This window comes from Mesorhizobium sp. M0904, from assembly GCF_040319475.1.
In the GTDB taxonomy this organism is placed as follows: Bacteria; Pseudomonadota; Alphaproteobacteria; order Rhizobiales; family Rhizobiaceae; genus Mesorhizobium.
The window spans coordinates 1-42,090 of the sequence record NZ_JAMYOC010000036.1 but is presented as its reverse complement, the minus strand read 5'-3'; the positions used below and the strand labels follow the sequence as shown (position 1 = coordinate 42,090).

Annotated in this window: 44 protein-coding genes, 1 tRNA gene and 3 pseudogenes; 26 read left to right on the top strand and 22 right to left on the bottom strand. The window is 62.5% G+C overall.

The annotated features are described in order from the left end of the window. Window positions 1–120: 120 nt before the first annotated feature. Together NKH80_RS28410 and NKH80_RS28405 are read right to left on the bottom strand one after the other, a co-directional pair. Window positions 121–870 (bottom strand): annotated as a pseudogene (locus tag NKH80_RS28410) (tripartite tricarboxylate transporter permease); the annotation flags it as partial. Window positions 871–1,090: 220 nt separating this feature from the next. Next, window positions 1,091–1,546: a DUF2214 family protein gene (locus NKH80_RS28405; protein WP_352687967.1), complete on the bottom strand. Its 456-nt coding sequence runs from the start codon at window positions 1,544–1,546 to the stop codon at window positions 1,091–1,093. 226 nt (window positions 1,547–1,772) lie between these two features. Here NKH80_RS28405 and NKH80_RS28400 point away from each other — a divergent pair, with 226 nt between their 5' ends. The 6 genes from NKH80_RS28400 (at window position 1,773) to NKH80_RS28375 (ending at window position 7,760) form a co-directional block, all read left to right on the top strand. Further along, complete coding sequence (locus NKH80_RS28400; protein ID WP_352506590.1) at window positions 1,773–2,312, top strand: GNAT family N-acetyltransferase; 540 nt, start codon at window positions 1,773–1,775, stop codon at window positions 2,310–2,312. 205 nt (window positions 2,313–2,517) lie between these two features. Beyond that, on the top strand, window positions 2,518–3,495 hold the full coding sequence (locus tag NKH80_RS28395; protein ID WP_352476418.1) for a Bug family tripartite tricarboxylate transporter substrate binding protein: 978 nt from the start codon (window positions 2,518–2,520) through the stop codon (window positions 3,493–3,495). Between the two features lie 158 nt (window positions 3,496–3,653). Beyond that, window positions 3,654–4,187: a tripartite tricarboxylate transporter TctB family protein gene (locus tag NKH80_RS28390; protein WP_352506588.1), complete on the top strand. Its 534-nt coding sequence runs from the start codon at window positions 3,654–3,656 to the stop codon at window positions 4,185–4,187. A gap of 4 nt (window positions 4,188–4,191) precedes the next feature. Further along, entirely contained in the window at window positions 4,192–5,715 is a 1,524-nt protein-coding gene (locus tag NKH80_RS28385; RefSeq protein ID WP_352995042.1) for a tripartite tricarboxylate transporter permease, read from the top strand. Between the two features lie 15 nt (window positions 5,716–5,730). Continuing rightward, window positions 5,731–6,915, top strand: a complete 1,185-nt coding sequence (locus NKH80_RS28380) for a CaiB/BaiF CoA transferase family protein (RefSeq protein WP_352995039.1) — start codon at window positions 5,731–5,733, stop codon at window positions 6,913–6,915. Further along, the gene (locus tag NKH80_RS28375; RefSeq protein ID WP_352995036.1) at window positions 6,912–7,760 is read left to right on the top strand and encodes a citryl-CoA lyase; all 849 of its coding nucleotides are present in this window, start codon (window positions 6,912–6,914) and stop codon (window positions 7,758–7,760) included. Before NKH80_RS28380 ends, NKH80_RS28375 begins: the two co-directional genes overlap by 4 nt. A 74-nt stretch (window positions 7,761–7,834) precedes the next feature. Here NKH80_RS28375 and NKH80_RS28370 read toward each other — a convergent pair whose 3' ends face one another. The 12 genes from NKH80_RS28370 to NKH80_RS28315 form a co-directional block, all read right to left on the bottom strand. Next, window positions 7,835–8,344, bottom strand: coding sequence for an NUDIX hydrolase (locus NKH80_RS28370; protein ID WP_352995033.1), 510 nt, complete (start codon window positions 8,342–8,344; stop codon window positions 7,835–7,837). Window positions 8,345–8,473: 129 nt separating this feature from the next. After that, window positions 8,474–8,740, bottom strand: a complete 267-nt coding sequence (locus NKH80_RS28365) for a hypothetical protein (protein WP_352687974.1) — start codon at window positions 8,738–8,740, stop codon at window positions 8,474–8,476. Window positions 8,741–8,900: 160 nt separating this feature from the next. After that, window positions 8,901–9,593 (bottom strand): response regulator transcription factor, encoded by a 693-nt coding sequence (locus tag NKH80_RS28360; RefSeq protein WP_352820607.1) that lies wholly within the window; start codon window positions 9,591–9,593, stop codon window positions 8,901–8,903. After that, window positions 9,590–12,331 carry a DUF4118 domain-containing protein gene (locus NKH80_RS28355; RefSeq protein ID WP_352995027.1) on the bottom strand — a complete coding sequence of 914 codons (2,742 nt, stop codon included), beginning with the start codon at window positions 12,329–12,331 and terminating at the stop codon, window positions 9,590–9,592. Before NKH80_RS28355 ends, NKH80_RS28360 begins: the two co-directional genes overlap by 4 nt. 53 nt (window positions 12,332–12,384) lie before the next feature. Then, the gene (kdpC, locus tag NKH80_RS28350) at window positions 12,385–12,954 is read right to left on the bottom strand and encodes a potassium-transporting ATPase subunit KdpC (protein ID WP_352820610.1); all 570 of its coding nucleotides are present in this window, start codon (window positions 12,952–12,954) and stop codon (window positions 12,385–12,387) included. A gap of 12 nt (window positions 12,955–12,966) precedes the next feature. After that, on the bottom strand, window positions 12,967–15,054 hold the full coding sequence (gene kdpB / locus NKH80_RS28345) for a potassium-transporting ATPase subunit KdpB (protein WP_352820612.1): 2,088 nt from the start codon (window positions 15,052–15,054) through the stop codon (window positions 12,967–12,969). Next, on the bottom strand, window positions 15,051–15,260 hold the full coding sequence (locus NKH80_RS28340) for a hypothetical protein (RefSeq protein WP_352649577.1): 210 nt from the start codon (window positions 15,258–15,260) through the stop codon (window positions 15,051–15,053). The genes kdpB and NKH80_RS28340 overlap by 4 nt, the downstream gene beginning before the upstream one ends. A gap of 7 nt (window positions 15,261–15,267) precedes the next feature. Continuing rightward, on the bottom strand, window positions 15,268–16,971 hold the full coding sequence (gene kdpA / locus NKH80_RS28335; protein WP_352820614.1) for a potassium-transporting ATPase subunit KdpA: 1,704 nt from the start codon (window positions 16,969–16,971) through the stop codon (window positions 15,268–15,270). Between the two features lie 25 nt (window positions 16,972–16,996). Then, window positions 16,997–17,086 (bottom strand): K(+)-transporting ATPase subunit F, encoded by a 90-nt coding sequence (locus NKH80_RS28330; protein ID WP_023675300.1) that lies wholly within the window; start codon window positions 17,084–17,086, stop codon window positions 16,997–16,999. Window positions 17,087–17,417: 331 nt separating this feature from the next. Then, entirely contained in the window at window positions 17,418–18,899 is a 1,482-nt protein-coding gene (locus tag NKH80_RS28325) for a hypothetical protein (protein ID WP_352820616.1), read from the bottom strand. Window positions 18,900–19,012: 113 nt separating this feature from the next. After that, window positions 19,013–19,195 (bottom strand): hypothetical protein, encoded by a 183-nt coding sequence (locus NKH80_RS28320; RefSeq protein WP_352649580.1) that lies wholly within the window; start codon window positions 19,193–19,195, stop codon window positions 19,013–19,015. Then, entirely contained in the window at window positions 19,195–19,383 is a 189-nt protein-coding gene (locus NKH80_RS28315) for a DUF3606 domain-containing protein (RefSeq protein WP_292657372.1), read from the bottom strand. The genes NKH80_RS28320 and NKH80_RS28315 overlap by 1 nt, the downstream gene beginning before the upstream one ends. Before the next feature lie 146 nt (window positions 19,384–19,529). Between NKH80_RS28315 and NKH80_RS28310 the strand changes: the two genes are divergently transcribed. After that, window positions 19,530–19,778, top strand: coding sequence for a hypothetical protein (locus tag NKH80_RS28310; protein ID WP_352820618.1), 249 nt, complete (start codon window positions 19,530–19,532; stop codon window positions 19,776–19,778). A gap of 476 nt (window positions 19,779–20,254) precedes the next feature. Here the strand turns inward: NKH80_RS28310 and NKH80_RS28305 are convergent. Beyond that, window positions 20,255–20,401 (bottom strand): annotated as a pseudogene (locus tag NKH80_RS28305) (DUF3597 family protein); the annotation flags it as partial. 209 nt (window positions 20,402–20,610) lie between these two features. On the opposite strand from NKH80_RS28305, the gene NKH80_RS28300 reads away from it, so the two are divergent. From NKH80_RS28300 to NKH80_RS28285, 4 genes are all read left to right on the top strand, one after another. Further along, window positions 20,611–20,832 carry a cupin domain-containing protein gene (locus tag NKH80_RS28300; protein WP_352737497.1) on the top strand — a complete coding sequence of 74 codons (222 nt, stop codon included), beginning with the start codon at window positions 20,611–20,613 and terminating at the stop codon, window positions 20,830–20,832. Window positions 20,833–20,896: 64 nt separating this feature from the next. Beyond that, complete coding sequence (locus tag NKH80_RS28295) at window positions 20,897–21,505, top strand: YdeI/OmpD-associated family protein (protein WP_352506575.1); 609 nt, start codon at window positions 20,897–20,899, stop codon at window positions 21,503–21,505. A 453-nt stretch (window positions 21,506–21,958) separates the two neighbouring features. Beyond that, window positions 21,959–22,231, top strand: a complete 273-nt coding sequence (locus NKH80_RS28290) for a hypothetical protein (protein WP_352687981.1) — start codon at window positions 21,959–21,961, stop codon at window positions 22,229–22,231. Between the two features lie 268 nt (window positions 22,232–22,499). Further along, window positions 22,500–22,907, top strand: a complete 408-nt coding sequence (locus NKH80_RS28285; protein ID WP_352506573.1) for a hypothetical protein — start codon at window positions 22,500–22,502, stop codon at window positions 22,905–22,907. A 348-nt stretch (window positions 22,908–23,255) separates the two neighbouring features. On the opposite strand, the gene NKH80_RS28280 is transcribed toward NKH80_RS28285, so the two are convergent. Beyond that, window positions 23,256–23,447 carry a hypothetical protein gene (locus tag NKH80_RS28280; RefSeq protein ID WP_254816854.1) on the bottom strand — a complete coding sequence of 64 codons (192 nt, stop codon included), beginning with the start codon at window positions 23,445–23,447 and terminating at the stop codon, window positions 23,256–23,258. Window positions 23,448–23,450: 3 nt separating this feature from the next. Then, the gene (locus NKH80_RS28275; protein ID WP_254816855.1) at window positions 23,451–23,660 is read right to left on the bottom strand and encodes a hypothetical protein; all 210 of its coding nucleotides are present in this window, start codon (window positions 23,658–23,660) and stop codon (window positions 23,451–23,453) included. A gap of 365 nt (window positions 23,661–24,025) precedes the next feature. Here NKH80_RS28275 and NKH80_RS28270 point away from each other — a divergent pair, with 365 nt between their 5' ends. Then, window positions 24,026–24,742, top strand: coding sequence for a pentapeptide repeat-containing protein (locus NKH80_RS28270; RefSeq protein WP_352820620.1), 717 nt, complete (start codon window positions 24,026–24,028; stop codon window positions 24,740–24,742). A 755-nt stretch (window positions 24,743–25,497) separates the two neighbouring features. Here the strand turns inward: NKH80_RS28270 and NKH80_RS28265 are convergent. After that, a tRNA-Ser gene (locus NKH80_RS28265) sits at window positions 25,498–25,587 on the bottom strand. Between the two features lie 426 nt (window positions 25,588–26,013). Between NKH80_RS28265 and NKH80_RS28260 the strand changes: the two genes are divergently transcribed. From NKH80_RS28260 to NKH80_RS28250, 3 genes are all read left to right on the top strand, one after another. Then, window positions 26,014–26,337 carry a hypothetical protein gene (locus NKH80_RS28260; protein WP_352509895.1) on the top strand — a complete coding sequence of 108 codons (324 nt, stop codon included), beginning with the start codon at window positions 26,014–26,016 and terminating at the stop codon, window positions 26,335–26,337. Between the two features lie 68 nt (window positions 26,338–26,405). Further along, window positions 26,406–27,068, top strand: a complete 663-nt coding sequence (msrA, locus tag NKH80_RS28255; protein WP_352509893.1) for a peptide-methionine (S)-S-oxide reductase MsrA — start codon at window positions 26,406–26,408, stop codon at window positions 27,066–27,068. 213 nt (window positions 27,069–27,281) lie between these two features. After that, window positions 27,282–28,271: a BMP family lipoprotein gene (locus tag NKH80_RS28250; protein ID WP_254816859.1), complete on the top strand. Its 990-nt coding sequence runs from the start codon at window positions 27,282–27,284 to the stop codon at window positions 28,269–28,271. A 65-nt stretch (window positions 28,272–28,336) separates the two neighbouring features. Here NKH80_RS28250 and NKH80_RS28245 read toward each other — a convergent pair whose 3' ends face one another. Then, window positions 28,337–28,558 (bottom strand): SlyX family protein, encoded by a 222-nt coding sequence (locus NKH80_RS28245; protein WP_352509891.1) that lies wholly within the window; start codon window positions 28,556–28,558, stop codon window positions 28,337–28,339. Window positions 28,559–28,739: 181 nt separating this feature from the next. Here NKH80_RS28245 and NKH80_RS28240 point away from each other — a divergent pair, with 181 nt between their 5' ends. The 6 genes and pseudogenes from NKH80_RS28240 to deoA all read left to right on the top strand — a co-directional run bounded on the left by NKH80_RS28240 (window position 28,740) and on the right by deoA (window position 34,913). Then, window positions 28,740–30,272: an ABC transporter ATP-binding protein gene (locus NKH80_RS28240; protein WP_352478115.1), complete on the top strand. Its 1,533-nt coding sequence runs from the start codon at window positions 28,740–28,742 to the stop codon at window positions 30,270–30,272. Next, window positions 30,269–31,408 carry an ABC transporter permease gene (locus NKH80_RS28235; protein ID WP_352509890.1) on the top strand — a complete coding sequence of 380 codons (1,140 nt, stop codon included), beginning with the start codon at window positions 30,269–30,271 and terminating at the stop codon, window positions 31,406–31,408. The genes NKH80_RS28240 and NKH80_RS28235 overlap by 4 nt, the downstream gene beginning before the upstream one ends. Window position 31,409: 1 nt before the next feature. After that, on the top strand, window positions 31,410–32,381 hold the full coding sequence (locus tag NKH80_RS28230) for an ABC transporter permease (protein WP_352509889.1): 972 nt from the start codon (window positions 31,410–31,412) through the stop codon (window positions 32,379–32,381). A 6-nt stretch (window positions 32,382–32,387) separates the two neighbouring features. Then, complete coding sequence (gene cdd / locus NKH80_RS28225) at window positions 32,388–32,780, top strand: cytidine deaminase (RefSeq protein WP_352509888.1); 393 nt, start codon at window positions 32,388–32,390, stop codon at window positions 32,778–32,780. Continuing rightward, window positions 32,777–33,594, top strand: a pseudogene (locus tag NKH80_RS28220) (purine-nucleoside phosphorylase). Before cdd ends, NKH80_RS28220 begins: the two are co-directional and overlap by 4 nt. Beyond that, window positions 33,594–34,913, top strand: coding sequence for a thymidine phosphorylase (deoA, locus tag NKH80_RS28215; protein WP_352687985.1), 1,320 nt, complete (start codon window positions 33,594–33,596; stop codon window positions 34,911–34,913). The pseudogene NKH80_RS28220 and the gene deoA overlap by 1 nt, the downstream one beginning before the upstream one ends. Before the next feature lie 107 nt (window positions 34,914–35,020). Here deoA and NKH80_RS28210 read toward each other — a convergent pair whose 3' ends face one another. The 3 genes from NKH80_RS28210 to NKH80_RS28200 all read right to left on the bottom strand — a co-directional run bounded on the left by NKH80_RS28210 (window position 35,021) and on the right by NKH80_RS28200 (window position 37,413). After that, window positions 35,021–35,581 carry a TIGR02281 family clan AA aspartic protease gene (locus tag NKH80_RS28210; protein WP_352506393.1) on the bottom strand — a complete coding sequence of 187 codons (561 nt, stop codon included), beginning with the start codon at window positions 35,579–35,581 and terminating at the stop codon, window positions 35,021–35,023. 100 nt (window positions 35,582–35,681) lie between these two features. Next, window positions 35,682–36,311, bottom strand: coding sequence for a uracil phosphoribosyltransferase (upp, locus tag NKH80_RS28205; RefSeq protein ID WP_254816867.1), 630 nt, complete (start codon window positions 36,309–36,311; stop codon window positions 35,682–35,684). Between the two features lie 127 nt (window positions 36,312–36,438). Then, the gene (locus NKH80_RS28200) at window positions 36,439–37,413 is read right to left on the bottom strand and encodes an adenosine deaminase (protein WP_254816868.1); all 975 of its coding nucleotides are present in this window, start codon (window positions 37,411–37,413) and stop codon (window positions 36,439–36,441) included. Between the two features lie 167 nt (window positions 37,414–37,580). Here NKH80_RS28200 and ubiE point away from each other — a divergent pair, with 167 nt between their 5' ends. The 5 genes from ubiE (at window position 37,581) to coaBC (ending at window position 41,989) form a co-directional block, all read left to right on the top strand. After that, window positions 37,581–38,357: a bifunctional demethylmenaquinone methyltransferase/2-methoxy-6-polyprenyl-1,4-benzoquinol methylase UbiE gene (gene ubiE, locus NKH80_RS28195; protein ID WP_352506392.1), complete on the top strand. Its 777-nt coding sequence runs from the start codon at window positions 37,581–37,583 to the stop codon at window positions 38,355–38,357. A gap of 70 nt (window positions 38,358–38,427) precedes the next feature. Continuing rightward, on the top strand, window positions 38,428–40,002 hold the full coding sequence (gene ubiB, locus NKH80_RS28190) for a 2-polyprenylphenol 6-hydroxylase (RefSeq protein ID WP_352506391.1): 1,575 nt from the start codon (window positions 38,428–38,430) through the stop codon (window positions 40,000–40,002). 70 nt (window positions 40,003–40,072) lie between these two features. Then, on the top strand, window positions 40,073–40,333 hold the full coding sequence (locus NKH80_RS28185; protein ID WP_254816871.1) for a FitA-like ribbon-helix-helix domain-containing protein: 261 nt from the start codon (window positions 40,073–40,075) through the stop codon (window positions 40,331–40,333). Next, window positions 40,330–40,737 carry a type II toxin-antitoxin system VapC family toxin gene (locus NKH80_RS28180; RefSeq protein ID WP_352506389.1) on the top strand — a complete coding sequence of 136 codons (408 nt, stop codon included), beginning with the start codon at window positions 40,330–40,332 and terminating at the stop codon, window positions 40,735–40,737. The genes NKH80_RS28185 and NKH80_RS28180 overlap by 4 nt, the downstream gene beginning before the upstream one ends. A 25-nt stretch (window positions 40,738–40,762) precedes the next feature. After that, a complete protein-coding gene (gene coaBC / locus NKH80_RS28175) occupies window positions 40,763–41,989 on the top strand; it encodes a bifunctional phosphopantothenoylcysteine decarboxylase/phosphopantothenate--cysteine ligase CoaBC (protein WP_254816873.1) in 1,227 nt (408 codons plus the stop codon). Window positions 41,990–42,090 lie beyond the last annotated feature (101 nt).

Genomic DNA, 42,090 nt, shown 5'->3' with positions numbered 1-42,090 from the left:
CGACCGATGTGCTCACACCTTCCTGTCGGCGATCGCCTTCGCTGCAGCCTTCATCTTCTGGATCAATGAGTCCTGACCCTAGCTGAATCTAAAGTTCCTTTTATGCGGCGACATCCATGTTCAGGAACTCTCCTCGACGAACACCTCTTCGCGCTTCTTCTTGACCGCGGGGAGAAAGACGATGACGAGCACGGCGAGCGCGATGAGGAGCAGGCTGGCGCTGATCGGCCGCATCACGAAGGTGCTTGGGTCGCCGCGCGAGAGGATCATGGCGCGGCGCAGGTTTTCCTCAAGCAGCGGGCCGAGCATGAAGCCGAGCAGCAGCGGCGCAGGTTCGCAGCGCAGCTTGGTCAGGAGGTAGCCAAGCAAGCCGAAGAAGGCGACGGCATAGAGGTCGTAGACATTGGTGTTGACGCTGTAAACGCCGATCGAGCAGAACGCCATGATGATCGGGAAGAGCACGTAGTAGGGGATGGTAAGGAGTTTCACCCAGAGCCCGATCAGCGGCAGGTTCAAGACAATCAACATCAGATTGCCGATCCACATCGAGGTGATGATCCCCCAAAACAGCGCGGGCTGTTCGATGGCGACATTGGGGCCGGGCACGATGCCCTGGATGATCATCGCGCCGATCATCAGCGCCATTACCGGGTTGGCCGGAATACCGAGCGTCAGCATTGGGATGAAGGAGGTTTGGGCGCCGGCATTGTTGGCCGATTCCGGTCCGGCGACGCCTTCGATGGCGCCCTTGCCGAATTCCCCCGGGTTTTTCGAGACGCGCTTTTCGACGGTGTAGGACGCAAAGGCGGCAAGGATCGCGCCGCCTCCGGGCAGGATACCGAGCGCCGAACCGATGATCGTTCCGCGCACGCCGCAGCGGCAGCCAACGCGGCGATGAGTTTTCGCATCGTGTTTCCTCCCAGGATATGATTGCCAACCGCTGCGCGGGTTCCTCTAAAACCGACTGTAGATAGAGCAATAACTAGCGCAACCCGACAAATGACAATCGCGCTCAAACGGCAAACCGCACGTTTCTCTGCGCAAATGAGTGGCAACGTTGGGCCGTGCGATGCCCTTCCTCCAACCTATTCTAGTAGCCGTAGCCGCGCGCCATCGCCGCCGCGAACACCGGGATCAATAGGAAGATCGATGCCTCGGTGCGGACATAGGTGCGAACGGACGCCAGCTCCGCCGCAGGAACCTGGTAGCCGGGACTGATGCTCGCCTGCGTGTTCCAGGATAGGAAACGGATGGTCGGGATAATCGACAACAGGCCGACAATGGCGAAAGCGGCCATCTTTGCCCAGAACATCCAATTGTAGACGTAGAATTCCCAGCCTTTCAGACCATAGACGACGCGGCCGATGCCAACGACGATGATCAGCATGGCAATGATGCCGTAGTGGCGGTCGATGCCGACGAGCCGCTTCAGCGTCGCGGCGGACAAGTCGCTGCGGATCAGGACGAATTCGGCGCCGATGATGCCTGCCAACGAAAACACCAGCAAATGATGGCAGATGGCAAGCACAAGGTCGGTGGTGTCCATGCTGGATTCCCTCTGTCGGACGGCAGCGCCGAAACCCAACGCGCCTGAACCAATACCGGAGAAAAACTAACACCGCCTGGCAGGATTCACATCAGCCTGGAAGATGATCTACACAGCCTTGGCTCTTGTTTTTCACAACGGATTTGGATTTCCCGTCTCGTGCGTGTCGCTGTCCCCCTTTTGGAAGACCTGCGTTAGGCACCGGCAACACAAACGAGACATGACCATGGCCAGTCCGCATACAATTGTCGCCCCAGTGCTTGAGACCTCGCGCACGGTCCTGCGGCCGCACCGGCTTGACGATTTCGACGCCTATGTCGCTATGTGGGCCGATCCCGTCGTCACCCGCTTTATCGGCGGGAAGCCGCGCACGCGGGAGGAAAGCTGGATGCGCTTCCTACGCCACGCCGGCCTGTGGTCGCTTCTGGGCTACGGCTTCTGGGCGATCGAGGATAAGGCGACCGGCTGCTTCATCGGCGAGGCCGGCTTTCACGATCTGAAACGCGACATGACGCCGTCGATCGAGGGCATTCCGGAGACCGGCTGGGCTCTGGTTTCGGGCGCGCATGGCCACGGGTTGGCCAGCGAAGTCGTCGCACGGGTGCTTGCCTGGGGCGACGAAACGTTCGGCGCCGCGACGACCGTCTGCATCATCGATCCGGAGAACACCGGATCGCTAAACGTCGCGGCAAAATGTGGTTATGGCGAAGTGCTGCGAACCGTCTACCAAGGCAAGCCGACCATCCTGCTGGAGCGGCAGCCCTGACGGACACCGTCTGGCCTCTGCCTGCCACGTCGTCCGGCGTCGAGTTCGCCTGCCTGAAGACCGCACAGGCCGATTGTGCCGCATGCAGCGTGTTCTGTCTTTGACAGGAGGACGCAAACTCTGCATGAATTTTATCGAGCGGGTCTGAAATCAGGCCACGTTTCTGGCAGGCACCGGAGGAGGTGTCGCGATTTGGAGGAATCCCATGCTGAACAGACGCCGATTCTTGATGAGCACCGCGGCAGCAGGTGCTGCCGGACTCGCGGCATCGCATTTTGTCCCCGCCTTTGCGCAGGACGCGCCGCAGCTGCAGATTTTCGTGCCGGCGGCGCCGGGGGGCGGCTGGGACCAGACGGCGCGCGCCATGGACCAGGTGCTGCGCAGCGAAAAACTGATTTCCGGCTCGCAGATCACCAATGTCGGCGGCGCCGGCGGTACTGTCGGCCTGCCGCAATTCGTCAACCAATGGAAGGGCAAGGGCAATGCGCTGATGGTGGCCGGCATGGTCATGGTAGGCGCCATCATCGCCAACAAGGCGGCCAACAACCTTACCGAGGTCACGCCGATCGCCCGCCTCACCGGCGAGTTCGAGGCGCTTGTGGTGCCGGCCGCCTCCCCGTTCAAGACGGCCGCGGACTTTGTCGCTGCTCTCAAGGCTGACCCGACGCAGGTTCCGGTTGCTGGCGGTTCGGCCGGCGGCTCGGACCATATATTGTTCGGCCTCATCGCCAAGACCGTTGGTGTTCCGGCCACCAATCTTTCCTATGTGCCGTTCGCCGGCGGCGGCGAGGCGCTTTCGGCGCTGCTCGGCAACCAGGTCGCGGCCGGCATCTCCGGCTATGGCGAGTTCGCCGAACAGGTCAAGGCGGGTGCGCTGCGGCTGCTGGCCATCTCCGCGGACAAACGCCAGGAGGGGATCGATGCGCCGACGATGAAGGAAGCAGGCATCGATGTCGAGCTGTTCAACTGGCGTGGCGTCTTCGCACCGCCCGGCGTCTCGGACGCCGACAAGGCAGCAATGATCAAGCTGATCGAGACCATGGCCAAGAGCGACGCCTGGGCCACCGAATGCAAGAACCGCAACTGGACGCAGATCCTGCTCACCGGTGACGATTATGCGAAATTCGTCGCAGAAGACACGGCCCGCATCGGGACGATCCTCAAGGACCTCGGTCTAGCGTGATGCTCTCGGCAAGGGGTGGCAGCCTGCGCCAACCCTTGCCGACTTTCGCCAGCCGCATGGACATACGCCGCGCCGGAGGTGAAACTGCGCCAAGATCGGCCGAGTGAGACCGGTCCAGGGAGAACCGGCCCCAAGGGACCGACATTGGGAGGACGATGATGAGCACCAGCGACCAGCCGGCGCCGCCGCGCCTTGCAGTGCCCGAACTGCTGATCGGCGTCGGGCTCCTCGCCTGTGCGGGTGCGGTTGCCTGGCAGACGCTGGCAATCCCGGTGTCGCCGCTCTATTCCAAGGTCGGTCCGACCGTCTTTCCCTACATCACCATGACCGGCATGGTCATCCTGTCGCTGCTGCTCATCATTGCCGCCTTGCGGGGCGGCTGGCAGCCGGAGGACGAAAAGGCGACGCCGACCGACTGGAAGGCGATGGGCATCGTCGCCCTCGGACTGATCGCCAACCTCGTGCTGATCCAGCCGCTCGGCTTTACCGCGGCATCTGTCATCATGTTCGTTCTCATCTGCCACGGTTTCGGCAGCCGGCGTCCGCTGCGTGACGTGCTGCTCGGGCTGATCCTGGCGCTGGCCGCCTATTTCGGCTTTGCCAGGGCGCTCGGCGTCAATATCGGCGCCGGCTTCATCGAAAACCAGCTGAACGCGATCGTCGATTCGCTCGTCACCATGCTGAGGGGCTGACGCCATGGAAACGCTCGGCCATCTCGCGCACGGATTTTCGGTCGCCTTCTCGCCGATCAATCTCATATGGTGCCTGGTCGGCACCACGCTTGGGACTGCGATCGGCGTGCTGCCCGGTCTCGGACCGGCACTGACCATAGCGCTGCTGTTGCCGATCACCTATCAGGTGGCGCCGGAGGCATCCTTCATCCTGTTTGCCGGTATCTATTACGGCGCCATGTATGGCGGCTCGACGACATCGATCCTGCTCAACACGCCTGGCGAAAGCGCCACCATCGTCACCGCGCTCGAGGGCAACAGGATGGCCCGCTCCGGCCGTGGCGGTGCGGCCCTGGCGACCTCGGCGATCGGTTCCTTCGTCGCCGGCACGCTGGGCACGATCGGCGTTGCCTTTCTGGCGCCGATCGTCGTCAAATTTGCGCTGGCCTTCGGCCCGGCCGAATATTTCTCGCTGATGGTGCTGGCCTTCATCACGGTTTCGGCGGTGCTCGGCTCGTCGTCGGTACGCGGCCTGACCAGCCTGTTCGCCGGCTTCGTCGTCGGCATGATAGGCGTCGACCTGCAGACGGGGCAGCCGCGCTTCACCTTCGGCATGAGCGAATTGTTGGACGGCGTCGACGTCATCGTCGTCGCCGTTGGCCTGTTCGCCGTTGGCGAGACGCTTTACATGGCCTCGCGCCGCTATGCCGGCAAGGACGACATCGTGCCGTTGAAAGGGTCGCTCTACATGACCGCGGCCGAATGGTCGCGCTCGTGGAGGCCATGGCTGCGCGGCTCTCTGATCGGCTTCCCGATCGGCGCCATGCCGGCCGGCGGCGCCGAAATCCCGACCTTCCTCTCCTATGCCATCGAGAAGAAACTCTCCAGACACAAGGACGAGTTCGGCACCGTCGGTGCCATCGAGGGCGTTGCCGGACCGGAAGCGGCCAACAATGCATCCGCGGCCGGCGTGTTGGTGCCGATGCTGACGCTCGGCCTGCCGACCTCGGCGACGGCCGCAATCATGCTGTCGGCATTCCAGAGCTACGGTATCAATCCGGGGCCGCTGCTGCTGACGACGCAGGCCGACCTGGTGTGGGGGCTGATCGCCAGCCTGTTCATCGCCAACGTCATCCTCGTCGTCCTTAACCTGCCGCTAATCGGGCTTTGGGTGCGATTGCTGAAGATCCCGGCGCCGCAGCTCTATGCCGGCATCCTGGTGTTCGCCACAGTCGGCACCTACGGCATCTCGCAATCGCCGATCGACCTCGTCATCCTCTATCTGTTCGGTGCCGCCGGTTTCCTGATGCGGCGTTTCGATTTTCCGACCGCGCCGGTTATCATCGGCATGATTCTCGGGCCCCTTGCCGAAACGCAGTTCCGCCGCGCGATGACCATCTCCAACGGCGATTGGACGGTGTTCTACAAGCATCCGCTGTCGCTGACGCTGCTGACGCTGGCCTTCATCGGGCTGGTTGGCCCGCATATCTGGGCCTACATCGAGCACAGACGCATGCGTGGACCGGAGCACGTGCCGGGCGATGCCTGAGCTGTTCGTGACGTCATGACAGACCTGCTTTGCGGCATCCGCATCCTTGACCTGACCAATGTGTTGGCCGGCCCCTATTGCGCCTACCAGCTGGCGTTGCTCGGGGCCGACGTCATCAAGGTCGAGACGCCGCAAGGCGGCGATCTGGCGCGCCAGCTCGGCGCCTCTCCGGAGCTCAACCGGGCGGGCATGGGCGCTTCGTTCCTGGCGCAGAATGCCGGCAAACGCTCGGTGGCGCTCGATCTCAAGCAGCACGCCGACCGCGAACGCTTCCTCGATCTGGTCGCTTCGGCCGACGCGCTGGTCGAGAATTTCCGTCCCGGCGTAATGGGCCGGCTGGGGCTTGGCCATGCCAGGCTGAAAGAAGTCCGGCCAAGCCTTGTCTATTGTGCGATATCGGGCTTCGGCCAGACCGGGCCGATGCGCGACAATCCAGCCTACGACCAGATCATCCAGGGTCTTTCGGGGATTATGAGCATCACCGGTACACTGGAAACCGCGCCGCTGCGTGTTGGCTATCCGGTCGCCGATACGCTTGGCGGGCTGGTCGGGGCGTTCGCCATTGCCGCCGCATTGGTCAAGCAGAAGACGACAGGCGAGGGCGCATTCCTCGACGTCTCGATGCTCGAATGCACGCTTTCTGCGCTCGGCTGGCCGGTGTCGAACTATCTGACGGCGGACGTCGAGCCGCAGCCGATGGGCAATGAAAATATGACGGCCGCACCGTCTGGCGCGTTTCGCACTGGCGACGGCTTGCTCAACATCGCAGCCAACAAGCAGGAGCAGTTCGTCACACTGTGCCGGTTGATCGGTCGGCCGGAGCTGGCGTCGGACGCCCGCTTTGCCGAGCGAGAAACGCGCAAGCAGAACCGCATTGCATTGAAAGCGCTGATCGAGGATGCCTTGGCGAGCGGCTCGGCCGCCGCCTGGGAGGAGACGTTCAATCGCGCCGGCGTGCCGGCAGGCCGGGTGCTGACAATCCCGCAGATACTGCAGGAGCGACAGGTGATCGAGCGCGGCATGACGGCGCGCTTCCCGGCTGTGTCCGGGATGGACCAGCCGCTGACCGTGGTGCGCGGCGGCTTCATGGTCGATGGCCAGGCACCTTTGCCGAGCAGGCCGCCGCCGGGGCTCGGCGAGCATATGGGCGAGGTTTTTGCCGGCCTGCCGCCGCGTGCCAGGAAAAGAGCGAAGGCATGAGCGGAACGCAAAACAAGACTGGTCGCGCACGCGGCGAGGAATGGTGGCAGACCGGCATCATCGAGATGCGCCCCGGCGTCATCCGGCTGCGCGGCTATGAAATCCAGGATCTGATCGGCCGCGTCAGCTTTCCGGCAATGATCTGGCTGATGCTGCGCGGCGAACTGCCAGGCGAGGAGCAGGCGGCGCTGCTTGGCATCGCGCTGGGTGCTGCCGTCGACCATGGGCCGCAGGCGCCGTCGATCGCCATCGCCCGTATGGCGATCACCTGCGGCGTCGGCATCAACAGCGCCATGGCATCAGCCGTCAACGTGCTTGGCGATGTGCATGGCGGCGCCGGCGAACAGGCGCTTTCCTTCTACGGAGACATCGCTGCCGAACTGGACGCCGGCATGCCGCTTGCGGACGCCGTGTCGGCGCGGCTCGATCGTTTCCTTGCCGGGGAAAACGGCTATGTGCCCGGGCTCGGCCATCGTTTCCATCCGGTCGACCCGCGGGCGCCCCGCCTCATCGAGTTAACCCGCGACTTTGCCGCGCGCGGCATCGTCAGCGGGCGCTTCGCCGACATCGCCGAGGCGATCGAGGCCGAGGTGGCGCGGCGCAAGGGCAAAAAAATCCCGCTCAATATCGACGGCGCCACGGCCGTCATCTACGGCGAGCTCGGCTTCCCGCCGCCGCTGACGCGCGGCCTTTTCGTGCTGTCACGCTCGGTCGGCATCCTCGCACATGCGTGGGAACAGTCGCAGGAAAGCGACCGCAACAAGGGGCCGCTGCCGCGCGAATGGCTGTGGGCCTATACCGGCATGCCGGTGCGATCTTTGCCCGAGGGCGACGGCGGCAAGTGAGATTTCGGTTCAAGTGACGGCGGCAGGCGCTGTGGCCAATTCCATCCCGATCCAGTCGTGATAGCCTCGATCCTTTACTGAGCGTGATCTTTTCCGAAAGCCGGATTCTTTTTTTTGGAACTATACTCCAGCTCGGGAATCCTGACGTTCCTCACCAGCGTCGAGAGATCCGGCTCGTCGATGAGCACCGCCGCGTCGGCCGGCGCCAGCCACGCACGCTGACGCCTCTTGGATTCTTCCCAGTCGGCAAGTTCCTCGGTTACCTCCAGCAAATAGACGACGACGTCGACACGGACGAAGCGGTTCGCCAGCCGCTTCCAGTAGCAATAGGTGCCGGCCGGCTGTTTCAGTGTCTTGCCCAGAACGCCGGCTTCTTCCTGTGCTTCGATGGTGGCCGCCTTTCGGCCGCTCTTGCCCTTCATCGGCCAGCCCTTCGGCACAATAAAGCGCCTTGTCGTTCGCGATGTAACCAGCATCACCTCGACGTCGCCATGCTCGTTCAGCCGAAACGGGATCGCCGCGACCTGGCGAATCCGGTCGCCCTTCCTTGCCTTGCGTACGACCTTCTTCTTGCTGGCTGCCATTCGATAATCCAGTCGAGGCGGTGCCCAAACGGCAAGGGCAGCGTTGCAAAGTCGGCCGCTTTCAATGGGGCGCAAGCGGAGCGGTTTCCACAATATATAAGTCGGCTAAATAAATGAAAGGGCCGGTCGTCAGCGGCAGGTGCTGACGAAGCCGCTCCCCGACGGCAGCAACTGGCAAGTTGGCCTCATCTGCGGCACCTCCTGCCGTTCCGGTGTTGGGATTTGGCGATCCTGGGCACGGTACTGCTGTTGCTGCTGCTGGTATTGCTGCCGCCGCAGCCTGTTCTCCAACATCTGCAACTGGTCCTGCTGGATCAACACGTTGCGGTCGGCGGGACTGACGACCTGTGCCGATGCAGCAGGATTTACGCCCGACAGCATCGCCGAAGTCAGCATTGCCGACCCTAAAAACCTCAATAGACGAAGCCGCGACATCCATTCATTCCCGCACAAAACCGATCTTTCCTTAATATAGGGCTTTTGTCCGGCGACACCATGGCCGCCGCTGATTTGAAGCGGATTGGAAGAGGCATTTCGGCTTCGGATGCTCGTCGCGTCAATCGACTTCGCGCAGCCGGTATCCGACGCCAGTCTCGGTGGTGATATAGCGAGGCTGGTCGGGCGTTTTTTCGATCTTTTGCCTGATCTGCCGGACGTAGACTCTGAGATATTGAATGTCGGTGGAATCGCCCCAGACCTGCTTCAGCAGGAATTGGTGGGTGAGAACCTTGCCGGCATGCTGTACGAGGATGCGGAGGATGTCGTATTCCTTCGGCGAGAGCTTTATCTCCTTGTCCTCGACCTTGACGATGCGCTTCACCAGATCGACGGAGAGGTCGCCGGTCTGGAACACCGGTCTCTCACCCTGCTGCTGGAACTTGTGGCGAAGCGCGACGCGGATGCGTGCGACAAGCTCGTTCATACCGAATGGCTTGGTTACATAATCGTCGGCGCCGAGTTCGAGGGCCGAGACGATGCCGGCCTCATCAGTGCGGCTGGAAAGAATAACCACGGGAATGTCCAGGCCATCATCCCGCCATTTGCGGAGCAGCTCATGCCCGCTCATGCCGGGCAGGCCGAGATCGAGCAGCACAAGGTCTGGCTTTTCCGTCTCGATGAGTTCAATCGCCGCCCTGGCGTTCGGCGCCTCGCTGATCGCATAGCCTTGGCTGTCAAGCCCGACGCGAAGCAGTTTCCGGATCGGCGGTTCGTCGTCGACCACCAATATCCTGACGTCCAGGCTCGTCATGGCAGATCGTCCGTATTTTGATGGTCCGTCTCGGGTTCGCCGAGATTGGGCAGTTCCGCCGGCACCAGTTGCATCTTGATCGTGAAAACCGCCCCCGAGCGGTCGGACCTGTTTGCCGCCGAGAGCGTCCCGCCCATCGCTTCGATGAAGCCGCGGCAAATCGACAGGCCGAGCCCGGTGCCGGCACGCACCTGGTCACCCTTGCGCACACGGTAGAAAGTGTCGAAAACGCGCTTCAGGTCCGCTGGCGGAATGCCTGGTCCCTCGTCCATGATCTGCAGGATGATGAAGCCGTTATCGGCCCAGGCCTGCAGGCGGATCGTCGAACCTGGTGGCGCGTATTTTGCAGCATTGTCGAGGAGGTTGAACAGCACCTGTTCGAACAGAACGGGGTCGACCCGCAACATCGGCAGATCCGATGGAATGTCGATCTCGGTCTTATGCTCGCGGACGATTTTGCGGGCCCGATGCAGAGCTGAGCCGACAATGTCGCCGAGATAGTGAAAGGCGTAGTTCGGCTCCATCGTGCCGGATTCGATCTTGGTCATATCGAGCAGATTGGCAATAAAGCGGTTAAGCCTCTCCGCCTCATCGAGCACGGTCGACAGCAGTTCCGTCCGGTCCTGCTCGGAAAGCGCGGCCTCGAAGTCCCTGAGTGTTCCGGCCGCGCCCATGATGGCGGCAAGCGGCGTTTTCAAATCGTGGGAAATGGAGGTGAGCAAGGCCGAGCGCAGACGGTCTGCCTCGGCCGCAAGCTTGGCCCGGTCAACATCGGCGACGAGCTGGATGCGCTCGATGGCGACCGCCGCCTGGTCGGCAAGCGCATCGAGCAGACGCTGCTGCTCGGGTGTCAGCAGCGGACCTTGCTTATCGTTGTCGAGGCCGACAACGCCCACCGCCGTGCGTCCGGTTCGCAAGGGCAGATAGAGGCGTTTTGCTCCGGGCAGCGTGTCGGCGCCGCGCCCCGCGGCGCGGTTATGCTCCCAGGCCCAGCGGGCTGCTGCAATGTCGGCCTCGGCCAGCGTGTCGTCGGGTGGGTAGCCGGCTTTGACCGCAATTGTACCGTCCTCCGGCAGAAGCAGCACCACGCGCAGCTTCAGCATCGAGGCGATCTGGAAGGCAGTCGCCCAGAGAACGTCGTCGAGCGTGCCAGCACCGGCGAGCTTCTTTGAGAAGAGATAAATATCTTCAGTGGCGCGTGCCCGCGAGCGCGCAGCGACCGCCTGACGCTGCACGCGCGCTGTTAGATTGCTGGCAATGACCGCAACAACCAGGAAGACAGCCAGCGCAACGATGCTCTCCGGATCCTCGATCGTCAGCGTGTAGCGTGGTTCCAGGAAGAAATAGTTGAAGGCAATGGCGCTGATGAGGCAGGCATACAAAGCCGGCCAGAGACCGCCGGTCACAGCCGACGTCAGGACCCCAATGAGAAAGATGACCGCCAGGTTGCGGACGTCGAGAAACTGGTCGAGAAGGACGGCGAAGGCGAGCGAGCCAACAACATAGGCCGTGGCCCTGAGATAGGGCCAGATCTCGAACTGCCACTGCTCGTCCGCCGCCTTGACGGTCGTCGACGTCGCTTCGGCGTTGCGTTCGTTTCCCGAAATGACATGGACGCTGATGTCGCCGGCATTGCGGATGAGATCGTAAGTGAGCGAGCCTTCGATCAATTCCCGCCAGCGCGATCGGGTCGGCCTGCCGATCACGATATGGGTGAAGTTGTTCGCCGTCGCATGCCGAACGATGTCTTGCGCGACGTTCTGACCCGGAATGGTCGTCACCTCGGCACCGAGCTGCTCGGCAAGGCGCAGCTGCGTCGCCAGCCGATCCTTGTCCTCCTCGGGCATGGCAGCTGAACGAGGGGTATCGACATGAAGCGCCGTCCAAGGGGCGCGGAGCCGGTCGGCCAACCTCCGCGCATAACGTACACGGGCCGCCCCGCCCGGACGCGCATCGACGCAGACGAGAACCCTTTCCCCCGCCGCCCAAGGCCCGGGTATCGCGTGGGCCTGCATGTGGGTCAGCAACTGCTCGTCGACCCGCTGGGCAGTGCGGCGGAGCGCCAATTCCCGAAGCGCCGTCAGATTGCCCGGCGAGAAATAGTTCTCGATGGCGCGCTGGGCGGTGCTGGGGATGTAGACCTTGCCTTCCTCAAGCCGCTTGATCAGATCGTCGGGGGTCAGGTCGATCATCTCGATATCGTCTGCCTGGTCGATTATGGAGTCTGGGACAGTTTCCCGCACCCTGACGCGGGTGATCTGCGTCACGACATCGTTCAGACTCTCGACGTGCTGGATATTCAGCGTCGTGTAGACATCGATGCCGTGCGTCAGGATTTCCTGGACGTCGAGGTAGCGCTTGGGGTGACGGCTGCCCGGCGCGTTGGTATGGGCAAGTTCGTCGACCAGAACCAGCGCCGGGTGCCGGGCGAGGATGGCGTCGAGATCCATCTCCTCGAGGATCCGCCCTTTGTAATCGATCTCAAGGCGAGGAATGACCTCGTAGCCTTCGACCAGCGTCTGGGTTTCATTGCGGCCGTGCGTCTCGACGATACCGATTACTACGTCGATCCCGTCGGCCAGCCTGGCGCGGCCCGACATCAGCATCTCGCAGGTCTTGCCGACACCGGGGGCGGCGCCGAGAAATATCCTCAGGCGACCGCGCTCCTCTCGCTGGGCATGCTCGAGTAGCGCGTCGGGAGAGGGCCTGGTTTCGGCGGTGCGGCTGTCGTCTGGCATAAGCGTCAATCATGAACGGCGCCGGCTTCGGTGTCGATCCCGGCGCCGGTCCTTTACTGTTTCATCGCATCGTCCAGCGCAAGGTTGAGGGCCAGCACATTAACTACCGGCTCGCCGATGAATCCCAATTCGCGATCTTCGACATGGCTGTCGACAAGCGATTTGATCCTGGATTCATCGACGCCCCTGGCCTTGGCCACCCTGGCGACCTGAAAATAGGCCGCGTCGGGGCTGATATGCGGATCGAGACCGCTGCCGGACGTGGTGACCAGATTCATCGGTACCGGCTGGCTCGGGTTTTCCACTCTCAGCTTTTCGGCGTCGCTCTTGATCCTGTCGATGAGCTTCGGGTTGGTCGGGCCGAGATTCGAGCCGCCCGAGGCGGCGGCATTGTAACCGTCGCCGGCAGCCGACGGGCGGCCATGGAAGTAGCGGTCGCTTTCGAAAGCCTGGCCGATCAGCTCGGAACCGACGAGCTTGCCGTCCTTCTCGATCAGGCTGCCATTGGCCTGGCGCGAAAACAGCGCCTGGGCAATGCCGGTCATGCCGATCGGATAGACCAAACCCGTCAGAATGGTGAAGAAGACGATCATGACGATCGCGGGCCTGATTTGATTGAGCATCGACGTGGTTCCTTAGGCGAGACCGAGAACGGTGATGCCCATGTCGATCACCTTGATGCCGACGAAGGGGACGACCACGCCGCCGAGGCCATAGACAATGAGATTGCGGCTGAGCAGCGCACCGGCGCCGACCGCGCGGTATTTGACACCCCTCAGCGACAGCGGGATCAGCGCGATGATGATCAGCGCGTTGAAGATGATGGCCGAGAGGATAGCGCTCTGCGGCGTCGCCAGATGCATGACATTGAGCGCTTGCAGCGGCCCGGCGGTCTGGCCCGGGGCGATGTAGAAGACGGCGAATATTGCTGGGATGATGGCAAAATACTTGGCTACGTCGTTGGCGATGGAGAAGGTGGTCAGCGAGCCACGCGTCATCAGCAGCGCCTTGCCGATTTCTACGATCTCGATCAGCTTGGTCGGATCGCTGTCGAGATCGACCATGTTGCCGGCCTCGCGCGCCGCGACCGTGCCGGTGTTCATGGCAACGCCGACATCGGCCTGCGCGAGGGCCGGCGCATCGTTAGTGCCATCGCCGCACATCGCGACAAGTTTGCCTTTGGCCTGCTCGTCGCGGATCAGCTTCAACTTGTCCTCGGGCGTCGCCTGGGCAAGGAAGTCGTCGACGCCGGCTTCCGCCGCGATCGCCGCCGCGGTCATCGGATTATCGCCGGTGATCATAACCGTGCGGATGCCCATGCGGCGCAATTCGGCAAAGCGTTCTGCGATGCCGCCCTTGACGATGTCCTTCAGATGGACGACGCCGAGGAGGCGCCCGTCGCGCTCGACCGCGAGTGGAGTGCCACCCGATTTGGCGATCTCGTCGGCGATCGCCTGAAGGTCGCGGACGGTGTCGCTGCGCGTACGGCCTGTGGCAACCGTCGAGAGCTTGACGTGGGCAAGTACCGCATCGACTGCGCCCTTGCGGACCGAGGAGCCTTCCAGATCGACGCCGCTCATGCGGGTTTGCGCGGAGAAAGGCACGAACGTCGCGTGCAGGCTTGCCATGTCGCGGGCGCGGATGGCGTATTTTTCCTTCGCCAGGACGACGATCGAGCGGCCTTCCGGCGTTTCGTCGGCAAGCGAGGCAAGCTGGGCCGCGTCCGCCAGTTCCTGTTCGGTGACGCCCTTGACCGGACGAAATGCCGTCGCCTGCCGGTTGCCCAGCGTGATGGTTCCGGTCTTGTCGAGCAGCAGCGTGTCGACATCGCCGGCCGCCTCGACGGCGCGGCCCGACATGGCCAGCACGTTGAAGCGCACCAGGCGGTCCATGCCGGCAATGCCGATCGCCGACAGCAGGGCGCCAATTGTGGTCGGGATCAGGGTAACGAACAGGGCGACCAGCACCGTCACCGAGATATGACCGCCCGAATACGAGGCGAAGCTCGGGATCGTCGCCGTGGCCAGCACGAAGATCAGCGTCATGCCGACGAGCAGGATATTGAGCGCGATCTCGTTGGGTGTCTTCTGGCGCTCGGCGCCCTCGACCAACGAGATCATGCGGTCGAGGAACGTATGGCCGGCAGCCGCGGTGATGCGCACGCGGATCCAGTCGGACAAGACCTGCGTGCCGCCGGTCACCGCCGAACGGTCGCCGCCGGATTCGCGGATGACCGGTGCGGATTCGCCGGTGATGGCCGCCTCGTTGACTGACGCCACGCCTTCGACCACCTCGCCGTCCGAGGGGATGATGTCGCCGGCTTCGACAAGCACGATGTCGCCGACCTTCAAGCTGGTGCCGGGCACCAGTTTGAACTTGCTGCGGTCGCCATCGTTCAACAGCTTGGCCTGCGTCTCGGTTCGCGCCCGGCGCAGCGAGTCTGCCTGCGCCTTGCCGCGGCCTTCGGCCACCGCTTCGGCGAAATTGGCGAAGAGCACGGTGAACCACAGCCAAATGATGATCTGCAGCGTGAAGCCAAGATCGCCGCCGCTGGTAACGAGATCCTTGACGAACAGCACGGTGGTGAGCGCCGAGACGACGGCGACGACAAACATCACCGGGTTTCGCATCAAGGTGCGCGGGTTCAGTTTTCTGAAGGAACCGGCGATAGCGGGCCACAGAATGCGGGTATCCATGATGCTCACGGATTTCGACGGGCTCATTTGGTGGCTCCAGTGTCGATGTTGTTGACCGGTCGATCCTGTGCCGAACGAAGGTGCGGCGGCCCGTAAGCCAGCAGCCAGATCATGATCAAGGCTGCCGCAATAGCGAGGAATGTGGACAGCGTCGGGAAAGGAGGGGGCGTTTTCTCTCCCTCCGGCTCGGGGCGATGCCGGACCTTTCGAGGTATGATCTTGAACCAGGGCATGGCCGTTTCAGAATGTCTGACCGTGAATCATCGCCAGGTGCTCGACGATCGGTCCGACCGCCAGGGCCGGGAAGAAGGTCAGGCCACCGACGACCAAGATGACACCGACCAGCAGCCCGACGAACAGTGGACCGTCGGTCGGGAAGGTGCCGGCGGAGGCAGGGACGGTCTTCTTCGCAACCAGCGAGCCAGCAATCGCCAACGCCGGAATGATGACCAGGAAGCGGCCCATCAGCATGCCGATGCCGAGCGTTACGTTGTACCAGGGCGTGTTTCCGCTGAGACCGCCAAAGGCGGAGCCATTGTTCGCCGCGGCCGAGGTGTAGGCATAGAGAACCTCGGAGAAGCCGTGTGGACCAGCATTGGCGATGGAAGCAACGCCCGTCGGCAGCAGCACCGCGATAGCGGTGAAGATCAGCATTGCCAGCGGCAGGCAGAGCACGGCCAGCATCGCCATCTTGACCTCCTTGGCCTCGATCTTCTTGCCGAGATATTCGGGCGTACGTCCGACCATCAGCCCGGCGACAAAGACGGCGATGACGATGAACATCAGGATACCGTAGAAGCCGGCTCCGACGCCGCCGACAATAACCTCGCCGAGCTGCATGTTGATGATCGGGATCATGCCGCCAAGTGCGGTGAAGCTGTCATGCATGGCATTGACCGCGCCGCAGGAAGCGGCGGTGGTGATGACGGCAAACAGCGCCGACAGAGCGATGCCGAAACGGCTCTCCTTGCCCTCCATGTTGCCGCCGTCGACGCCCAGCGCGTGGACCAGCGGATTGCCTGCGGATTCCGCCCAGTAGCAGACGGCAACGCCGGCGATGAACAGCACGCCCATAGCCGACAGAATTGCCCAGCCCTGGCGCTGGTTGCCTACCATGCGGCCGAAGACATTGGTCAACGCCGCGCCGAGGGCGAAGATCGTCACCATCTGGATCAGGTTGGAGATTGCGTCGGGATTTTCGAAGGGATGTGCTGCATTGGCGTTGAAGAAACCGCCGCCATTGGTGCCGAGCATCTTGATGGCAACCTGGGAAGCGACCGGCCCGACCGCTATAGTCTGTTGCGCGCCTTCGAGCGTCGTCGCGTTGACGTAGGCAGCGAGCGTCTGCGGCATGCCGAGATAGACATAGACCAGAGTCAGGACGATGCAGAACGGCAAAAGCAGATAGAGCGTGCCGCGGGTCATATCGACCCAGAAATTGCCGATCGATTTGCCTGAGGCCCTGGCAAAGCCGCGGATCAGTGCGACCGCAATGGCGATGCCGGTCGCCGCCGACAGAAAATTCTGCACGGTCAAGCCGGCCATCTGCACGAGATAGGACATCGTGCTTTCGCCGCCGTAGTTCTGCCAGTTGGTGTTGGTCATGAAGCTGGCGGCGGTGTTGAAGGCCAGCTCAGGTTCGACGGCGGTCATGCCGGCCGGATTGTAGGGCAGGCCGCCTTGCAGCCGTTGCAGCGAATAGAGCACCAGGAAGCCGGCCAGGTTAAAGAACAGCAGGGCCGCCGCATAGGAGGTCCAGTGCTGCTCCTCGCGCTCGCTGGTCCCTGATATGCGGTAGAGCCCGCGCTCGAGCGGGGCCAGAATTGACGACAGGAATGTGCGCTCGCCGCTGAAAACGCGATACATGTAGCCGCCGAGCGGCTTGGCCAGCAGAGCGACGATCCCGCAATAGACGAGGATCTGCAGCCATCCGTTGATTGTCATGGGGTTGGCTCCTTGCCAGCGGAGATCAGAAGCGTTCCGGGCGAACGAGGGCGTATGTCAGGTAGGCGAGAAGAAACAAGGTCACGGCGCCGCCGAGGATATAGTCGAAAAGCATGTTACGATCCCTACCCTTACAGCTTGTCGCAGGCTTTGATGTAGCCGAAGCATAGAGCAAAGAACGCGATTCCAATCGCGACAACAACTATGTCCACCGCGCATTTTCCTATGTTGTATTTGTGTGTTTACTTTAACAAACTACCAAAACCGGTCGCCGCATCATATCGGCGGCTGGATACACCGCTTCGGTGAATATGGATCAAAGTGCCATAAAGGGTCGAGACGGGACGCGGAGCAAAGAAATCAAAATCCCATAAGGATTTCGCCGCCTCGGCGCTGGCCACAGCTTCAGGAGGGATGCGCACACCGGCGCGCGAAGCTGCCGGGGCTCAGTCCGCGCGGGTGTAGATCACCGCGTAATCGTCCGCATAGGCCCGCTTCCAGCCCAGTTCGTCGAAGAACGGAATGCGGCTGTCGTCGGCGGTCAACAATGCCCAGCCTATCGTATATTTCTCGAGTTGGGCTTTCAGGATCGGCTTGCCCCGGCTGTGCCCAGTCTGCTCATCCGTTTCCGTAAAGCCATTCAGGAAGAGCTGATCCGCGCGGCCGTCGATAAACGTCCTGATGCCATGGAAAATCAGCGTACCGCCAAAATCGTAGGAGTTCAGCAGATTGCCCGACAGATTATGGGTTTGGGCGAAGGCCAGCGCGTCCCTCGCCGAGGTCTTCTGGCTCGGCGCGACCGGATAGGTCGTGAAGGCGGCAGCCGCCAAAACCAGCAAAACGGCAAGTCCAGCGCAAATCCTGGAAAATTGCCGTGCGAAAAATTGTTCAAGTCCGTCGCGCTTTTCCGCCGCCCATTTCTCGGCTGAAAGCACTGGATATTGTTGTGCGACCTCGACGGCAAGGACCACCGGCACGAGAAGAAAGAACAGGTACATGAACCGTATGTGGGTGAGATAGACGTGCAACGTGAAGACAAGGAACAGCGCCTTGGCCCAGCCAATGCGCAATCTCGACACGAGCAGCCCGAAAAACGCCACCAGCAGGGCCACCTCCTGGAGGGTGTGCCGCGAGGCGTCGAAGGGTTGCCACTCCGCAATGTAACGCACCGCCTCATTGCCATAGGCCACGGTGAATGTGGCGAGTATGGCCTTGACGCCATAGGGATTGAGCAGGCTGACCAGCGGGCAAAGCAGCCCGAAAACGATCCACTTGGCCAGCAGCCGGGGGTTCGACAAGCGCGTGCGCATGACGAGATCGAGCCCGGCGAAGGCGGCGATGACGAAACCGAAGGTGAAGGTGGCATGGAGATTGGCCCACAGGCAAAGCAGCGTCAGCAGCCACAAAGGCGGCGCTTTCTCGTTGCGTGCGGCCTGGAAAAGACCGGCGGTCCAGACGACGATGATGGGCAAGGTAAAGATGTGCGGCCGGGCGACATAGATTGGCCCGATCAAAAGCGCGAGAACCAGCGTCAGTCCTATCGCCAGCGTCGGCTTCAACCACGCGCTGAGATACCACGACGTCAAGAAGATCGTGAGCGCGATTACTGCAGTCGCCAGCAGCACCACGCCGTTCCAGCCGCCGGCTTCAAAGGCAATTGCAAGGAGAAGCTGACTGAGCCATTCCTTGGCGATCCATGGCTGGCCGGCAAAAGTGTAGGAATAGACGTCGACAGTGGGGAATGTGCGGCTTGCCAGCATATCCATGCCGACCTTGATGTGCCACCAGCTATCAGGATCCTGCAGGAGGGAGGTGGCAAAGGCGAGGAGCGCCGCCGCCATCACGACCGCCGCCAGCAGGCAAAATACCAACCTCACATGCCGTATATCGCCTATCGACGGCCTCGCCTCACCAGATATCCCGCGCATATGGCATCCCTGAGCCGCGATAGCGGAAGGGATAGGCCGAATTTGTTAGAAAACCGATAAGCTCCAGGATTGCGGCCACACCCCTGTACCGCGCGTCCGACCGGCTCGGCGGCTCAGCCCTCGGCCTTGAAGTTCTTGGCTTCCTTCGCGACCTTCGGGCTGTCCTTGCCGTGCTTGCGCATCAGATCCTTCGCCTGCTTCGGCGAAACGTCGGTGGTTTCGGCCAGACGCAGAGCCTCCTTTTCGTCCGGATCACGCGTCTTGCGGTCGGCCATTGCGGTTTTCTTGTCAGCCATTACGACGCTCTTATGCTTTCGGCGATTTCGTTCAGCACCTTGCGGTCGGTGCCGTGACGCTTGATCAGCGTGCGTGCCTGATCCGGGGTGATGCCCGCTTCCTCGGCGAAGTGACGTACCTCGTAGTCTTCGCCGCCCGCCACTCGTGAGCGGTCGCGACTGTCGGTCTTGGTTTTGTCGTCGGCCATGGCAGCTCTCCTCATCTCGACGAGAGCATAACGGGCAAGATTTCAGCGAGTTCCTTCGAGCGTGTCGCCCAATTACCGCCTTCGGCATGACCCGGCATGAGCAGCGGTTTTGTTCAAAGCAAGGGCTTGGTGCCAGGACGGCCTTCATGCACAAACAGGCTGGCCTCTTTGGCGCTGCCAACCGCCCGCCACTGCTCCTGGGCGCAGCCTGGTATTCGTTCCGGATTGTTTTATTGGGACCGATGGTCGAACACGACGCCCATGGTCCTACCAACGGCCGTCATGACGATAAGCTCGACCAGATCGTCGTCACTGTTGCCGCAGGCCGGGGCCGTCCTGCGAACGATGTCCAGCATCGCCCTCGTCGATATGGTGTCGCCGGCACCGAACCGTGAAAGCGCAGATGAAACAAGCTCTTGGGCCGTCAAGTCAGCGACAGTCACCCTCTGCACCACGTTCATTGGCTTCCTCCCACCATGAACTCTCTCCGGGGAGAATGATACGCCGAACGTCGCGTTTCGCCAGCAAAATGGTGGTCCTACCAGCGCGTGGGCAGCGACCGAAATCGGCGCTTTGCGTGAGGCAATCCGGGTGCGAGGCGGCAAGCGCTTTTTGTGGCATGCCACCTCGCCAAACACCGATCCTGACGGTCGGGACGGGTCTCAATTTTATTTACCTGGCGGTCTGACGCTTGGCATCGTGGTCTGCTCGGTTGCGGCCGAAGTTGGCGCAGCAAGAACCACGGTGCGGGCAGGACCAGGACGGTTCGTCGTTTCACGGAAACGCCGAGCCGGTCTGTCTTTTTTTGTTTGACGCAATTCCGGACGGAAAACCGTTCACACGTTTTCCTGGAATTGCTTGTCTTGTGACTCTAGGCGGCTAGGTCGCTCGGAAGCTTGCCGCCATTCTCGGCCAGCTTTTTCATCAGTGCGTCGTGCAGCCACAGATTCATCGTTACAGTGTCGTTCATATCGCCGGTGTAGTTCAGCTCGTGGGCCAGCTCCTTGCGCTGCCGGAGCCAGGGTTGCAGCCGGCCGGATCGGGTAGGCGCCGTCGACGCGCAATGGGCGAGGGAACGGTCAGCAGCCAGTTTTGCTGACGCGGACCAGAAAAATCATCTAGATTCGTGTTCGCAATTCGCTGAGAGGAACGAAGCCATGACAGCAGTCTCGCATCCGACAGGCTCGAACGTTCGCCGGTTTGGGCAGAGGACGATCCGTCGGTCAAATGGCCGGCGCTTTCGCGGTTTGCGGCGGGCAGGGCACTACCCAGTCCTCGGTCATTGTCTACGAGATCGAGCCCGGCAAGCGGCTCGGCTGGCAACACCCACGCCACCGAAGAGACGCTTTCTTTGCGGCGGCGATGTTCACGCAGACATTCGATAACGTCATGCTGCCGCCGAAACGAGAATCACCAGGCCTGCGGATTGCGGACTCGGAGCTGAGATGAGCGCGCGCGCGGCCGGCAAGCGGTTTGGCGTCGTTACGCGCTCGCGTCATGGGCGGACCAGCTGATGGCGCCCGTGAAGGTCGACCCCGCCAATGTGCGCGAGTTCAGGGATGCCGAAAGCTTCCATGCCTGGCTTGGCGAGCATCACGACAGCGAGGACGAAGTCTGGATCAAGATCCATAAGCTCGATTCGGGGCTGCCGTCGATCACGCCGAAGCAAGCCATCGACGTGGCGTTGTGCTGGGGCTGGATCGACGCGGTGCGCAAGGCGTTCGACGGCAAAAGCTATCTGCAGCGCTACACCCCCCGCGGCAAGAAGAGCACCTGGAGCCAGATCAATGTCGACAATGTCGCCCGGCTGATCGAGGAGGGCCGGATGACCGAGCACGGGCTGAGGCAGGTCGATGCGGCCAAGGCCGACGGCCGCTGGGCGCGCGCCTACAAGAGCGGCAAGGAGATGAAGATCCCCGACGACCTCCAGGCGGCAATAGACGCCGAGCCCAGGGCGAAAGAGATGCTGGCAAAGCTCAGCGGGCAAAACCGCTTCGCGCTCGCCTTCCGCATCCACAACATGAAGACCGAAGCCGGGCGCAAGAAGAAGATCGCGGCGTTCGTGGCGATGCTGAAGCGCGGCGAGACCATCTATCCGCAACGAAATCGCGATTCTGGATAAACATTTGGCCGCGTTTGTGTGCTGCGTCTTGTGCTTGTCCCTTGCGGCGACTCCCAAAATGCGGCCGGCTCAGGCCCATCTCCGATCCTGGCGATGTCGCAGACGATTGTTTTCGACGAGCGTCGCCCGGCACTTCGACACCATCTCTCATTCGTTTAGTGGATGCAGGAAAAAGTCTCGTCCTCACAGTCGGCATAGTATATTAGCAGGCGCTGTTATGAGGTTTTTGCCCGTTCAGGAGCCGACTGGCACGTGGGCCGTGTTTGATGCGACCGTGGACGTGCCTGCGGATTTCGCTGGCAGTTGCCTTATCGGCTTGCCGCGGCAGCGGGCGGAGTGGCTCGCAGCAAGAGCCAATCGAGATGCTGCAAAAGGCACTTCGATTTGCCGGTTGCCAGTTGCCGGACCGGCACAAGCCGCGGTTCTTAGACTTAGACCGATCGGAGAGATTCGATGATGCACGAAAGGGCAATGGCGGCTGCGTTGGCAGCCAGGAACCAGGAAGCAGACATTCGTGGTGTCTTCGACATCACCAACAAAACCGATGCGCCAATGGGCTCTCGCCGATTGGGCGAGGCTATCCACTTTGTCGCCAATGCACCCATCGTTGGCTATGATGTTCACGCCGCCGTCATCAGATATGGCCCACTCGGAACCCCCGGCCTCAGAGCTACAGATTGCGCACAGCTGTGGGAGAAGTTCGGCGAGGCCTTGCTGGAACACTGACGGGCAGGCCTTTGGCGCGTATGGCACCACGATTGTGCAGGACTTCCTTAGGGAGAACGACATGGAAGCCTGGCGGGTGATATTGCAATTAAATTAGGGTGAGCGCATATTTTTTGCCGGCTGGACTCGCAACCGGCCAGGCCCGGCGGCCGGCTGCCGACGGGCCGTCAAGCCGGCGACAAATGGTGCCGCAGGCCCGACGGTCCCCTTGGCAAGATCGCCGGAACCAGGGCATGATGCGGCGGCAAAACGGGTTTGGGGGAATGATATGCCTAAGGTTTCGGAGCTTTTTTTCAAGACAGCCATCGTCTTTCTTATTCTGGGAATTGCAGCTGGCCTGCAGATGGCAATTTCAGGCGATCACGGCGCGTTTCCGGCTCACGCGCACATCAACCTGCTGGGATGGGTCACCAGTGCAATATTCGGCGGCTATTATGCGCTGAACCCGGCGAAGGCTGCCCGCAGGACGGCGATGATCCACTACGGCGTGTACAATCTCGGCCTGGTCGTGATGCTGCCGGCGCTTTACCTGATGCTGCAGGGAAATCCGGCGCTCGAGCCGATCGTCGCCACCGGCTCAATGATTGTCGCTGCCGCCGTGCTGATCTTTGCCTTCGTGGTTTTCTCCGGCGAAACAGAGCGCTCAGTCTCGGGAATACCAGCGGTCCCGCGGTAGACGGGGCGGCGATAGTGCCGAGCCTATCAATGCCCGTGCTTCTGGTGAAGCGCGGGCCGATTGGTTGTAGGCTGATCTGAGGCAAGAGTGCGGGGAGATGAAAGCCGCTCAGTAGCCTTCGCGCGCCCCTCTGCCTGCCATGCTGCTTATCGCGGCCTTCATTTTGGCGTTGTGCCTGCGTCCCCAGGAAGGTGAAAATATCGACACTTCTTGGATCTTCGCCGAAACGACTGCCTTGTGCTTTTGGGGCGCGACGCCCAGCGAGCGCAGGTGCGACGTTGATGCAGCCTTGTTGTTGGCGACGCAGCATGACGGGGTCATCGTCAAACGACGGTAGAGCGCGCGGACCTACTGTTGCGCGAGCCGGTCCCCGAGCGTGTTTGCTTCGGCCAATCTTGCCAGCGATTGTTCGACTTTCTGCGCCGAGGCGTCTGTGCGCTTGATGTGCCGTATCATTTGCTGCCTCAGCAGCGCGAGCCTTGCGACGCGATATTCGTCGCCGTATCTCGCAGTTTCAAGGTGGAGGGTCGCGAGCATCATGGGTCAATTCTTCCGATCGATCTTCGTCATGCGTTCCCGGGCCTCAATCACGCGTTTTTGCTCAGACCGTATGCGGTCGCACAACGCGAGATTGACGGCGACACAGCCATCGTTCAACAACAGTTCATTCGCACGCTTCAGCGAGCGCTCGGCCCGTTTAACGCGCAGCCTGGCATTGGCCAGTTCGAAGCTAAAAATATCAATCATCATCATACCGCTTCGTTTGCGGTCCCTTCGATTGTTAACCGGCGTCGATCCCATTTGTTCCGACTGCACGCGGCGCAGCGCCAGGAAGGAGCTTGTCTTTCGCCCGTGCTGGGCCGTTCGCGATGGCGGGGCATGCTAGGTGGGCGGGCTGGTGCAAGGCGAAGGTGTGAAGGCCTGGCCCGTAATCACGTTCTGTTCACTCTGGCTAATGTAAGCTGGCCGCCTAGAATTCGCCGCGAAGCTGTTTGACGCGGAGCTTCACGCCAGGCTTGACCCACTGCGCCGCGAGCACAGCCATGTGGTCACCGTGGCTCGAGTGTCAGCAGATGTGGTAAGGGTGAGTGTCGGCGAGTAGCAGAGGTCCAGCAACAATGACTTTGAGGCGAACCAGAGCTTACGGCACATCCGGCTTGGTTCTAGCGGTTTGCACTGTGTTTGCTTGGCAGAACGCCGCTGCCGCTCAAAATTGCGACGCCGCCGCGACGCCTGGCGTCAATTGGCAAGAGTGTGACAAGAAGCTTCTCATCCTAGACGGACAGGACCTGAGCGGGGCGAACCTGTTCGGTGTTGATTTCACTTCGACCGACCTCAGGAACACCAATCTCGTTGCCGCAAATCTTGAGAAGGCAACGCTTGTGCGTGCTTCCCTGGCCGACTCGACCGCCAAAGGCGCCCGGTTCGACAGAATCGAGGGCTACAGGACCGACTTCAGCCGTATGGACGCGCAGGGCGCTGTGTTTGCGAGCGCGGAAATGCAGCGCTCGAATTTCCAGGACGCCAATCTGACCAATGTTGATTTCACAAAGGCAGAACTGGGGCGTGCGCAGTTCCATGACGCCGATATCAGCGGCAGCCGCTTCTCGTTTGCCAATCTCGCACGGGCGGACTTCCGAGGAGCGAGGTTCACCGCGCCGATAGACTTTGACCGCGCCTTTTTCTTTCTGACCCGTATCGAGGGCCTCGACCTTTCCAATTCGGTGGGTCTGTCCCAGTGGCAGCTCAACATGGCTTGCGGAGACGCCCGGACCGAGTTGCCTTCTGGCTTGACGAGGCCTGAAGATTGGCCCTGTCAATTCCAGCAGGAATAGTTGTCGGCAAGCGAACCGCGGCAATGCTGCACCCGACAGGATTCGAACCGGTAACTTTGTGCCGCGGGCATGCCCATTAAGGTCGAAGCCACCACCCGAGACGGCGAACTCCGGATATCCCTGTCTAATGCCGGAGAGCCCATTCCGCACGAGACAATGCAGGGGATCAGCATTAAGGAATATAATCCTCCCGTTGCGGCGAGCCCCTTCAACGGAGAATCGCCATGACTCGAAAGACCCTCGCCGACACTCTGTCCGCCCGCGAACCCATCTAAGTCAATTGTGCGCACCCGATGTGCTGCAAATCGACGAAACTTGACATCCAGGCGCTGATTGACAGGCTCGGCCATGACCACGGCTCGATGCATGACGACTTGGTCGGGCTCTTTGTCTGCTCAAATTGCAAGGCTGCCGGCCGTGACCGACCTTCTTCGCATGCATTCCTGACTACGAAGGCCATCAGCGGGCGCGCAATCGCGACTGGAAGCCAACTTTCGAACGAAGGGGCTGAAAGTGGCCGGCGCCGCTTGGGGGGCGTTGGGGTAGATTGCCTGTAGGCGCCGGCGGGGCGGATTGGGGTCCGCAGACGCGAATCCTGCGGGCTGCCCTGCGGTTTTTTCCGGACACTCCGATTCCCAAGCAAAGTCAACAAAGGGGCGGCGGCATGGTGGCCGAGCTTCATCGTTTGCGGACGTTAGGAACGGAAAGGCCGCAACTCACAAAGCGAAACAATAACAGACGCTTAAGTGGGTATCTGGCGGAGAGAGCGGGATTCGAACCCGCGTTACGGTTTCCCGTAAACACACTTTCCAGGCGTGCGCCTTCAACCACTCGGCCACCTCTCCGTCTTTAGCATTTTCGACGCGGCCGGTTTCGCCGCGCGGGTTGGGGAGATGCATCTCCTTTGGGATTCCGGACCGGAATTCCGGCCGTGGGCGCCGTCGACCAGCGGATACCCTTTCCCCACACCTGAGCCGTCAAAGCAACAGGCGCGGGGCTCATCTAGTCGATCCGGTGCCGAATGCCAAGACATAACGATAGTCTATTCGCTTTGCCGGATACGGATGCTCACCCCATGTTACCGGAGCACCCGTAGGGAGCCTATCGAAAGGGGCGGCCGAGGTGTGCTCGCCGTCCGGCGCGCCGCCGGTTCCAGCGAACCGGCGGTCGCCGGTTCAACTTCGCGTGTCGCGATTGCAGGCGAAGCAAGTAGATCCTATCTAACAGTCCGATACGACATTCTGATAATCTCCTGGGGAGGAAGGGTCTGGATGTTCCGCTTCATCTTTCGTCTCGCTGCAATGGTCGCGCTGTCGGTTTCGGTCATCATGGCCGTGCTCGATGCGACACGGTCGGTGGCGGCTTCGGCGCTGGTGATGACACCGCTTAATTCCAGCTGGCTCGCGGTCTCGCCGGATACGCGCAGCGCCTTCGAAAGCTTCGTCCGCGACAAGGTCAATCCGCTGCTGTGGGATGGCGCCATCGCCTGGGTGCTCAGCCAGCCCGGCTTCGCCGTGTTCGCGGTGCTGGCGTTCATTCTTTACGCCATCGGCTACAGGCGGCCGCGCCCCAGCGGGCGGTTCGCCGCGACCTGACATTTCCAGCCTGACCCGGTGTTCCCGTGCCGGGGAAGGCTCAACCAAGAAGAAAAGGAAACCGCACTATGTTTCTCAGCGACATGCTGAACAAGAAGCTCAACCTGCCGAAGCCCTCCGAGGCGCTGCCCGGCCGCGACCGGCCGATCCCGACTGCATCGAAGCACTTCGTCTCGAACAGGCCGCTCAAGGGTCCTTATCCCGAAGGGCTGGAAACGGCGATGTTCGGGCTGGGTTGCTTCTGGGGCGCCGAGCGCCTGTTCTGGCAGGTCGAGGGCGTCTGGGTCACGGCGGCCGGCTATGCCGGCGGCGTCACGCCCAACCCGACCTATCAGGAAACCTGCACCGGGCTCACAGGCCATGCCGAAGTCGTGCTCGTCGTCTACGATCCCAAGATCGTGTCCTATGCCGAGCTTTTGAAGCTGTTCTGGGAAAGTCACGACCCGACGCAAGGCATGCGCCAGGGCAATGATGTCGGCACCACCTACCGCTCGGCGATCTATACGTTCAACGACGCGCAGTACCAGGCGGCGCTCGCCTCGCGCGATGCCTACGAGGCTTCGCTGCGCGGTGCCGGACGCGGCAAGATCACCACCGAGATCGCACCGGCGCCGGAATTCTACTTCGCCGAGGAAGACCACCAGCAATATCTGGCGAAGAACCCCTACGGCTATTGCGGCCTGCGGGGAACCGGCGTCTCCTGCGCCATTCCGGCCGCCGTCTCCGCCTGATTATGCCCCTGACGCAAGGAATATGCTGTGGCGCCGCGATGCGGCGCCATGCTTTTCCAAAGGGTCAAAATTCCACGTGAATTTTGTTTCGGGCCGTGCCAGATTGACCCGAAGCGGGAGGAAGACACTCCTGCCTGACGCTGCATGCCTGCCGGAGAACCGGGCCGGCATGCGGTGCATAATGGACAAATAACCGACAGGGGTGTGGATCACATGAAACGTATCGTTCTCGGCCTTATGGCCGCAGCTGCAATGGTTCTCCCGGCCTTCGCCGCGGACATTCAACCCGCGATCCTCTATGATCTCGGCGGCAAGTTCGACAAGTCGTTCAACGAAGCGTCCTTCAACGGCGCCGAAAAGTTCAAGACCGAGACCGGCATCCCCTATGTGGAATTCGAGGTCAGCAACGCCACCCAGCGCGAGCAGGCGCTGCGCCGCTTCGCCGAGGACGGCCGCAATCCGATCGTCATGGCTGGCTTCTCCTGGGCCGACGCGCTTGACAAGATCGCCACCGAGTTCCCCGACACCAAATTCGCCATCATCGATATGGTCGTCGACAAGCCCAATGTCCGCTCCCTGGTCTATAAGGAGCAGGAAGGCTCGTACCTCGTCGGCGTGATGGCGGCGATGGCTTCCAAGACCAAGAAGGTCGGCTTCGTCGGCGGCATGGATATTCCGCTGATCCGCAGGTTCGGCTGCGGCTATGTAGGCGGCGCCAAGGCGGCCGGCGCCACCGACGTCATCCAGAACATGACCGGCGATACGCCGGCAGCCTGGAACGATCCGGCCAAGGGCGGCGAGATCGCCAAGACGCAGATCGACCAGGGCGCCGACGTAATCTACGCGGCGGCAGGCGGCACCGGTGTCGGCGTGCTGCAGGCAGCGGCCGACGCCGGCAAGCTCGGCATCGGCGTCGATTCCAACCAGAACGGCCTGCAACCCGGCAAGGTGTTGACCTCCATGGTCAAGCGCGTCGACGTTGCCGTCTACAACACCTTCATGGATGCCAAGAACGGCAAGTTCACGGCCGGCGTCAACGATCTCGGCCTCAAGGAAGGCGGCGTCGACTACGCCATGGACGACAACAACAAGGCGCTTGTCGACGACGCGATGAAGGCAGCGGTCGAAAAGGCCAAGGCCGACATCATCGCCGGCACCATCAAGGTGCACGACTACATGTCGGACAATGCCTGCCCGTATTGATTGATCGACATTGAAGACTGACGAGCCGCCGGGTGAAAGCCCGGCGGTTTTGCATTGTCAGCCGCTCACCAGTGCGGCGGCTTGGTCACCGGCACGTCGGGTGCGGCCTGTTCCTCCAGCGCCAGGAAGCGCTCGGCCAGCGCGTCGAGCTTGCGCTGCATGCGCTCGATCACCTTCCACTGCTCGGCGATCTGGCCTGACAGTTCCTCGATTGTCTTCTCCTGCTCGGCGGCGCGGATTTCCAGCGTCGTCAGCCGGTGGTCGGGCATGTGGGCGGGCATGGTCATCTCAAATCCTCGATCAGGCGATTGTGCAGGCTGCGGCCACGTTGGAAATTGACAAGCATGGCGGGATTTGTCGAGAGTGAACCCTGCTCCGGGCAATTGACATAGACCCAATTGGCATAGACTGGGCGTCATGCTAGGCGTTTGACCAAGCGGTAAAAAAATAACAGTGGGAACAGGCTGCATGGCGCAAGCCGCAATCGAGCTGATCGGCATCGACAAGAGCTTTGGCGCCGTGCGCGCCAACCGCGACATCAATCTGGAGATTATGCGGGGCACCATCCATGGCATCGTCGGTGAGAACGGCGCCGGCAAGTCGACGCTGATGTCGATCCTCTATGGTTTCTACCAGGCCGATTCCGGCGAAATCCGTGTCGGCGGCCAGCCGGCATCGATCAAGACACCGAATGATGCGATCGCGCTCGGCATCGGCATGGTCCATCAGCATTTCATGCTGGTCGACAATTTCTCGGTCCTGGAAAACGTCATTCTCGGCGCCGAAAGCGATGCACTGCTGAAGAAGAGCATCGCCAAGGCGCGTTCCGAGCTGGAGCGGCTCGAGCGCGAATACGGGCTCGAAGTCGATCCCGACGCCATCATCGAGGAGTTGCCGGTCGGCCTGCAACAACGCGTCGAAATCCTCAAGGCGCTCTATCGCGGCGCCGAAATCCTGATCCTCGACGAGCCAACGGGCGTGCTGACGCCGGCCGAGGCCGACCATCTGTTCCGCATCCTCAGGCAGCTGAAGGAGCAGGGCAAGACGATCGTGCTGATCACCCACAAGCTGCGCGAGATCATGGCGATCACCGACACCGTCTCGGTGATGCGCCAGGGCACGATGGTGGCGACACGCGAAACTAGGAAGACCACGGTCGAGGAACTGGCGGAGCTGATGGTCGGCCGGCGCGTGCTGCTGCGCGTCGAGAAGGGCGAGGCGAAGGCCGGCGGCGTCAAGCTCGCGGTCAAGAACCTGACGGTCAAGGATTCCCGCGGCGTCACCATGGTCGACGACGTCTCCTTCGACGTCCATGCCGGCGAGATCGTCGGCATTGCCGGCGTCGCCGGCAACGGGCAGTCCGAATTGCTCGAGGCGATTTCCGGCATCAGGCATGCCGTTTCGGGCTCGGTCATGCTCGACGGCAAGCCGATCGACCTCACCGGCGCCGCCGACCCTGGCGAGCTGCGCGAGCGCGGCCTTGCTCATGTGCCGGAGGACCGCCATCACGTCGGGCTGGTGCTGGCCTTCGAGGAGAACGAGAATTCGATCCTCGGCTACCAGGACGATGAGCGCTATCTGAAGGGGCCGTTTCTCGACATCGACGCCATCCGTGACGATGCCCGGGACAAGATCGTCAAATATGACATCCGCCCGGCGGACTGCCGCCTCAAGACCGCCAATTTCTCCGGCGGCAACCAGCAGAAGATCGTGCTGGCGCGGGAAATGGAACAAGATCCCGGCGTGTTGATCGTCGGCCAGCCGACGCGCGGCGTCGATGTCGGCGCCATCGAATTCATCCACAAGCGCCTCATCGCCATGCGCGACCAGGGCAAGGCGGTGCTGGTGGTTTCGGTCGAACTCGACGAGATCCGCTCGCTGTCCGACCGCATCCTGGTGATGTTTGCCGGCCGCATCGTCGGCGAACGCGGCCCCGACGCGACCGAGGGCGAGCTCGGCCTGCTGATGGCCGGCGTCGAGCAGCGCGAGGCGGCGGAATGAGCACTCCCTATGCCAAGCTCCCGGCCTGGGCCGACTACGTGCTGATCCCGCTGATCAATCTGTTCGTCGCCTTCGTCGTTGCCGGCTTCGTCGTCATATTGGTCGGTGAGAACCCGTTGCGCGCGGCTGTCATCCTGGTCGAGGGCGCCTTCGGTCGCGGCCAAGGCATCGCGTTTACACTTTTCTATGCTACCACCTTCATCTTCAGCGGGCTTTCGGTGGCGGTTGCGGCGCATTGCGGCCTGTTCAACATCGGTGGCGAGGGCCAGGGCTATATCGCCGGTCTCGGTATCGGCATCGTTTGCCTGGCCTTCGACAGCGTGCTGCCCTGGTGGCTGACCTTCCCGATTGCCATTATCGCCGCCGCGGCGATGGGCGCGCTGTGGGCGCTGATCCCGGCCTATCTGCAGGCCAAGCGCGGCTCGCACATCGTCATAACCACCATCATGTTCAACTTCATCGCCGCCAGCGTCATGGTCTATGCGCTGGTGGGGATGCTGAAGCCGCCCGGCTCGATGGCGCCGCAGACGCGCACCTTCCTCGAAGGCGCGCAATTGCCGAAGCTCAACTGGGTCATCGAATTGTTCGGCGCCAAAATCCGTTCGGCGCCATTCAACGTCAGTTCCCTGCTGGCGCTAGCCATGGCCTTTCTGGTGTGGGTGCTGATCTGGCGCACGAAGCTCGGCTACGAGATGCGCACCTATGGCCACAGCCCGAAAGCGGCGCGTTATGCCGGGATTTCGGAGATACGCATCATCATCATTGCGATGATGATCTCGGGCGCGTTGGCCGGCATGATGGCGCTCAACCCGACGATGGGCGACCAGCACAATGTCGCGCTCGAATTCGTTTCGGGCGCCGGTTTCGTCGGCATCGCGGTGGCGCTGATGGGTCGCCTGCACCCGGTCGGCATCGTGCTGGCGGCGATCCTGTTCGGCATGCTCTACCAGGGCGGCGCCGAGCTCGCCTTCGAGATGCCGGCGATCAGCCGCGACATGATCGTCATCATCCAGGGCCTCGTGATCCTGTTCGCCGGCGCGCTCGAGCATATGTTCCGGCCCTATGTCCAGGCGTTGTTCGCCTCGCTCAGCCCGAAATCGGTCGGCATGGAAGCGGTCAAAGGGAAGGGCGCCTGAGATGGATTTCTTCAACGCCATCGTACAGGTCCTGGACTCGACCATCCGCCTTTCGGTCCCCTTGCTGCTCGCCTGCCTCGCCGGCCTCTATTCGGAGCGGGCCGGCGTCTTCGACATCGGGCTCGAGGGCAAGATGCTTGTCGGCGCCTTCGCCGGTGCGGCCGCCGCCTCGGTCTTCCACTCGGCCTATCTCGGCCTCGGCATGGCCATCCTCATCTCGGTTGCCTTCGCGCTGATCCACGGCTTTGCCTCGATCACCCATCGCGGCAACCAGATCGTTTCCGGCGTCGCGATCAATTTCATTGCCGCCGGATCGACGATCATGCTCGGCCAGGCCTGGTTCCAGCAAGGCGGGCGCACGCCGGCGCTGGCTGCCGGCGAGCGCTTCGAAGCAATCATCTGGCCGGGCGCGGATGCGCTCAGGGGCGTTCCGATTCTCGGGCCGATCTATTCGGAACTCATCTCCGGCCACTCCGTGCTGGTCTATCTCGCCTTCCTGGCCGTGCCGTTCACCTGGTGGGTGCTGTTTCGCACCCGCTTTGGGCTCCGCCTGCGCGCTGTCGGCGAGAACCCGGCTGCGGTCGACACCGCCGGCATCTCGGTCGCCTGGCTGCGCTACCGGGCGCTGATTTGCACCGGCGTGCTCACCGGCATTGCCGGCGCCTATCTGTCGATGGTGCAGAATGGCGGCTTCGTGAAGGACATGACCGCCGGCAAGGGCTACATCGCGCTGGCCGCGCTGATCTTCGCCAAATGGAAACCGGTCAACGCCATGTTCGCCTGCCTGCTGTTCGGCTTCCTCGACGCCGCGTCGATCCGCCTGCAAGGCACGCCGCTGCCGCTGATCGGCAAGGTGCCGGTGCAATTCATGCAGGCGCTGCCCTATGTGCTGACCGTCATCCTGCTTGCCGGCTTCATCGGCAAGGCAATCCCGCCGCGCGCCGGCGGCGTGCCTTATGTCAAGGAACGCTGATCTATCATGACTCATGATCTGTTCGAAGCGGCGAAAGCCGCCATGGCCAAGGCCTATGCGCCCTATTCGAAATTTCCGGTCGGCGCGGCGTTGCGCACCGAGGACGGGCGTGTCTTCACCGGCGCCAATGTCGAGATCGCGTCCTATCCTGAGGGCTGGTGCGCCGAAACCACCGCGCTCGGCCACTACGTCATGGGCGGCGGCGGCAAGATCACGGAAATCGCCGTGATCGCCGAACGCGTGGCAAAATGCTCGCCCTGCGGCGGCTGCCGGCAGCGGCTGGCCGAATTCTGCCGGCCGGAAACGAAGTTCTATCTCTGCGATGACAGCGGCGTGGTCGAGACCGTGACCATGGGCGAGTTGTTGCCATACGGGTTTGAAGGCGATGTGCTGAAATGAAGGAAGCGCTCGATCACCTCGTCGAAAGGCTGGATGGGCTGGCGCCGACCACGGCCTTGGTGCTGGGGTCAGGGCTTGGCGGGCTCGTCGACCAGGTCGAGGATGCGGTGCGCATCTCCTACGCCGACTTGCCGGGGTTCCCCGAAGCGGTGTCAGCGGCCATGCCGGCGAGGTGGTGGCGGGGCTCTTTGCCGGCACGCCGGTGCTGATGCTGTCCGGCCGCGCACACTATTACGAGCACGGCAACGCAGCGGCGATGCGGCCGGCGTTGGAAGTGCTCGCCGGCATCGGCATCTCCCGGCTGATCCTCACCAACGCCGCCGGTTCGGTCGATCCCGGGATGGGGCCGGGCTCGGTAATGCTGATCACCGACCACATCAATTTCTCGGGGTCCAACCCGCTGATCGGCGAACCGAGCGACCGCCGTTTCGTCGGCCTGACCGAAGCCTATGACGCCGATCTCCGCTCCGCCATCGAGCGGGCGGCGAAGGCGACCGGTACCATGCTGCACAAGGGCGTCTATATGTGGTTCTCCGGCCCATGCTTCGAGACGCCCGCCGAGATCCGCATGGCGCGCGTCATGGGCGCCAACGCGGTCGGCATGTCGACGGTGCCGGAGGTCATTCTCGCGCGCTTCCTCGGGCTGCGCGTCGCCGCCTGTTCGGTCGTGACCAACCTTGCCGCTGGCATGACCGGAGCCGAGCTGTCGCACCAGGAGACCAAGGACATGGCGCCGGTCGGCGGTGCGCGGCTGGCGACCATCCTGCAGCGTGTTTTTCAGGACGGGCTTCCGGAGCACAGGGTCGACGCCTGATGCTTCCCCAGGAAATCATCCGCCGCAAGCGCGACGGGCAGAAGCTCTCGGCTGAGGAGATCGCGTTCTTCATCGAGGGCTTGGCCGCCGGCACCGTTACCGACGCACAGGTCGGTGCCCTCGCCATGGCAGTATTCTTCAACGGCATGAGCCGCGACGAGGCGGTGGCGCTGACTATGGCGATGCGCGATTCCGGCGATGTGCTCGACTGGTCGGATCTGCCCGGCCCGGTCACCGACAAGCATTCGACGGGCGGCGTCGGCGACAATGTCTCCTTGATGCTGGCGCCGATCGTCGCTGCCTGCGGCGCCTATGTGCCGATGATTTCCGGCAGGGGTCTGGGCCATACCGGCGGCACGCTGGACAAAATGGATGCCATCCCCGGCTATATCAGCCAGCCGGATGTTGCGCGCTTCCGCAAGACCGTGCTTGAAACCGGCTGCGCCATCATCGGCCAGACCGCAGACCTCGCACCCGCCGACGCCAGGCTCTACGCGATCCGCGATGTGACGGGAACGGTCGAATCCGTGCCGCTGATCACCGCCTCGATCCTGTCGAAGAAGCTGGCGGCCGGCCTTGGTTCGCTGGTGCTCGACGTCAAGGTCGGCAACGGCGCCTTCATGGAGAAATCGCGCGACGCAACCGCGCTGGCCAACAGCCTGGTCGAGGTCGCCAATGGCGCCGGCCTGAAGGCATCGGCGCTGGTCACCGGCATGAACGAGCCGCTGGCCTCCGCCGCCGGCAATGCGGTCGAGATGCGCAACGCCGTCGATTTTCTCACCGGCCGCTTTCGCGACCGGCGGCTGGAGGACTTGACGCTGGCGCTGGCCGCCGAGATGCTGCAATCGGCAGGCCTGGTGTCGTCCAACCAGGACGGCCTGCGCCGCGCCGCCGAGACGCTGGCCGGCGGCCGCGCCGCTTCCATCTTCGCGCGCATGGTGGCGGCACTGGGTGGTCCCGCCGACTTTGTCGACAATCCGGAAAAATATCTGCCGAAAGCGGCAACGGAATTCGCGGTCAAGGCGAGCGCGAACGGCTTTGTCTCCGGCATCGCGACGCGCGAGATCGGGCTTGCCGTGGTCGGGCTTGGCGGCGGGCGGACGCGGCCCGACGACAGGATCGATCACGCCGTCGGCATCACCAGGCTGTTGCCGGTCGGCGCCGAAGTGCGGGCCGGCGAAGCGCTGGCACTAGTCCATGCCCGAAATACCGGGGATGCCGAAGCGGCCGCGGCCGTCGTGCTTTCGGCCTATACGATCGGCCCTTCCAGACCGGCCACGGAGAAAACCGTCATCCGGCGGATCCTGCCGCGCGGATAGAGCCCATTCCGATGGTATCGAATGGGCTCTATCTTTCTTGGACCATGATCTTGTCCGACGACCGGTCCCCTTTTCGCTGGCGTGGACCTGCGGTTCGGGATCACTGCCTACTGAACCAGCAGCAGCGTGCCGTCTTCGACCTGGTATTTTTCGAGCCGCTGCAGAAAGCTCATGCCGATCAGGTTGGTGTGCAGCGCCCTGTCGTCGAGCACGACGGCCTCGACGCCCTCGACGGTGATCCTGCCGATCTGCAGCCGATCAATCGTCACCACGGCGGCCTTGATCGCACCGTTGGCGGTGTTGACCTGATGGCTGAAGTCCGTCGGATTGAGCGAGATGCCGATCCTGCGCGCGGTCGAACTGTTGATGGCGACGAGCGTCGCGCCGGTATCGATCATGCCGTCGATCTGTCGGCCGTTCAACTTGAAGACCGACATGAAATGCCCGCGCGCGTCCGCGGTGACGACGACCTTGCGGCCGAGCGGCTGCGGCGTCGCCGGCCTGTCCCGAACGGCGGCGAGATTCAGGTCGGTTTGGGTGTCGGCCGGCCTGGCCCCGATGGCGGATTTCAACAGCCGCTCGATTACCTGTGAATTGGACTGATATACGATCGGCAGCGATGCCGACGTTCCGGCAAACACGCCAAGGATGAGAAGCTTGCGCAGCATGGACCGGCCTTTGTGGTTGCCGATCCTTAGTCCGACATGGTGTTTGCCGCTTTAACGAATGCGGAAACCAGCCGTTTGCGTAAACAGTCGGTAAACGGATCTATTTGGTGCCGTACATGCGGTCGCCGGCATCGCCAAGGCCGGGCATGATGTAGCCCTTCTCGTTGAGCTGGCGGTCGATGGAAGCGGTGAAGACGGGAACATCGGGATGCGCGTGGGTGAACCGCTCAAGGCCCTCTGGTGCCGCCAACAAGCAGAGGAAGCGGATGTTGGTGGCACCGCGGCCTTTCAGCTTGTCGATCGCCGCGATCGCCGAATTGGCGGTCGCCAGCATCGGGTCGACGACGATCACCAGCCGGTCGGCGAGGTCGCCCGGCGCCTTGAAGAAATACTCGACCGCTTCCAGCGTCTCATGGTCGCGGTAGAGGCCGATATGGGCGACACGCGCCGCCGGCACCAGATCGAGCAGGCCTTCGAGCAAGCCGTTGCCGGCGCGCAACACCGAGGCGAAAACCAGTTTCTTGCCCTCCAGCGTCGGCGCCTCCATCGTCTCGATCGGCGTCTCGATCGTCGTCGTCGTCAGTTCCAGGTTGCGGGTGACCTCGTAGCCGAGCAGCAGCGAGATCTCGCGCAGCAGCCGCCGGAAGCCGGCCGTCGAAGTCTCTTTCTTGCGCATGATGGTCAGCTTGTGCTGGACAAGCGGATGGTCGACGACGGTGACGCCCTTCATGGTGTTCTCCAACTGCGCAAGTGAATGGTGAATGGTGAATAGTGAATAGTGAACTGGTTTGCGAGTCCTTGGTGCGCGGCAAAGCCCGCAGTTGACGGACCGAAGCGCCGGGTGAGCCATTCACCATTCACCTGCCCTTGGCGCCGAGCCTGCCCAGCAGCGCCGCCCTGGTCTTCCTGTCGACGAAGGCTGCCTCGATGGCCGTCCTGGTGACGGCGGTGAGCGCCTTGTCGTCCATCGCAAAATGCTCGGCGGCGATGTCGTATTCGCGTTTCAGCGAGGTCCAGAAATAGGGCGGGTCATCTGAGTTGAGCGTCACCTTGCAGCCCGCCGCCTTCAAGGCGGGAAAGGGATGGTCGGCGAAACTGTCAAAGATTTTCAGCGCGATGTTGGAGCCGGGGCAGCATTCGAGCACGACGCCTTCGTCGGCGATGCGCCGCACGAGATCGGGGTTCTCGATGGCGCGCACGCCATGGCCGATGCGAGACGGGCGGATGTGGTCGAGTGCCGCCTCGACGCTCTCCCAGCCCATCAATTCGCCGGCATGCACGGTGATGCCGAGGCCGGCCTCGCGGGCGATCTCGAAGGCCCTGACATAATCTTCCAGATCACCTATCCGCTCGTCGCCGGCGACGCCGAAACCGGTGACCAGCGGATGCCCACACCGGGCGGCGAAACGTGCCGCCCGTTCGATCGATTCGACACCGAAATTGCGCACGCCGGTGACGATCATGCGGCCTTCGATGCCGGTCTTCGCCTTGGCGCGGGCCATGCCTTCGCCGAGCGCGTCGGTATAGGCCTTCGGCGACAGCCCAGCCTTGCTTGCATGGTCGGGCGAGGTGAAAACCTCGGAATAGATGGCGCCGTCGCGGGCGAGGCTGGTCAGGTAGTGATCGGCCAGCCGCGCATAGTCTTCTTCGGTGCGGAACAGGTCCGACGAGAAGTCGTAGGCGGCGAGGAAAGAGGTGAAGTCGTGCCACACGAAGGAGCCGTCCTGGATGTAGGGCGAGGCATCCTTGCCGTATTTCTCAGCCTGGCGGAGGACGAGTTCAGGCGCCGCTGCCCCTTCGATGTGGCAGTGCAGTTCTGCTTTCAAAGGCATTCAATTATCCCGTCAGGCTTTTTTTCTTATGACGCAAGTTCCTGTCGGAACCGTGTGACACTTTTCCGGAACCTGCTTCGAAGCGCGGCCGAACACCGCGCCTTAAACAATAGCGCCCGCACCATCGATCGGCTATGGTCCCGCCGATTTTATGGCGGATCAAAACGATGTCGGTTGAAAGAACCACTGCTGCGGGCGGCATGGAAACCTCCTATGGTTTCAAGCGGGTAGGACCAGGCGACAAGCAGTCCCTGGTCAATGATGTTTTCCACAAGGTGGCGAACCGCTACGACCTGATGAACGACCTGATGTCGGCGGGGTTGCATCGGTTGTGGAAGGACGCCTTGGTCGCCTGGCTCAATCCACCGAAGCGGCCGGGCTGGAGCGTTCTCGACGTTGCCGGCGGCACCGGCGATGTCGCCTTCCGCATCGTCGAGGCGAGCGGCAGGCACGCTCATGCAACGGTTCTCGACATCAACGGCTCGATGCTCGCGGTCGGCCGCGACCGGGCCGAGAAAAAGGGCCTGTCGGCAAATACCGATTTCGTCGAAGCCAATGCCGAGGAACTGCCTTTTGCCGACGCTACTTTCGACGCCTACACCATCGCTTTCGGCATCCGCAACGTGCCGCGCATCGATGTGGCGCTCGCCGAAGCCTATCGCGTGCTGAAGCCCGGCGGGCGCTTTCTCTGCCTTGAATTCTCCGAGGTCGAGATGCCGCTGCTCGACAAAGTCTACGAAGCATGGTCGTTCAACGCCATCCCGCGGATCGGCAAGATGGTGACCGGCGATGGCGAGCCATATTCCTATCTGGTCGAATCGATCCGCAAATTTCCCAATCAGCAGAATTTCGCGACGATGATTTCGCGCGCGGGCTTCGAGCGCGTCTCATTCCGCAACTACTCCGGCGGCATCGCCGCGCTCCACTCGGGCTGGAAGCTTTGAAGCTGGCCCGTATCCTTCGTACTCAATGTGCTCTTCGCCGGTCTAGGAAATCGGCGGGGCAAAGCCAGCTATGAGCAGCATCGGCGCTGGTTTCAGGCTCGTGCGGGCCGGCTGGGTGCTGGTCCGCGAGGGTGTCATCGCGGCTTTGCCCGGTGACGAGCTCTTCGGCTTGCCGAAATTCGGCTGGCGCATGGCCCGGCTGTTCACCCGCCGTCACGCGCTTGCCTATGAGCGTGGCGACAGGCTGGCCAAGGCGGTCGTGCGGCTCGGCCCGTCTTACGTCAAGCTCGGCCAGTTCCTGGCGACACGGCCGGATGTCGTCGGAAACGATATCGCGCTTGATCTTGCCATGCTGCAGGACAAGATGCAGACGTTTCCGAAGGCCGAGGCTGTCGCCGCGATAGAGGCCTCGCTCGGACGCAGGGTCGACGAGCTCTATGTCAGTTTTGGCGAGGCCGTGGCCGCCGCCTCGATCGCCCAGGTCCATACCGCCGAAATCCTGCAGAACGGCGTCGTTACCCGGGTGGCGGTGAAGGTCATCCGGCCGGGCGTGCGCCGCCGCTTCTTTCGCGATCTCGAGAGCTATTTTCTCGCCGCCCGGCTGCAGGAAAAATACATCCCGTCGTCGCGCCGGCTGCGGCCGGTCGAGGTGACCGAGACACTGGCCCAGACGACCAAAATCGAAATGGACCTGAGGCTGGAGGCGGCGGCTTTTTCGGAGCTTGGCGAGAATACCAAGGACGATCCCGGCTTCCGTGTGCCGTCGGTCGACTGGGAGCGCACCGGTCGTGACGTGCTGACCATGGAATGGGTCGACGGCATCAAGATGAACGACATTGCCGGCCTAGCCGCCGCCGGCCACGACCTGAAGGCGATTGCCGCCAACCTCGTTCAGTCGTTTCTGCGCCATACGCTGCGTGACGGTTTCTTCCACGCCGACATGCACCCGGGCAACCTGTTTATCGAAGCCGACGGCACCATCGTCGCCGTCGATCTCGGCATTGCCGGCCGGCTCGGCAGGAAGGAGCGCCGGTTCCTCGCCGAAATCCTCTACGGCTTCATTACGCGCGATTACCAGCGCGTCGCCGAAGTGCATTTCGAGGCCGGCTACGTGCCGCGCCAGCACAATGTTGCGGCTTTCGCCCAGGCGATCCGGGCGATCGGCGAACCGATCCACGGCCAGCCGGCCGAGACCATCTCGATGGCCAAGCTGTTGACGCTGCTGTTCGAGGTGACCGACCTGTTCGACATGGCGACGCGATCCGAACTGGTGCTGCTGCAGAAGACCATGGTCGTTGTCGAAGGCGTCGCCCGCACCCTCGACCCGGCCTTCAACATGTGGAAGACGTCGGAGCCGGTGGTCAGCGGCTGGATTGCCCGCAATCTCGGCCCGCGCGCGCTGCTGGCCGATGCGCGCGACGGTGCCAGCGCGCTGCTGGCGCTGGCGCGTCAGGCGCCGGACCTCGCTGCCCGTACCGAGCGGCTGTCGCGTGAGATCGACCTGATGGCCGAAAACGGCCTGCGCTTCGACGAGGGGACGGCGGACGCGATCGGCAAAGCCGAGGCGCGCCACACCCGCTCCGGCCGGCTGGCGCTGTGGGTGATCGCGCTGACGCTGGTGTATATCGCCTGGAAGCTGCTCTGATTGCAATGACAGCAGTGCTGTCATTGCAATCACGCCGCTTGTCGCTTATGTAACGGCGAGGAGCTACGCTATGAGCACTATCACAATCCGTAATCTTGATGACGAAGTGAAGCAGGTGCTGCGCGAACGCGCTGCCGCGCGCGGCGTTTCGATGGAGCAGGAAGCGCGGGATGCCTTGCGCAAAGTGACGATCCCCGAGAGCAAGCTCCAGAACGGGGAGTGGCGGCTGAAAGCGTCACGTGACGAGATCTTGGCGCTCGGACGGAAATCAGAACACCCCATTGACCTCAAAGCGCTTACTGATCACATGTGGGATGAGGGACTTCTGTGACCGTTGCAGTTGATACGTCTGCGTTAATCGCAATCATCGGCGCAGAGCCGGATGCGGCTGCATTCGTCGATGTTTTCGGCACCTCATCTGCTGTACTGATAAGCACTGCAACACTTCTGGAGGCACATTGTGTGGCGAACCGGTCCAGCGGTGGCATCAACCCCGCCGAACTTCAGGTGCTCATCGACCGCCTCGAACTGACGGTCGTTCCTTTTGATCTGGCTCAGCTCGAGGTCGCACGACTTGCCTACTCTCGGTACGGTCGCGGATCCCGCCATCGTGCTGACCTCAACATGGGCGACTGTTTCGCCTATGCCCTGGCCAAGACCCGAAACCTGCCGCTACTTTTCAAGGGTGACGATTTCATCCATACCGACATCGAATCGGCGCTGAAGCCGGCATGACATTGGACAAGAACTGGCCTCGGGCATGACCCTCTCCGGCAAGCGCATCCTGCTCATCATCGGCGGAGGCATTGCTGCCTACAAGGCGCTCGACCTGATCCGTCGGCTGCGCGAGCGCGGTGCGGCAGTGCGGGTGGTGATGACCGCCGCGGCGCAGGAATTCGTCACCACGCTGTCGGCCGGGGCGCTGTCCGCCGACCATGTTTTCACCGAACTGTTCGACCGGCAGGACGAGCACGATATCGGCCATATCAGGCTGTCGCGCGAGGCCGACCTTGTGGTCGTGGCGCCGGCCACCGCCGACCTGATGGCAAAGCTCGCCAATGGCCATGCCAACGACCTTGCTTCGACCGTGCTCATCGCCACCGACAAGCGAGTTTTGATGGCGCCGGCGATGAACCCGAAAATGTGGGCGCATCCGGCGGTCCGCCGCAACCGTGCGGCGCTGAGCAAGGACGGCGTCGCATTCGTCGGCCCGGCGAAGGGCGAGATGGCCGAGAGCAACGAGGTGGGCGAGGGCCGCATGGCCGAGCCGCTGGAGATCGTCGCCGCGATCGAGGCGCTGCTCGACGGCCGGCCAAAGCCGCTGGCAGGCAGGAAGATCATTGTCACCTCCGGGCCGACGCATGAGCCGATCGACCCGGTCCGCTACATCGCCAACCGGTCGTCGGGCAAGCAGGGCCACGCCATTGCGGCGGCGCTGGCCAGGCTCGGCGCCGATGTGCGTCTCGTCTCCGGTCCGGTTGGCATTGCCGATCCGGCCGGCGTCGCCACGCTGCATGTCGAAACGGCCGTCGAGATGAAGGACGCTGTCGAGCAGCTGCTGCCGGCCGACGCGGCAGTGTTCGTCGCGGCTGTCGCCGACTGGCGCACTCAAAGTTCGGCCGGGGAAAAGATCAAGAAGGTGGCGGGCGAGGGGCCGCCGGCGCTGCAGATGGTGGAAAATCCCGATATTCTTGCCGGTGTCGGGCATCACAAAAAGCGGCCGATGCTGGTGGTCGGTTTCGCTGCGGAGACGCAGGATCTGGTCAGGAATGCCGAGGCCAAGCTTGCAAAAAAGGGGGCCGATCTTATCGTCGCCAATGATGTCTCGCATGAAGATGGTGCTCCGGGCGTGATGGGCGGCGACCGCAACAAGGTGCGGATCGTCTCAAAGGCCGGCGTCGAGGAATGGCCGGAGATGAGCAAGGATGAGGTGGCGACGCGGCTCGCGGCACTGATCGCCGAGCGGCTGAAGACGGTCGTCGTCTAGTCAATCTCCCCCACGAGGGGCCTGTTGCGCAGTAACCGGGGATGTTTGGATGGGGCGGGATCGCAGGGATTTCGCTCGTCTTTGTGAGCTCCGCCCCCTTG

Bases quoted from the DNA above. Each gene is read 5' to 3' on its own strand.
- NKH80_RS28235 (WP_352509890.1), top strand. From the start codon at position 30,269: ATGAGCACTCCCTATGCCAAGCTCCCGGCCTGGGCCGACTACGTGCTG.
- upp (WP_254816867.1), bottom strand. From the start codon at position 36,311: ATGAAGGGCGTCACCGTCGTCGACCATCCGCTTGTCCAGCACAAGCTG.
- NKH80_RS28405 (WP_352687967.1), bottom strand. From the start codon at position 1,546: ATGGACACCACCGACCTTGTGCTTGCCATCTGCCATCATTTGCTGGTG.
- kdpA (WP_352820614.1), bottom strand. From the start codon at position 16,971: ATGACAATCAACGGATGGCTGCAGATCCTCGTCTATTGCGGGATCGTC.
- NKH80_RS28370 (WP_352995033.1), bottom strand. From the start codon at position 8,344: ATGGCAGCCAGCAAGAAGAAGGTCGTACGCAAGGCAAGGAAGGGCGAC.
- NKH80_RS28300 (WP_352737497.1), top strand. From the start codon at position 20,611: ATGGCCGGCGCTTTCGCGGTTTGCGGCGGGCAGGGCACTACCCAGTCC.
- NKH80_RS28295 (WP_352506575.1), top strand. From the start codon at position 20,897: ATGGCGCCCGTGAAGGTCGACCCCGCCAATGTGCGCGAGTTCAGGGAT.
- NKH80_RS28250 (WP_254816859.1), top strand. From the start codon at position 27,282: ATGAAACGTATCGTTCTCGGCCTTATGGCCGCAGCTGCAATGGTTCTC.
- NKH80_RS28360 (WP_352820607.1), bottom strand. From the start codon at position 9,593: ATGACGAGCCTGGACGTCAGGATATTGGTGGTCGACGACGAACCGCCG.
- ubiE (WP_352506392.1), top strand. From the start codon at position 37,581: ATGTCGGTTGAAAGAACCACTGCTGCGGGCGGCATGGAAACCTCCTAT.
- NKH80_RS28330 (WP_023675300.1), bottom strand. From the start codon at position 17,086: ATGCTTTTCGACTATATCCTCGGCGGCGCCGTGACCTTGTTTCTTCTC.
- NKH80_RS28340 (WP_352649577.1), bottom strand. From the start codon at position 15,260: ATGCCCTGGTTCAAGATCATACCTCGAAAGGTCCGGCATCGCCCCGAG.
- NKH80_RS28325 (WP_352820616.1), bottom strand. From the start codon at position 18,899: ATGCGCGGGATATCTGGTGAGGCGAGGCCGTCGATAGGCGATATACGG.
- msrA (WP_352509893.1), top strand. From the start codon at position 26,406: ATGTTTCTCAGCGACATGCTGAACAAGAAGCTCAACCTGCCGAAGCCC.
- deoA (WP_352687985.1), top strand. From the start codon at position 33,594: ATGCTTCCCCAGGAAATCATCCGCCGCAAGCGCGACGGGCAGAAGCTC.
- kdpB (WP_352820612.1), bottom strand. From the start codon at position 15,054: ATGAGCCCGTCGAAATCCGTGAGCATCATGGATACCCGCATTCTGTGG.
- NKH80_RS28375 (WP_352995036.1), top strand. From the start codon at position 6,912: ATGAGCGGAACGCAAAACAAGACTGGTCGCGCACGCGGCGAGGAATGG.
- NKH80_RS28240 (WP_352478115.1), top strand. From the start codon at position 28,740: ATGGCGCAAGCCGCAATCGAGCTGATCGGCATCGACAAGAGCTTTGGC.
- NKH80_RS28400 (WP_352506590.1), top strand. From the start codon at position 1,773: ATGGCCAGTCCGCATACAATTGTCGCCCCAGTGCTTGAGACCTCGCGC.
- NKH80_RS28385 (WP_352995042.1), top strand. From the start codon at position 4,192: ATGGAAACGCTCGGCCATCTCGCGCACGGATTTTCGGTCGCCTTCTCG.
- kdpC (WP_352820610.1), bottom strand. From the start codon at position 12,954: ATGCTCAATCAAATCAGGCCCGCGATCGTCATGATCGTCTTCTTCACC.
- ubiB (WP_352506391.1), top strand. From the start codon at position 38,428: ATGAGCAGCATCGGCGCTGGTTTCAGGCTCGTGCGGGCCGGCTGGGTG.
- coaBC (WP_254816873.1), top strand. From the start codon at position 40,763: ATGACCCTCTCCGGCAAGCGCATCCTGCTCATCATCGGCGGAGGCATT.
- NKH80_RS28280 (WP_254816854.1), bottom strand. From the start codon at position 23,447: ATGATGCTCGCGACCCTCCACCTTGAAACTGCGAGATACGGCGACGAA.
- NKH80_RS28260 (WP_352509895.1), top strand. From the start codon at position 26,014: ATGTTCCGCTTCATCTTTCGTCTCGCTGCAATGGTCGCGCTGTCGGTT.
- cdd (WP_352509888.1), top strand. From the start codon at position 32,388: ATGACTCATGATCTGTTCGAAGCGGCGAAAGCCGCCATGGCCAAGGCC.
- NKH80_RS28275 (WP_254816855.1), bottom strand. From the start codon at position 23,660: ATGATGATGATTGATATTTTTAGCTTCGAACTGGCCAATGCCAGGCTG.
- NKH80_RS28290 (WP_352687981.1), top strand. From the start codon at position 21,959: ATGATGCACGAAAGGGCAATGGCGGCTGCGTTGGCAGCCAGGAACCAG.
- NKH80_RS28320 (WP_352649580.1), bottom strand. From the start codon at position 19,195: ATGGCTGACAAGAAAACCGCAATGGCCGACCGCAAGACGCGTGATCCG.
- NKH80_RS28285 (WP_352506573.1), top strand. From the start codon at position 22,500: ATGCCTAAGGTTTCGGAGCTTTTTTTCAAGACAGCCATCGTCTTTCTT.
- NKH80_RS28380 (WP_352995039.1), top strand. From the start codon at position 5,731: ATGACAGACCTGCTTTGCGGCATCCGCATCCTTGACCTGACCAATGTG.
- NKH80_RS28210 (WP_352506393.1), bottom strand. From the start codon at position 35,581: ATGCTGCGCAAGCTTCTCATCCTTGGCGTGTTTGCCGGAACGTCGGCA.
- NKH80_RS28315 (WP_292657372.1), bottom strand. From the start codon at position 19,383: ATGGCCGACGACAAAACCAAGACCGACAGTCGCGACCGCTCACGAGTG.
- NKH80_RS28390 (WP_352506588.1), top strand. From the start codon at position 3,654: ATGAGCACCAGCGACCAGCCGGCGCCGCCGCGCCTTGCAGTGCCCGAA.
- NKH80_RS28395 (WP_352476418.1), top strand. From the start codon at position 2,518: ATGCTGAACAGACGCCGATTCTTGATGAGCACCGCGGCAGCAGGTGCT.
- NKH80_RS28355 (WP_352995027.1), bottom strand. From the start codon at position 12,331: ATGCCAGACGACAGCCGCACCGCCGAAACCAGGCCCTCTCCCGACGCG.
- NKH80_RS28270 (WP_352820620.1), top strand. From the start codon at position 24,026: ATGACTTTGAGGCGAACCAGAGCTTACGGCACATCCGGCTTGGTTCTA.
- NKH80_RS28365 (WP_352687974.1), bottom strand. From the start codon at position 8,740: ATGCTGACTTCGGCGATGCTGTCGGGCGTAAATCCTGCTGCATCGGCA.
- NKH80_RS28245 (WP_352509891.1), bottom strand. From the start codon at position 28,558: ATGACCATGCCCGCCCACATGCCCGACCACCGGCTGACGACGCTGGAA.
- NKH80_RS28230 (WP_352509889.1), top strand. From the start codon at position 31,410: ATGGATTTCTTCAACGCCATCGTACAGGTCCTGGACTCGACCATCCGC.
- NKH80_RS28200 (WP_254816868.1), bottom strand. From the start codon at position 37,413: ATGCCTTTGAAAGCAGAACTGCACTGCCACATCGAAGGGGCAGCGGCG.
- NKH80_RS28310 (WP_352820618.1), top strand. From the start codon at position 19,530: ATGCACAAACAGGCTGGCCTCTTTGGCGCTGCCAACCGCCCGCCACTG.
- NKH80_RS28185 (WP_254816871.1), top strand. From the start codon at position 40,073: ATGAGCACTATCACAATCCGTAATCTTGATGACGAAGTGAAGCAGGTG.